General features: G+C 36.2%; 31 protein-coding genes. 23 read left to right on the top strand and 8 right to left on the bottom strand.

Annotated elements, in window-relative coordinates; all coding sequences use genetic code 11:
• Window positions 1-154 precede the first annotated feature (154 nt).
• The 5 genes from CLV62_RS18965 to CLV62_RS18990 form a co-directional block, all read right to left on the bottom strand.
• On the bottom strand, window positions 155-886 hold the full coding sequence (locus CLV62_RS18965; protein ID WP_110312354.1) for a hypothetical protein: 732 nt from the start codon (window positions 884-886) through the stop codon (window positions 155-157).
• Between the two features lie 8 nt (window positions 887-894).
• Window positions 895-4,161: a hypothetical protein gene (locus CLV62_RS18970; protein ID WP_110312355.1), complete on the bottom strand. Its 3,267-nt coding sequence runs from the start codon at window positions 4,159-4,161 to the stop codon at window positions 895-897.
• Window positions 4,158-5,300, bottom strand: coding sequence for a T9SS type A sorting domain-containing protein (locus CLV62_RS18975; protein WP_110312356.1), 1,143 nt, complete (start codon window positions 5,298-5,300; stop codon window positions 4,158-4,160). The genes CLV62_RS18970 and CLV62_RS18975 overlap by 4 nt, the downstream gene beginning before the upstream one ends.
• A 1,233-nt stretch (window positions 5,301-6,533) precedes the next feature.
• Window positions 6,534-7,223, bottom strand: coding sequence for a response regulator transcription factor (locus CLV62_RS18985; protein WP_110312358.1), 690 nt, complete (start codon window positions 7,221-7,223; stop codon window positions 6,534-6,536).
• Window positions 7,201-8,520 carry a sensor histidine kinase gene (locus tag CLV62_RS18990; protein ID WP_110312359.1) on the bottom strand — a complete coding sequence of 440 codons (1,320 nt, stop codon included), beginning with the start codon at window positions 8,518-8,520 and terminating at the stop codon, window positions 7,201-7,203. The genes CLV62_RS18985 and CLV62_RS18990 overlap by 23 nt, the downstream gene beginning before the upstream one ends.
• A gap of 471 nt (window positions 8,521-8,991) precedes the next feature.
• On the opposite strand from CLV62_RS18990, the gene CLV62_RS22190 reads away from it, so the two are divergent.
• From CLV62_RS22190 to CLV62_RS21815, 8 genes are all read left to right on the top strand, one after another.
• A complete protein-coding gene (locus CLV62_RS22190; protein ID WP_262509965.1) occupies window positions 8,992-9,117 on the top strand; it encodes a hypothetical protein in 126 nt (41 codons plus the stop codon).
• A gap of 131 nt (window positions 9,118-9,248) precedes the next feature.
• Window positions 9,249-9,374 (top strand): hypothetical protein, encoded by a 126-nt coding sequence (locus CLV62_RS22195; protein ID WP_262509966.1) that lies wholly within the window; start codon window positions 9,249-9,251, stop codon window positions 9,372-9,374.
• A 356-nt stretch (window positions 9,375-9,730) separates the two neighbouring features.
• Window positions 9,731-12,094 carry an outer membrane beta-barrel protein gene (locus CLV62_RS18995; protein WP_110312360.1) on the top strand — a complete coding sequence of 788 codons (2,364 nt, stop codon included), beginning with the start codon at window positions 9,731-9,733 and terminating at the stop codon, window positions 12,092-12,094.
• A complete protein-coding gene (locus CLV62_RS19000; RefSeq protein ID WP_110312361.1) occupies window positions 12,091-14,289 on the top strand; it encodes a peptidase domain-containing ABC transporter in 2,199 nt (732 codons plus the stop codon). The genes CLV62_RS18995 and CLV62_RS19000 overlap by 4 nt, the downstream gene beginning before the upstream one ends.
• 8 nt (window positions 14,290-14,297) lie before the next feature.
• Window positions 14,298-14,783, top strand: a complete 486-nt coding sequence (locus CLV62_RS19005) for a hypothetical protein (protein ID WP_110312362.1) — start codon at window positions 14,298-14,300, stop codon at window positions 14,781-14,783.
• A 10-nt stretch (window positions 14,784-14,793) separates the two neighbouring features.
• Window positions 14,794-16,137 (top strand): radical SAM/SPASM domain-containing protein, encoded by a 1,344-nt coding sequence (locus CLV62_RS19010; protein WP_110312363.1) that lies wholly within the window; start codon window positions 14,794-14,796, stop codon window positions 16,135-16,137.
• A gap of 154 nt (window positions 16,138-16,291) precedes the next feature.
• Window positions 16,292-16,438: a hypothetical protein gene (locus CLV62_RS21810; RefSeq protein WP_170120104.1), complete on the top strand. Its 147-nt coding sequence runs from the start codon at window positions 16,292-16,294 to the stop codon at window positions 16,436-16,438.
• Between the two features lie 651 nt (window positions 16,439-17,089).
• The gene (locus tag CLV62_RS21815; protein ID WP_170120105.1) at window positions 17,090-17,239 is read left to right on the top strand and encodes a hypothetical protein; all 150 of its coding nucleotides are present in this window, start codon (window positions 17,090-17,092) and stop codon (window positions 17,237-17,239) included.
• A 104-nt stretch (window positions 17,240-17,343) separates the two neighbouring features.
• Here the strand turns inward: CLV62_RS21815 and CLV62_RS19015 are convergent, their stop codons facing one another.
• Together CLV62_RS19015 and CLV62_RS19020 are read right to left on the bottom strand one after the other, a co-directional pair.
• A complete protein-coding gene (locus CLV62_RS19015) occupies window positions 17,344-18,615 on the bottom strand; it encodes a cation:proton antiporter (RefSeq protein ID WP_110312364.1) in 1,272 nt (423 codons plus the stop codon).
• A gap of 139 nt (window positions 18,616-18,754) precedes the next feature.
• Window positions 18,755-22,747, bottom strand: a complete 3,993-nt coding sequence (locus CLV62_RS19020) for a hybrid sensor histidine kinase/response regulator transcription factor (RefSeq protein WP_110312365.1) — start codon at window positions 22,745-22,747, stop codon at window positions 18,755-18,757.
• Between the two features lie 154 nt (window positions 22,748-22,901).
• On the opposite strand from CLV62_RS19020, the gene CLV62_RS19025 reads away from it, so the two are divergent.
• The 10 genes from CLV62_RS19025 to CLV62_RS19070 all read left to right on the top strand — a co-directional run bounded on the left by CLV62_RS19025 (window position 22,902) and on the right by CLV62_RS19070 (window position 36,575).
• Complete coding sequence (locus CLV62_RS19025) at window positions 22,902-24,530, top strand: alpha-glucosidase (RefSeq protein ID WP_110312366.1); 1,629 nt, start codon at window positions 22,902-22,904, stop codon at window positions 24,528-24,530.
• 149 nt (window positions 24,531-24,679) lie between these two features.
• On the top strand, window positions 24,680-25,726 hold the full coding sequence (locus CLV62_RS19030; protein WP_110312367.1) for a glycoside hydrolase family 130 protein: 1,047 nt from the start codon (window positions 24,680-24,682) through the stop codon (window positions 25,724-25,726).
• Window positions 25,727-25,805: 79 nt separating this feature from the next.
• Window positions 25,806-27,068: an MFS transporter gene (locus CLV62_RS19035; RefSeq protein ID WP_110312368.1), complete on the top strand. Its 1,263-nt coding sequence runs from the start codon at window positions 25,806-25,808 to the stop codon at window positions 27,066-27,068.
• Window positions 27,049-28,788, top strand: a complete 1,740-nt coding sequence (locus CLV62_RS19040) for a glycoside hydrolase family protein (RefSeq protein WP_394337215.1) — start codon at window positions 27,049-27,051, stop codon at window positions 28,786-28,788. The genes CLV62_RS19035 and CLV62_RS19040 overlap by 20 nt, the downstream gene beginning before the upstream one ends.
• A gap of 67 nt (window positions 28,789-28,855) precedes the next feature.
• Window positions 28,856-31,873, top strand: a complete 3,018-nt coding sequence (locus CLV62_RS19045; protein ID WP_110312369.1) for a SusC/RagA family TonB-linked outer membrane protein — start codon at window positions 28,856-28,858, stop codon at window positions 31,871-31,873.
• A 37-nt stretch (window positions 31,874-31,910) separates the two neighbouring features.
• Window positions 31,911-33,344, top strand: a complete 1,434-nt coding sequence (locus tag CLV62_RS19050) for a RagB/SusD family nutrient uptake outer membrane protein (protein WP_110312370.1) — start codon at window positions 31,911-31,913, stop codon at window positions 33,342-33,344.
• A gap of 17 nt (window positions 33,345-33,361) precedes the next feature.
• Window positions 33,362-34,459, top strand: a complete 1,098-nt coding sequence (locus CLV62_RS19055; RefSeq protein ID WP_110312371.1) for a LamG domain-containing protein — start codon at window positions 33,362-33,364, stop codon at window positions 34,457-34,459.
• Between the two features lie 174 nt (window positions 34,460-34,633).
• Window positions 34,634-35,506 carry a S41 family peptidase gene (locus CLV62_RS19060; RefSeq protein WP_170120106.1) on the top strand — a complete coding sequence of 291 codons (873 nt, stop codon included), beginning with the start codon at window positions 34,634-34,636 and terminating at the stop codon, window positions 35,504-35,506.
• 151 nt (window positions 35,507-35,657) lie between these two features.
• On the top strand, window positions 35,658-36,026 hold the full coding sequence (locus tag CLV62_RS19065) for a S41 family peptidase (RefSeq protein ID WP_146212797.1): 369 nt from the start codon (window positions 35,658-35,660) through the stop codon (window positions 36,024-36,026).
• An 81-nt stretch (window positions 36,027-36,107) separates the two neighbouring features.
• Window positions 36,108-36,575: a DinB family protein gene (locus CLV62_RS19070; RefSeq protein ID WP_110312374.1), complete on the top strand. Its 468-nt coding sequence runs from the start codon at window positions 36,108-36,110 to the stop codon at window positions 36,573-36,575.
• On the opposite strand, the gene CLV62_RS21965 is transcribed toward CLV62_RS19070, so the two are convergent.
• Window positions 36,576-37,493: a GNAT family N-acetyltransferase gene (locus CLV62_RS21965; RefSeq protein ID WP_221409261.1), complete on the bottom strand. Its 918-nt coding sequence runs from the start codon at window positions 37,491-37,493 to the stop codon at window positions 36,576-36,578. It lies immediately after the preceding gene.
• Between the two features lie 283 nt (window positions 37,494-37,776).
• Between CLV62_RS21965 and CLV62_RS19085 the strand changes: the two genes are divergently transcribed.
• The 5 genes from CLV62_RS19085 to thiD are packed head-to-tail and all read left to right on the top strand — an operon-like array spanning window position 37,777 to window position 41,447.
• Window positions 37,777-38,481 carry a class I SAM-dependent DNA methyltransferase gene (locus tag CLV62_RS19085; protein WP_110312375.1) on the top strand — a complete coding sequence of 235 codons (705 nt, stop codon included), beginning with the start codon at window positions 37,777-37,779 and terminating at the stop codon, window positions 38,479-38,481.
• A 7-nt stretch (window positions 38,482-38,488) separates the two neighbouring features.
• Window positions 38,489-39,283: a hydroxyethylthiazole kinase gene (thiM, locus tag CLV62_RS19090; RefSeq protein ID WP_110312376.1), complete on the top strand. Its 795-nt coding sequence runs from the start codon at window positions 38,489-38,491 to the stop codon at window positions 39,281-39,283.
• Entirely contained in the window at window positions 39,283-39,933 is a 651-nt protein-coding gene (gene thiE, locus CLV62_RS19095) for a thiamine phosphate synthase (RefSeq protein ID WP_110312377.1), read from the top strand. Before thiM ends, thiE begins: the two co-directional genes overlap by 1 nt.
• Window positions 39,930-40,583, top strand: a complete 654-nt coding sequence (locus tag CLV62_RS19100; protein WP_110312378.1) for a TenA family protein — start codon at window positions 39,930-39,932, stop codon at window positions 40,581-40,583. Before thiE ends, CLV62_RS19100 begins: the two co-directional genes overlap by 4 nt.
• Window positions 40,584-40,634: 51 nt before the next feature.
• Entirely contained in the window at window positions 40,635-41,447 is an 813-nt protein-coding gene (gene thiD / locus CLV62_RS19105) for a bifunctional hydroxymethylpyrimidine kinase/phosphomethylpyrimidine kinase (RefSeq protein WP_110312379.1), read from the top strand.
• Window positions 41,448-41,605 lie beyond the last annotated feature (158 nt).

Here is a 41,605-nt window from a genome sequence, read left to right on the forward strand (position 1 = left end):
TTTATCAGTTTAAGCTCTTTCTTCTTGGGAATCATAACTGAAAAATAATGGGGATTATTCTTTTAAGTTAATGATTTTCAAGAGATTGAGCAAATGATCAATCGCTTATTTTATTGATTATAAACATTTTAACTAAACAAATCAGCGGAAAAGTTCAACTACTGATTCGCATGAATACATAATCGGCAAGAGGCACATTCAAATCTATGATGACTTCCTCGGCATGAATCTTTCCTTTAACCGTGAGTTTTTGATCCGGGTTAGTGGTACCAATACCTATATTACCTTCTGCATTAATAGCTAATCTGGGTTGGCCTCCGGTGAATAACTTGATTCCTCCCAGACCGCTTTGCCACAGTGTAGGACCTCCCGGATTCCATGAATCATAAACCCATTTCATAGCATAATAACCCATCTTTTTCTGATCATAATTAAAATTATCATTGTAGACGTATGTAATCTCGCCATTCGATAATTTGATATCTCCTCTTGCATCAATATTCTGAGTCACATTTAAATCTCCTTCTATAGATTGTGATCCTTTGTTGTGTAATATTTTCGCCCATATCCCTTCTCCACTAACATTTGTGCTACGAATGTACATTACAGGAGGTTGATTGTTTCTGTTTATTTCAAAAAGCATTTGTCCTCCCCAATGGTATGGTTTATCTCCTGTATTTTTATTGCCTGTATGTGCGATATTTATTCCCCAGTAATAATCGACATTTTTATTAGGCAGGTTGGGTGTTTGGGCTGTTATACTTTCATAGAATCCGGATAGCCTCATATTATCCCAGCTATTTGCAGGAACTGTATTCAGGCTTTGTGCTTCCACTAATAAAGAGGCTAGCAGGGGTATTATTGTTATTATATATTTCTTCATCATATTTAATCTTATTGGTTTTGATAGTGGTAATCATATGATTGAAGTAGTTTTTTTACATTACTTCCTTTTTCTTGTATATAGGTAGCTTTTAGGCGTCCGAAGGTATCGTACTCGTGATAAGTGGTAACTTCACGAGGATTAGTAGCTGTCAACATACCTACTAAAGGTTTGTAGGTGTAAGTCGTGATTAGGGCTGTTGGTATGGAAGTAGTCAGAGCCTTTATTTGTTGTAAATCAGCATCAGCAGGAACTGCTGCCTGAGCAACCCTGTCTATTAAGACCTGCGTTAGTTTTTGCACAACTTCGGCGTATGTTGCATTTTGAATTTCAGCTATAGGATATTGGCCACCGTATCCCCAAAGGTAGGTATAGGGAGATTTCGTTGTAGTCTCATATTGCAAAATATTATTGAAGTTATCATATATGGGAATTTTTAATTTTGTTATAGGCAAAGAGGTACTATATTGAATAACTATACTATCCATACAAGCCAAATCTCTATTATAGAACCATGGGTTGTTATTTTTATCTAATAATTTAATGCTATATTTATTAGTTTGTCTGTTTATGAGAATATTATCGGTCAATTCTTCTTTAATTATAAATTGATTTATTATATTTTTCTCGGTCATTTTCTGACTAACGGCATCTGTTAATTGCGATGGGTATTTATTATTCGTAATTCTTTTCTTTTTATCAATTGATGTTGATTCGGTCGTCTTTGTCGGGAGACAGCTTATAATATCATCATAAGTATATTCTGTCTTATTTTTTATGTAATTCTTAGTGTCGATATAAGTATATTTGACTATACTGTCGGGACGAGACCAAGTCGAATAATAGGAATAATTTACAGGTATGTACATGTCATCAAGGTAATATTCAGGGTCTACACCAGAACAACCTCCTTCCATATCAAGATACTTCAACAATTTAAACCCTGTACTTACTTTCTTAATCCTACTGTCATCTTTGTAAAAATAGTTTGTGTTCTGAACGAGTTTATTTTGAGTATCGTATACACTCTCTTCCAAAAGTTTGCCTCGTTCATCAGAGGCGGAAACCTTCGGGACATCAGTCCCATATTCAGGGTCATAAGCCTTTTTAAATCTATATTGTATAATTCCGTTATTTGTTTTGTCCAGCTTCTCGTTTCTTACTTGCACATATTCATAATTTACTCCATTGGGATAAATACCTGTTATCGGTCTGTTATAATAATACTTATACTCTGTCAGTGTGGATTCACACATAGACCCAAAAATAGAAAGCATACGCTTTTGTGTCGACAATCTTATGGGTTCAGTACTAGTTAAATAACCGCTTGATTTTTTAGGATCTGCCGGATCTAGATATGAAAATACGCTTTTCTCGATTAATCGGCTATCGGAATCATAATTTTCTATTTCTTCTATTCTTAAACCAAAGTACAAATAATTCCGAGCCGGTATTTCTTCGGGAGGTGGTTGATATAAGTATTTGAACTCAATAAATGAAATAACATTTTTACAGTTGGTAGTTGCATAAATTAAATAAGTACGGCCTGCTATAAATGTTATATCCACCGTTTGATGATTAACACTCGCTGTACTCCTGTTACTATAATCCAGCAGTACATTGTTAGTAGTTTTATCTATTATCCCTACCCCTCCTCTATCATATTTTTGATGCATCGACTGATCTTCGATAAATTGCGAAGATACAGAGTATGTAACCTCAACAGTTTGAGAACGATCACATACGTATTCCGTAGATCCGTAAGGATGAGGGCCCGGGAGGTTTCTTAAATGGTCATCAGGGTCAAGTTCAAGTAATAATTCTTTGTCGAAATAACCTTGAACAGAAACAGTTCTTTTAGGCTCGTAGTTGCTACCGTCAATTGGCTGTCCTTCTCCATAGTGATGATTACCCCATTTATAAATTGTTTTTCCCCCTGTGGGATGTTTAATTCCTGTTAACACTCCTGCCTGTGTAAGACTGGGTGAAGCACTTTTGTCTGCTCCACCAATTACCAAACTTTTATTACCTGCCTCAATTTTCTGAGTGGCAATTGGGGTTAAGACGTTGTTTCCATTATAATAGCCGCAATAATCATAAGAAAAGCTTTCTTTCTTAGGCAGTAAATTTTCATTGTATTCAAATTCTGCCACTATTTTAATAGTATTATCTGCGATTTCACTAACTTTATTCAGAAATAAGCGATTGCTTTTATAAGAGTAGTCAAATTGAATTTTTTTCAAAGGTGTGTAAGTATTATTAGATGATAATACTTCAATAGTTATACTGCTTAATTTTTTCAAAGAGGATGGATAGACTATATCCTCTCGAGAGGTTAGTTCAAAAGATATTCTTCCTCCATTAAAATAGATATATTGGGGCTTTGAGCTTTTTACTATTTGTCCCATACCTGCCCTTGTTAGAGGAATTCTTGTAAGACTGTAACTGTTTCCAAGACCTTCTTGCCGCCTGATCAATTTAGCACCTTCATAATAACCTGTTTCGTTGCCGTTATATTCTCCATCATACTGATAGACATATCTAATTGTATGGTTATTTGCAGACCGTATTTCATTCAGATACCAAGCAGAAATATATGAAGGGTAATTATGTGCTGCTGTCAGTGGTTTTGTCGTTTCCTGTGTTCCACCAAATGTGAATACTGTACCATTTGCATCTGCTATAGCTGTAAAATCTTCCGATGAGCTTATTTTTATTGGTTTATAAGGGATTAAGGCTTCAACATCTTTCCCTATATATTTGCCATTCTCTAATCCTATGTTATAGTAATATTCGTCCGGCATAAAGGAATATTCTTGCCTGCCGGAAGATAATTCTTTTAAGTAATCATCATAGGGATTATCCAAATTTTTATTTATGTAATTTCTTATATCCAACGCGTTGGGTCTATCTGTCGATTCTAATTCATCGGGAAAGCCATTTACAACCCTTGTTAATTGTCCTCCATAGAACAAATCCCATCCTAATCCAACCCAGGTTGCTTCCTGAGACACTTTAATTCCTCCACTCTGATAATTCAATATTATTGGAATTCTTAGGTCTCCACTTCTTATTTCATAAAGAGGAATACTAATGTCTGGCTGACCATTAGAATTATCCATCTTATATTCTCCATATCTCCCTAATGAGGCTGTTGTTGGTTCAATTGGTTGTAAAGAACTTAGTTTTGGAAACCCGATAGTCGTAGATTGAGCAATAATCTGTAAATTAGAAATAATTAATACTGTAATTAATATATATATTCTCGTTTTTTTCATTTTTTAATAAACTTATCGCTAGTTATTTTCTCGTTAGTTTGAATTCTTAAGATATATGTGCCTTTGGAAAGGTTGGTACAATCTATATATTCACTATGCAATCCCCTGTCCTGTTTCCCGATAAGCTGGTTCTTGACCAATTTACCCTCCATAGAATATATCGTCATGGTTACTGCTGCCGGATTTTCCTGATAATACTCCACTGTAAGCTGCGATTCTACCGGATTGGGATAAAAATTATATGAAAGTTTGGGGTTAGTTTCAGGATTTGTTATCGGATTATCAATCTCCTTATTATGCTCTATATTCCATAGACTGTCTAAGACTGCCAGGTTTTCTTTGTCGTCATCCAGATACAGGTGTTCCTGAGGAGGAAAGAAGAAAGCTGTCTGATATTTCTGGATATTAGTTGTATCAGTGGTATTGGTTGCCAGAATAGTCTCAAATATGGGATAGCGGTATCCTTTGGAATACCATTTGTAGGTTTCCACGACCATCTCCAATGAGTCATTCATGGCAGGGTTGATACTTCTTATGATTTCAGAGATGGTTTGGATTGTCTTGATGCGTAATACATTACTCAGGGTATCTCCTGTAGGTAATATAATGGCTCCGTAAGCATCTGCTTGTGTTGTTATAATTCCTTTTGTATCGAAAGGAATTCTTCCGGAGTAGATTCCTTCGGATTGGTAATTACCTGTATTGATTTGCTTATAATTTGTAGGATAGGTTGTTGCCACTACGGGTTCGGTATAATGTAGCAGATTGGTCGAGTTTTCGTGACCGAGCAACAGGAGTTGATTACCTTTTAACTGATAGTAATACATGGTATTATGTTCCGTACCTATGATCAGTGAGTTTTCGGATATGTTTTTTGATTGTATGGTATCATAGCCCATTACATAAAATGACTTTTCTTGTAATATAGGGGAAGTGTATACAAGGGAATATTGGTCATTGACAGACTTTAGTCTGCCGAAGTCCCAGATGACATTTTCTCCTGAGCGTCCGGGATCCTTATATTCTACCTGTTGTTTGATGATTTCATCGCCCGAACGGAGCCCGTTGTGCTGTAAGTTGATCTGTCCGAATGAAAATAGGGGACAGATAATTAAAAGGAAAAAGTGTAGGAATTTCATATGGTTGTTGTTTGTTTTTATTGCGGGTGTTATTGTAAAAAGATAAACATATCAGATTCAAAAGTATCCGATAATAAATATTCATACTGTTATCCGTTATGTTTTGTAAATGCTATAAATAATCAGGAGGATATTACTATTGTTTTCGTATGAGTTTCTATACAAGTATTAAATTTAAACAAAAATATACATAATCTTCATTTTGACAACTTAAGGGAAATGGATTTTATAAAATATTGTATCATTATGGGATCAATAGGAAAAAGTAGATTTTTATTTAATTGAAATACAAGACTAAGGTAAAAGCTGTTTGATGTTCCTTCTTGAAATTTATTAAAATCGAGCTACCAGCTACCAGCCTTCAAATTCTTATAGAATTTATATATTTGTGAATATAAAACAGCTTGTAAACCCAAGCAAAATGCAGTATATAATTTATATTAAACGCAGCATTTCTGTAGACACCAATGGGATCAGCTCAGAGGCCGCGCAAAAGGTTAAAGCCGAATTTCCACCGCAACTAACCTTTATATTGAAGCTATCCGTTCTAAGATTTTTCAAACATTTTGATTATCTATAGAGGAGATCCTGATAGTCTGCTATGCGAAGATCTTGTCGCCTGCCAGTCAACGAGCCCCTGTTCCTGCCTGTGTAACATTATCTTTGTGGATCAAATGCCCTGCTTAAAAGATACTCTTCTATGCAAGCTTTTTAGAGGAAGAAAATTGTATAGCTGGCCGTATGATTGTTTCGATCTTATTACAGGATCTTTTCCATACAAATCCGAAATCAAATAATTAAAATTAGGTTTCCTTTTTCGATGATTCAGCAAAAAGGTGATTACCTATATTTCTGTTACTTTTTAGTTGAGTAAAACACTCTGGAAGTCAAACGCATGTGCAAAAGATAACAAAATCATAACGTGAAATAATGCATTTGTCTAAACAATCTAAATAATTTTGTGTTTATTAGACAAACAAGCTTATATGACTACAAAAACTAAAGAAAAAGAATTCTACAAGATAATTTATTTACTCGCTTTTGGTCGAGATTCTGGGTATTTTTACCAGAATGACAGTATTACGATATTCAATTCTTTAAAAGATGAGTTTTGGGGAGAAAGTTTGCGATATAGGATACAGCTTCTTTCCAAACTTCTTTATTATGATTCGTTGGCAGACCCCAAAATAAGTTTTGAATTAAGAACAAAATCACAAGAGCTTCTCGAGCATATTACTCACATTCAAGAATAAGCCCGACACCTTTGATGTTTTTTATAGATATTGCAGTGTCTTTAGCTAAATAGCGTCTCATTTTACTGATAAATACATCCAAGCTTCTAGACGTAAAGTAATCGCTTACACCCCAAAACTTAATTAATATATCCTCCCGAAGAACAACTTCGCCTTTGCTGTCACATAATAATATCAGTATTCGTGCTTCACGTGAGGTAAGGTTTTGTTTTATTGAATTATATTCAAGAAAATAAAGTTTCGGATCAAAAATATACTCTCCAATCTGATAGTTTTTTTTGGGGAGGGGAATCGTTTGACTGTGTTTTAATTGCATTATAGCCTTGATATGGGCATCCAATTCTTCCGGTAAGAAGGGCTTCTTAATATAAAGATTTACTCCGGCGTCATATCCGCCTGTAACATCTTTAGACGAGTTTTTCCCGGAAGCAAAAATAATAGGAATATCAGTATTAAACTTTCTGATCTCTTTTACCATCTCTAACCCGTTTAATACGGGCATGTCAATATCAGAGACAATTACGTCCGGGGTATAGTTTGCGAGTGCCTCTAAACCTTCTTCTCCATTTGAGGCAGTAATTACCTCATAATTACCAATAATTTCTTCGAGACTACTCTTTATAATATAGCCTAAATTTGTGTCATCTTCAATTAACAGAAGTCTTATCATTTTTTTTATTGGGTATTATTACTGCAAATTCACTATAAGAATTTAGCACACTATTTAGTTTAATATCTCCTTCATGAGCAGTCACAACTTGATAGACGAAATTTAGGCCTAATCCAAATCCACTGATATGCTTGCGCTTAGATAGATGAATTCGTTCAAATTTCTCAAAGATCCTTTTTTGGTCTTTTAGCGAGATGCCGATTCCATTATCTTTTATTTTTATCGTAGTATTCGATATATCTTTTGAGCAAATAATCGAAATCACAACATTACCTTTTGAATATTTTACAGCATTATCGATCAAATTATTGAAAGCCTCATACATATATCCTTCATCGGCATAAATTTCACTGACATCATTGTATTCTGTAATGATCTGTATACTCTCTTCTGAATCCAGCTTATATTTTTCCATTAAATTATCAAACATAAGTCTTATATCAATATTATCTTTCGATAGAGTTACTCTTTTTTCTTCAAATTGGGCTATAGTTAATATTTTATTAGTAAGACCTAGAAGATGTTCACTTTCATTCGATATTATATTATAATACTGTTCCTTCAGTAACTCTTTATCATTGAGTTTTCCTCCTTTCAAAGCATTTATACCCATCAGTATTGTCGTTATAGGGTTTTTCATATCATGAATCATTGCATGAGTAAAATCTTGTCTGATCTCGGCAATACGATCTTGTTTGGTAATAATCTTAATCTGAGAAAAAATACAATATATAATAATCAATCCTATTACCAGTGATGCAATAAGTAATAAAAGCATTTTTTGAAAAATAATTTTATACGGCGATTCAATGCTGACACGAACTAATTCTGACTTATCAAGACGGATAGGCATTGTCTTGATAAAAAACGGATTTAACAAATCCTCATGTATTCTATTGTAGACTTTTTTAATGGTTTGATCTTTATTATCTAATAATTCCAATGAATAATTAAGTACCCCCACATCTTTTACCAATTCGTTGTTAAAAATACTATCAAGTCTTTTAAAATCAAAAGGTATATTATGGGAGTATAAGAATTCATTAAAATATAGTGCATTTAAATATGAATCTAAATCGGGGCTTGCTCCTTCAACACTTTCTCCTGTTATATCTCGATCCTTATTATTTAATCGGTAATAAATTTCTTTCTCTATTGATTGTGAAAATGTCTTATCTAGTTTGTTTTGTAAATCGTCTCCCAAGACAGAATAGGTATTATACAACCATATAGCCTGTAATACAAATACGGCAATAAGTGCAACTCCTGTAAATAGTTTTATATGGTGGTTATTCATCTCTTAGTAGTTTTGTCAAATACAAATATAATAACATTCTGATAAGATTATATAATGTTTTGATAACATACTATCATTTTTATTACTCTTTTCTTTGTCATAGAAATTAAAAACCAACAATAAAGAATAATATGAGAACTAATATTTCAGAAAAATTCAAACGATTTAAGTTAGATAAAAACGCATTATCACATCTTAAAGGAGGAGGGCGTTGGGTACCTACAGAGAATGGAAAGTTAATTTGGGTTGACAAATAAGTTTCATCATTAACTATTTTATAACCTAAAGATAGCATTCCAATAACCATCTTTAAATAAAAACCAAACGACATTTGCATTATCAAAATAATCCAATCAAAGGAATGAGATGTCTAGATAATAAATAATAGAAATTATATTGATCAATTATAAATAAGTGGAAACCGAAAAACTTAGACAGAGTAGGTTATTAAAAAATCAAACAATTAAAATTATGAAAGTAAATCAATTATTCAACAGCAATGAAGCAGTAGTTCTTGAAGATGTTTTAGGAGGAGGAAAATTAACAGTTAAGGCTGGTAAAGGAGATTATTATATTGAGGTATCGTACGAGTTTTAATGATGGTGAGAATGAATCAGGTATTAAACAGTAATGAATTATTAGCCTTGACTGAAATAACAGGCGGAAAGAAATTAATCATTATTGCTGACTGCCATCCGGATTACCCAATAGAACTTTAATCAACGATTATGAAAACAAATCAATTATTTGACAGCAGCGAAGCGTTAGCTCTTGACAATGTTTTAGGAGGAGGAAAATTAACAGTTAAAGCTGGTAAAGGAGATGCTTATATAGAAGTGTCATATCAGTGGTAATTAATAAAAATAAAAAAAAAAAATGAAAACAAATCAATTATTCAACAGCAGTGAAGTAGTAGCTCTTGATAAAATCGTGGGCGGAAAAGGTATTGATATGCATCTACCTAAAAACTATATAGAAATTAGTTATACTTTTTACTTCTAAATCGATTTTATTATGGATCAGTTATTAAAAGAAGATTTAGAAAAAGTATTGGGAGGTAAAAAATTCGCACCCTGGCTTGTAGATGGAGGATTACTCCCACCTGTAGAGGCAGCTATGTAATAGCATCTATTCTACTCAACAAAACACGGTGCTAAACTTAAGACCGTGTTTTGTTAAAATTTCAAATTATTATTTATCAGAATTTATTATGAGAACAATTATACTACTAATATCCTTCATCTTAGGATTCATTTCTGTAAATGCCGAACAAGCAGCAGCAAATTATAATTTGTCCGGAGTGGTCTGTGATAAGTCAAAAACACCCATCGAATATGCATCAGTATCATTATGGAAAGATTTGGACGCATCAGCACCTCAGCTAATAACCGGGATTGTTTCGGATGAAAGTGGAAACTTCACCATTACTGGAGTAGAAGAAGGAGTATATCAGCTCAAAGTCAATTATGTAGGCTTTGGAGCATATATACAACAAGTAGAAATTGCTTCCTCAATAAATTTGGACCCTATATATTTGGAAGAGTCAAACACCCTTTCACAGGTAACAGTAAGTGCCTACAAACCCATTGTGAAGTCGGAGAAGGGAATTCTTACCCTCGATGTAGCAAATTCGGATTTAAAAAACCTGCCAACGATAATGGATGTTCTGGCTTTTGCGCCAAGCGTAGAGGTGATTGGAAATTCAGTATCCGTATTGGGGAGAGCGGGCAATCCTCAAATATTCATAAACAATAAAGAAGTAAGACAAATGTCTGAGGTTGAGCTTTTGCAGCCGGCCGATATTGAGTCGATCAGTGTAAACAGGAATCCTTCTGCAAGATACGAGGCCGACCTTCGTAGCGTGATATACATTAAAACAAGAAAAAGAAGTAATAATAGCTGGTCTTCACAAGTATATCATTCGTCTGTTTTAAACAGCAGATACAATCATGCACAGGGAGTAAATATCAATGCCAATACAGGAAAGTTCGATAATTATCTGATGTATAAATATTCGGATAAGCGGAATAAAGAAGAGAACGAATCATTCCAAGATGTTAATTTCGGAGATATCCAACAACTGAGTACATCAGTCGGGACTATGAAGGATGTAAACAGAGATCATTCACTCACTATTGGAACTACATATAATATCAATGAATCCAACAAATTAAGCATACAATACCACACCGACATCCAAAGGCAGGATGCTGATATCTGGGGTGATGAAGTAATTAAAAGTAAGGAAATAAGTAATCTATCCGTATTTCGTTTTGGCGAATCGGCAACCGACAACCATGATGTAAATTTAGATTATACTTTGAGTATAGACTCAATCAGCCAATTTACTGCATTTGCAAACTATATAAGTGACCGTAACTACACAGAACAAGATATACATACAACAGATATAGATGCCAATTCTACATCATATGACCATTTATACAGCAAGACCGATTTTGATATTTTTATTGCCAGAGCAGAATACAATCGACTACTGGGCGATGAATACGACTTTACTGCAGGTCTTCGCTATTCGGGAATAAGAAATAAAGGACAATCCTTACTACAGGATATTACAACTCAGGATCGAAAAATAGATGATAAGAGCCGCCTGTCTGATAATGTTTATGCTACCTATATGACATTGGCAAAACAATTTGGAGAATTACATGCCGAAGCCGGATTAAGATTCGAATACGACAGGTCTGACTATAAGATGAACGGCGAAAAAATGTTTGATAAAAATGACTATCATCTGTTTCCCTCCTTGTCTCTTAACTATCAGGTGAACTCCAATGTAAATCTGTCTTTGGATATGACAAGCAGAATCACACGGGTTCCATTTACAGATCTTGATCCGACCCTCAACTATATAAGTTCTATCGTATATCAGAGAGGAAACCCTAATACAGATCCTCATAAAGAGTATAATATAGAAGTAGGAGCACAAATAAAAAACAACTGGGCATTAGCTGCATCATATACTATTCACAAAGACCTGATCGGGCAAGCATTGATTATAGACGATCAATTTCCCGGAATGTTAATTCACACTCCAATTAATATCAAAGAAGCATCTACCCTAAAGTTAGATCTTGGTTATAATAATTCATGGGGATGGTACATGGTTAAAGCTAACGGATTATTTTCTTACACTGACAATAAAGTTCCCTCGCTTACAGGAGACATAAGAATGAACAACCCAATGCTACAAGGAGCTGTATCTAATATATTCAATGTAAAAAAGAAAGTCCGGTTAATCTTGAATTTCACTTATAGAAACAGATATGAGTATATTAACACCGAATATAGCCCGATCTATGCCTTGAGTACAGCCATTAATTTCAAAATGTTACAAAATCGCCTTGATGCTACAATTTTCGGTAACGATTTACTGAGAAAATCAGATCCTAGAACCAATTCTCAATATGGTTATGTCAGAAGTGGTCAAAATGTCAGGTTAGACAGCCGCATGGTGGGAATAACACTCCGATATAGCTTCAATGCTTTCAAGGATAAGTCGAAGTCGAACAAAGAAAGCTCAGAAGAACTTAACAGAATAGGACAATGAAAAAGTTTCCTGTAAGTATACAGCATGATGCTATGGATTGTGGAATTGCATGCATAAAGATGATAACCGATTATTATGGATGCTCCTACACTATACCACAACTAAAAGAGGTTTGTATTCCGAGCAGAGAAGGAGTAGCCTTGTCGAGTATTTCGGAAACCTTAGAGGAACTCGGCTTCAAATCTTTAGGTGGACGGTTGACATTGGATCGGCTCGTAGATAAAGTAGTCCTGCCATGTATTATCCACTGGAATCAGGAACATTTTGTGGTCCTCTATAAAATTAAAAAGACAAAAAAAGGCTTGCTTTTTTATATAGCTGATCCGGCTATGGGATTAGTCAAATATAACACGGAAGACTTTAAGAATGGCTGGGTAAGCACATCTACCAACAACGAAGAAAAAGGAATAATACTTGTTGTGGAAAAAAGCGTTGAACAGGTTTCCATGAAAAAAGAAGCGATATATAGGAAAGCCAGTATCGCTACCATATTCCCTTACTTTACCAAATTTAAAAAATATTTCGTTCAACTGTTTTTAGGGCTTGTTTTTGTTAGTTTCATTCAACTGTTATTCCCCTATTTAACACAGTCAATTGTAGATGTCGGAATAAAAGACCAGAATATTGAATTCATCTATCTTGTATTATTGGCACAGGTAGTACTCTTAATTAGCCGGACTTCAGTAGAGTTTATTCAGAATTGGATATTATTACATATAAGCACTCGGGTGAATATATCCATGCTATCCGATTTTATGATAAAATTGATGAGGTTGCCCATGTCATTCTTCGATACAAAACTTGTGGGCGACATTCTGCAAAGGATACAAGATCATAGCCGTGTTGAAAAATTCATAACAGTACAATCTCTGAATGTGGTTTATTCTGTTGGCAGTATGCTGATCTTTGGAATTGTATTGTACTTATTCAGCATCAAGATATTTATTGTGTTTTTTCTTGGGAGCCTTTTATATGCCGGTTGGTTATTGCTTTTTATAAACAAAAGAAAAATTCTGGATTATAAAAATTTCGAACAGTTAGCTATATACGACAATAAAACATACCAGCTTATAACAGGAATGCAGGAAATAAAACTGCAAAATAATACACAAAGAAAAAGATGGGAATGGGAAGACACTCAGGCAAATTTATTTGAAACTAAGGTTTCACTTCTCAAACAAAAGCAAATACAGGACGTTGGCAAATTCTTTATAAATGAAACGAAAAACGTGTTGATCACATTTCTTGCCGCGACAGCAGTCATTGAAGGAAGTATGACTTTGGGGGTGATGCTGGCAGTACAGTACATCATCGGTCAGTTGGTGACACCCGTCGAATCAATTGCGACATTCATTTATAATATCCAGGATGCAAAAATAAGTCTGGAAAGAATTGACGAGCTCAAGAGAAAAGACGATGAAAATGTGGGACGTGATATCTGCGCCAAGAATATAAAGAATAGTGATATTGTTGTTGAGAATGTAAACTTCTGCTACAATGGAACTTCTCAAGTGGTACTTAAAGATATTAACCTTATAATCCCATCCGGAAAAACAACTGCAATTGTAGGTGCCAGTGGAAGTGGAAAAACGACATTAATAAAATTGTTATTACAATATTATCCGGTAAAAGAAGGAAGTATAAAAGTAGATGGCAACGATATCAACAAAATGGATACAAATGTGTGGAGAGCCAACTGTGGAGCTGTTATGCAAGAAGGATATATTTTCTCGGACTCAATAGCTAAAAATATTGCAGTTTCCCAAGACGAAATAGATTGCAACAGGTTATTATATGCAGCAAAGGTGGCGAATATCCATGAATTTGTAGAAGAACTTCCTTCAAAGTACGATACAGTGGTAGGGCAAGATGGTCGAAGTTTGAGCCAAGGTCAAAAGCAACGTATACTGATAGCCCGGGCAGTTTATAAAAATCCAAACTATATATTTCTGGATGAAGCAACAAATGCCTTGGATGCAACCAACGAACGGTGTATAGTTGATAATCTGAGCGAATTTTATAAAGAGAAAACGGTATTAGTGGTGGCTCATCGTCTAAGCACGGTACAGAATGCAGACCAGATAGTGGTTCTGGATAAAGGGCAGATTGTAGAAATTGGTTCTCATAAGGAATTGATTACAATAAAAGGATACTACTACAACTTAATAAAGAATCAACTGGAACTCGGAAATTAATTCAGCATATGGAAAAAATAGAACTAAGAAGTGAAAAAGTAAGGAATATTATAGGGAAAATTCCTCCATACATAATACGATCAGGTATAACACTTATCATTATTCTCTCATTGTTAATACTAGTCAATTGTTCGTTTATCACGATACCGGTATTTGCCGATTGTGAAGTGATCATCGAAAAGCAAAATGAAAAACTGATCATCGAAAAGATCCGGATTAAAAACAATATCAATCTGAATGATAATATTAAGAAAGGCAGTCCATTGATTCTTTCTCTGAATGATAGGGATATCTGTCTACTGGCATTTGATTCGGATATTGCCGGGTATTTAATCTCTTCGGAAGGGATATATATATCAAACTTAAATATGCCTGTTCCTAATGCTTTAAAAGCCGGAGATACACACTTTTCTATAGAAAACAGTATTATACTCAAAGGCAAGATCGAGCTAAAAAGAATAAGTCTTTTATCAAGTTTTTTTAATCGAATTTAAAGAGGAAAATATGAAAACAATAAGATCCAGAGCACTAAACTCTTTTTTGTTAAGACCGCAAGATTATTGGGTGATAAATTCAGAACAAAACCAATATCTTTTTCTTTCCGAGTCTTTAAAATTTTTCAAAATTTCAGATTCTTCGATTTTAGAATATTTGAAAATCTGTGAGACTAAAAATGTAAAAGACACATTTCTGACAGAGGATGAGATTAGAAATATAGGCAGCATTTTGCAACAAAAGGATAATGCAGAAGAGATAGAAAGTAAGGATGAATTATCGCATAGCTTTTTAATACTCAATGTAACCAATGGGTGCAATCTCGCTTGTAAATATTGCTTTGCCAATATTGTAGGGAAAAATTATGACACCATGTCTTTTGAAACGGCAAAGGCTGCTATAGACAATATGCTCGGTCAGGGAACTCTATTTGAAGAATATACAATCTATTTCTTTGGAGGCGAACCAATGCTTAAACTAGGCTTAGTAAAACAAGTGGTAGAGTATGCCGAGACTAAAATTGTTGTCGAGTCAGGAAAGAAGGTCAAGTTCTTATTGAATACGAATGGTACTTTATTCACTCCAAATTCGATCGCTTTTTTAAAGAAATACAATTTCAGAGTTACTGTCAGCATCGATGGCCCGCTTGAACAGCACGATATAAACAGGGTATATAGAAATGGAAAAGGAAGCTTTAATAAAGTAATGGAAGGAGTACAGATGCTCAAAGACAATAAAATACCGTCGAACTTAAGAGCCACTTTCAATCCTCAAACATTAGACCTTTTTGAAACCTTTCAGTTTTTCGAAGATTTACACTTACCATATGCTTATTCTTTTACCATCAATAATGATTATAAATCGAATTCGGACGATACTTTTTTCAAAGAAGAAGATTATGAAATGATAGAATGGAGAATGAAGCAAGTAATGGATTCTTTTTCTGAGAAAATCAAAAATAATAAGCCCGTATATGCTACAGGAATAGCAAATAAACTAAATGCTATAAAATACAAAATGAAACGGAAACATGCTTGTGAAGCAGGAAGGAGAAGTATAACCGTGGATGAGAGCGGAAAATATTATGCCTGTCAGAATATGATTCCATACAAGCATACAGCATTGGGACATGTCGGTTACGAAATAGTTGAAGAACAAAGGCAGAAGTATATGTCGAAAAGTTTGAACGCAATCGAACAATGTCGGGATTGCCAGATAAGAAATCTATGTGGAGGAGGTTGTGAAGTGGAACGATTAAATTCAGATACTGCACTAAAACAACAAATGTGCCGGTTTTTCAAAATGGAGTGGAAAAATATATTATATACATATTCAAGATTACAAGAACAATAATTTAAAATTAAAACAATTTATGATTATGGAAGAAATCAATTTGAGCAAGATTCTGGGTGGTGCCAGAATCACAATCGCCAGAACAGAAATGGATGGACTATCTCATTCTTTACCGGAATTTTACTATTGATTAATAAATAAAAAACAAAAAATTATGAAAACAAGAAATGCAAGCCTGGCAGGGCTGGAACAAGTTAATTCGGCAGAAGTAAACGGTGGCAGAAAATATGACATGATTGTATGCTGTATAGACATTCCTCCGATGACAATGCAAGATCAAGCTTACAGTGTATTAATGTAAAATACAAAGTAAAAAATGGAAAAGATAAATACAGCTATACTCTACGGAGGGAAGAAAGCAAGTGAAAAGCAAGACTTTCTGGATGGTTTCCTGACTGTACAAGACGGGAGAGACAAAGTAATGTAATTACAATAATTTCACAGTAACAGATTAGTTTAAATATAAAAAAAATAGAATTATGGAAAAGATAAATACAAAAATCGTAACAGGAGGAAAAGGTCTACAATCAAAATTACCGGATAATGCTTGTCAGGTAGCAGATTGGTTTTGAACTAGATTACTCAGTAACTGAAAGTATTGATATACTTTATTTGTAGGGACAGACCTACGGGTCTGTCCTATTTAAGTGAACGCATAGGTTCACACCTACGTCAATCTAATAAAAGGTACTACCCTCAATTATTAAAATTAAAAATTACAAGAATGAAAAAATTAAAATTAGAAGAAATTAATCCAAAGGAGCTGATAGGAGGATTTAAAATCGATCTTATATATTGCCGTATGAATATTCCCCCTATGGACCAAATGATGTTGTTTTAAGCCCTCAGAGCCTTTTGTTGCTTTGGTCAGTATAACAAATGGAGGCTGTTATAATCATAAAATATAGCAATAAATATTTCATATTACTTAAAATACATAAATGATATAATTATGAAAACAAAAGATCAAACAAAAAGAGTTTTGGGCTTAGAGGAAATCAGCCAATCGGAAAATAGTGAAATTTACGGAGGTAAATCGCTGAGCGATAAACTTCGGGATCTGACAGTGTTTTGTTGTATAGATATACCTCCGATGGGCTGATAAATAGCAGTACCATGTGAGATATCTGAATATCATAACAACGAACTATAGTTTTTACATCTATAGTTCGTTGTTATGATATAAACTTATGTTGTAATGCTATTCTAAGACTGAAGATTTCCTTCATTTTGAGTTCTGTCGGAATTGTCTTTTTTGTCAAACTTTTCAACTAGAAATATTAGTAAACTGAAAATAATAATACTAAACATAACACTTGCATAGCCTATATTCTGTATTACTTCCCCGGTACGTATTTCCTGTTCAGTAACAGCGAGCTGTAAGGGCATCGAAGCCAATACCGCAGAAACCAAGCCTTTTGGGTTGAGGATACTCATTATCCTTCTGTCTCTCGGTGAATATCCTTTCCTGCAAAAAAGAGCGATAGAGGGTATCCGTACAATAAACATAAGTGATATAAAAAGGATTCCCATGACTATGTGCTCGGACTCGGATAGCCTTATACTCATGCCTATATATACAAAAAAGAATGTTTTAAAAATAAATGCTATTTCCGAATAAAAGTTTCTTTCATCTTCCATTAACAGCATCGGATTTTTACGTTTGATAAAATCTTTACCAAGAGATGATCGTTTTTCGAGGATATCCGACAGGTCGTTTATATTTCCCAAAATAAATCCGAATGACAATACTGCCATACCCCCATTGACACCTAATAGCTCGCAGAATCCATAAAGCATAAATGCCAGAGCAAAAGAGGTAAACATGCTGTTTTTAAGTTTGGTTACTACATAACGCCGTATATTCGTCCAAAAATAGCCGACAGCAAGACCTATAGAGGTGGCGAAGAGAAGTGAAATTGCCATATGTTTTATAGTATCGGAGATACTAAATGAACCGCTATCCATTGCATCAAGCAGCGCCAATGCTCCTATTAAACAGACAATGTCACTCAGTGCACATTCTAGGAAGACTACGTTTTCGGCTTTCTTTCCCAGTTTCAGTTGCCTCAGCATAGGTAATATAATAGGGGTAGAAATACTACCGACACAAGCTCCCAGAAATGCACTGGGTAACAACTCGAGTCCAAGGCCAAAATAACCTACTGCCATGCCCACTGCAACGGGAACCAGAAAGTTAAAGATTGTGAGTAAGCTTGCCGGTCCGATAGCTGTGCCTATGCCTTCGAATTTTAGGCGTGTTCCACTCTCATAGAGGATGACAATAAGGGTTATTGTGGTGAAAATCTTACCCAATCGCCCTAAATCTTCAGGGCTGACAAGGTTGAAAACAGGACCTATCAAAAGACCTACAAAAAGGAGGAAGAGCACATTAGGTACTCTTGTCTTTTCAAACAAAGCATTAAATATCAGCGAGAAAAATATCAGCGCACCCGTAAATATCAGTGCTATTTCCATAAGGTTTTCTATTTATTCTAAGATTAAACACCGATTTGTTATACAATGTTCATCAAGATATTACCTTATAAGAAGACTACTTAATGGTTTCGACTGATTATTGAACTGTCTCATCATTCTCAAAAGCACATAGAAAGGTTCAGGTCGATGCATTATTAGCATCCCGATATTCTTTGGGAGACATTTCATATTGCTTTGCAAACTCACGATAGAAGTATGATTTGTTAGTGAACCCCGATTTAAACATAATCTCGGATACAGTCAACCGTGTCGATTTAAGTAGCTTTGAAGCATGTGAAAGTCGTATTGTTCTAACAAACTCACTGGGAGTCTTATCTGTAAGCTCTTTTAGTTTCCGGTAAAGAGTAGCTTTGCTTATACCTAAGAAGTCGGCAATAGAGTTGGGATTAAGAGATTCATCATCCATACTGTTTTCTATAAATGAGATTATGTCCTCCAGAAACTTCTCACCTTCCTGATGCATGGTTATACCGTCTCGTACCACCTCCGACGAGATAGTTGAATTGAAGTATTCTTTTAAAGTTGCTTGTTTATTGATCAGATTCTCGATAGTCGACAATACATGACGTGGATGGAATGGTTTGCTGATATACAAATCGGCTCCGTGTTTGTACGCATTGATATGGTCTTCTATCGTGTTCTTTGCCGAAATACTGATAATGGGGATATGTGCCGTTTTAGGATTCGATTTCAAACGATCTATAAGCGTTATCCCATCCAGATTGGGCATCATAATGTCGCTGATAATAATATCAGGTCGGTTAAGTTCTATTTGATTCAGAGCATCTTCGCCGTCTACAGCCTCTTGGGTAGTATAATATGGTGTCAGAATATCTTTGAGCAACTCGGTTATGTTTCTTTCATCTTCAACAATAAGAATTGAGACCTTCTTGTTAGATTGTATATTCAACGAATAATTATTTTGAAGGACTGTCGAAGGCTCTTCGTTTACCACATTTGGTTTTTCCTTCAATAGAGGTGGAATAACCAAAGTAAATTGTACCGATTCACCCTGTTTACTGGATACTGTAATTTTACCTCCGAGCAATTCGGTTAATCCCTTTGTCAGATTTAAGCCAATGCCCGTACTTACTGCACTTTGCACTTTAGGAGTGTCGTCAAATATTTTGTACTTATTGAATATTTCAGACATCTGACTATCGGTAAGCCCTTTTCCTGAATTTCGGATGGTCATATTCAAGGTGTTTTCGTGTTCGGCATCCTGCCATACGTTTACATGAATATATCCGTTTCGGGGAGTATATTTAAAGGCATTGGAGAACAGATTGAAAAATACCTTCTCCAAGGAATCCCTGTCGGTATCGATTGTAGATGTATTATTTACCGTTACCTGATAGTCTATTTTGTTTTCCTGAGCCATCTCAATATAATTGTCGGAAACATAATCTGTCAGTAACTTTATATCGATAGTTTCGGGATGCAAGGGGGTATGTCCTGTTTTTGTTTTGCGAAACTCCATCAATTCATTAATGAGTTTTTGCATCCGTTCAGCGTTGTTTTTTATGATTTGAATATACCTCTTGGTATAGCTATCCAGTTTTACGCTTTCGAGCAAATGTTGTGCAGGACCATAGATAAGCGTTAGCGGAGTAAAGAATTCATGAGCTACATTCGTAAATAAATTCAGTTTTGATTCGTATACCTTTTGTTGATGTTCTTTCTCTATTTTTTTAAGAAATAATTCTCTGTTGAGCCTGATACGGTTCTTAATTACCGATTGAGTCACATACAAGGCTATAAGTGCCACTAAAATATAAAGTAATATAGCTATGGTACTAAGCCACCAAGGATGCGCTACATTTATTTGAAGTTCGTACATGTTTTTGCTCCATACCTTATCTCCATTAGTAGCCTTTACTTCCAATTTGTATTTCCCTGAAGGAAGTTTAGCAAAAACAATATTCGGATTATTTCCGTTATTAATCCAACCTTCGGTATAATTGGATAGGCGATAAGCGTATTCGCAATTTTCGTTGTTGATAAAGTCAGTTGCAATAAACGAGAATGTAACATAACGTTCTTCATAAGATAGTTGTAAAACCCCATCTTTGATTCTCTCATTGATATTCAGAGAGGTATTGTAGATTTTTAAACTGCTAAGACTTAATATAGGATCGAAATTACGTAATTGTATATTTTCGGGATTAAAATAGCTAAATCCGCTTACCCCGCCAAAATAGAGATTATTGTCTTTGTCTTTAAAATAAGCACCATCGGAAAATTCGTCATTCTGTAATCCGTCAATGAGAGTATAATTAGCAATCTTACCCGAAGACGAATCTATTCGCGAAATTCCCAGATTGGTACTCACCCAGATATTCCGGGAATTATCTTCCAGTATTCCATGAATCGTATTATTGCTTAATCCTTCGTTTTCAGTGTACTGAAATATCTGTTTCGGATTGTTTTCAGTTTCCAATCGATTCAATCCGTAGCTTGTGCCTATCCATAGATTATTATCGCTACTGTTTAGCAAACATAATATATCGTTATTGGTAAGAGAAATATCACTATGTGCGTCTTCGAAATTCTCAAAAGTACCATTTCTGGTATTTACCTTATTTAAGCCTGCACCTCTGGTTCCAAACCAAAGCTCGTTTTTATTACCCGAAGGGATAATAGTATAAATGACATCATTGTTTAATGATTTTCGTTGATCGGACGAAATATATTGTTCTAAGTCTTCCACAACATACTCATCATTTACTTTGTTAAGTTTGATTTTTATTAAACCATACCCCGAAGTTCCCAACCAAAGCAGTGAATCGTTATTAGAAAAGTAAATACTATAAATTGCTCTAAAGACTGGGAATCGTGTTGGTATATTTAATTTCTGTAAACGATTATTTTTTGCATGGAGGATATTAATACCTTCACCTTCTGTGCCGATAAATATATCATTTGCTTTGTTTCTTTTTATAGAATATACCGAATTGGAGATTAATCCATTACTGATATTCTTATAATCAGATATTTTGCCTGTTTGTCTGTTCAGGATTTTTATACCATCACCTTTAGTTCCGATCAATATATCATCATCCGAATTTTGACAGAAACTCCTCACAGGGTGGTTAGTCTTTACGGTATGAAAAGGAGAAGCATATTCATAAACCTGCAATATTCCCTGTCCATCGCTTCCTATCCACAGAATATCCTGATTGCCGAAATACATGGTAAATATCGGAACCCGATCAGACACACCCTCGACATCGGAAAGTTTGTCTTCTTTTTGGTCGTATTTGAGACATCCGCCTTCATAGAAACTTATATACAATATATTTTTATGATATATGGCTTGCGAAATAGCTTTGGAAAGATTGAAATCGAGGTGCTTTATAGTTGATAACGACTCATCCAATATCGATAGACCATTTGAGGAGGTCAGAATCAACTTGTTTTCCGAAAAAAAGATTCTGTCGGTAAACACATCGTTTTTTATCTCTTTACGATTGGTAAATGAAATACTATTATTACTCTTTTGATCGATCTGATATTGTTCGATCTTGCCGTTATTAAGCAGGAAATACCCGTTATCGTTATTATCAATCAGAAAATCCTTTACTTCCCCATCTATCTGAGTATCTATAGGTTTGAATTGTTGAGCCTGATCGTCAAAATAAAATAGACCTTGCTCCTTTACAAAACAAATTACTCCTTTTGACGAAGTTAAACCAAGCATAAACGATTTTTCTTGCTTAGGAACTTTATGATCCGAACCGAAGAAATAATTAGTGAAATTCTGAGTTTTTCTATCCCACCGATTAACCCCGTAATCGGTGGCAACCCATAGGTAATTGGTATTCTGCTCTGTTATCTGACGTATAATATTATTACTTATCGAATACTTATTGTTTTTATTGTATCGGAATGTTTTAATATCCCGTCCATTATAAGCATTCAGCCCATCCCATGTGCCAATCCATACAGTATGTTCCGAATCTTCGAAAATGCAGTTAACCGAATTATTTGATAATCCATTAATATTCGAGATGTATTTCACAACGTTTGACGAATATATATGCAGGGAGAAGGTTAGTAATAACACTCCGATAAAGAATTTTATAGAGAATATTTTTGATGAATATTTCATAGATATTATTCTGGTTTCTTTCCAAAAGTAGTCTTTACAAAACTACGAAAAATAACTGAAAACATGTTGTATAGCACCAGTATACTCTTTTGATAATATAGTACACCCTATCTGTAGGCGTTAGTTTTAGTTTTGCCCGAAACAAATTTTATTTATGAAATCTATCTTATTGAATTGTACAATCCTGCTTCTATTGATGATAAACACCAATACAGGTATTGCTCAAGAAACAACAGTTGACGAAAAATGGTGGAAAGAATCCGTTTTTTATCAAATATATATGCCCAGCTATGCGGATAGTAATGGTGATGGGTATGGTGATTTTAAGGGAATGACCGATAAGTTAGATTATTTACAATCGTTAGGAGTAAAAGGCATCTGGCTTACCCCGTTTCTTACTTCTCCCAAAGTAGATAACGGCTATGATATTGCCGATTATTACGAAGTAGACCCTACTTATGGCACTAAAGCCGATTTTGATACTTTTTTGTACGAAGCCCATCAAAGAGGGATTAAAGTAATCATAGATATGGTTCTCAATCATACCTCTACCGATTGCAAATGGTTTCAGGAGTCCAGAAAATCGAAAGACAATCCATACCGTGATTATTATATATGGAAAGACGAACCCAACAATTGGGAATCATTTTTCGGAGGTACAGCATGGCAAAAAGACAGTTTGACCGATCAATATTATTACCACAAGTTCGATGCAAGAATGGCTGATCTTAATTGGTCAAATCCGAAAGTGGTTGCGGAGGTTCAAAATATTCTTCGTTTTTGGCTTGATGCAGGTGTGGACGGATTTCGGTTAGATGTTATCAATTTTTTAACTACCGATGGAATTACAGTTGATAATCCTTTGAAAGACGGACAACAGGATCACATAAACGACATTAATCAGAAAGGTGTAAAAGGTGCTATGCGGATTATAAAGTCGACAGGAAGCGAATACGATAACCGCTTTATTGTAGGTGAGATAGGAAGCGATAAAATCGAGGTATTAAAGCAATACCAATCTCAGGATTTATTGGATGTGGTTTTCAATTTCAATTTTGGAAGTATTGCGGAATTTTCTGCCCAACGCATTTTTGATGAATTACAAAGCATGGAAGAAAACATGAGCAATTATCCGACTTTGTTTTTCGGTAGTCACGATATGCCCCGAATGTTGGATCGTCTGGCAGGTGGCGATCTGGATCGTGCTACAGCATTGGCTGCATTAATGCTTACCGCAAAGGGAGTACCATTTATTTATTACGGTGAAGAAATCGGGATGCGTAATATTATTGCTCAGAACTTCGATGAAATGGTCGATATTCAAGGCAGAACTCATTATCAATTGGCACTTAATGAAGGCAAAACTCCGGATGAGGCACTCGTTATAGGAAACGAGCATAATCGAGATAAATCACGCAGTCCTATGCATTGGAATGGAGATGTTTTTGCCGGATTCTCCAATGAAAAATCGTGGATTAAAATTAATCCGGATTATAAGACGATAAACGTAGAGGCATTTATATCTCAAGAAAATTCTATTCTCAATACCTATAAAAAGCTCATAGCACTTCGAAACAGTGAAAAGGTGTTGCAATATGGAGATTATGATAATCTCGAATATCAAGACGATCAAATTTCATTTACACGATCTTTCAAAGGTGATAGAATCACAGTCGTAATAAACTTTGGTTCGGAAAAAGACATAACCCTACCAATAGGTGCTACTGTATTAATGGGAAGCAAAGACCTCAAATCAAACAGCTTTATTATTTACCGGCATTAAGGTCTGAGATTTGATGAAAAACAGAGAAAATATGTTGTAAAGCACCTGTATACCCTTTTGATAATATAGTACACCTTATGCGAAAGCGTTCACTATAGCTTTGTTTCAAAGAATAACAAAATAAACTAACCACATAAAGAATAAAAGAAATGGATATTGCAAAAAGATTTACTCAGAACCCATTATTAAAACCGGCAGACCTTAAAGCCGGAATTAATGGAATGGAAATAACCTGTCTATTAAATCCGGGAGTTTTTAAATTCAACGGAAAGACATGGTTGTTGCTTCGTGTAGCGGAACGCCCTACACAAAAAGACGATGTTATCAGTTTTCCGGTATATAATAAAGAAGGTAAAATAGAAGTTGTTTCGTTTGGAAAAGATGATCCTAAATTGGATGCTTCCGATCCTCGTGTCATTAAATACGATGGAAAGAACTATTTGACTACCATGTCTTATTTACGTTTAGTATCGAGCGAAGACGGTATTCACTTTAAGGAAGAAGCAGAGTATCCTCCTATTTTCGGAGAAGGAGAATTAGAGGCTTTCGGCATTGAAGATTGCCGTGTAGCAACTACCGAAGACGGATTTTTCTTGACATTCACCGAAGTTTCTTCCGTTGCCGTAGGTGTAGGATTGATACATACTAAAGACTGGAAAAACTATACCCGTCATGGCATGATTTTCCCTCCGCATAACAAAGATTGTGCATTATTTGAAGAAAAGATAGGCGGTAAATATTTTGCATTACACCGTCCAAGTAGCCCCGAATTGGGAGGTAATTACATTTGGCTGTCCTCATCGCCCGACCGTTTACATTGGGGAGGTCACAAATGTATTGCAACCACTCGCGAAGGTATGTGGGATTGTGCCCGTGTAGGTGCAGGAGCTGCCCCGATCAAAACCTCAGAGGGTTGGTTGGAAATTTATCACGGAGCTGACTACAATCACCGTTATTGCTTGGGTGCTCTTTTATTGGATTTGAACGATCCGTCAAAAGTACTTGCCCGTAGCAAAGAACCTATTATGGAACCTATTGCAGAGTACGAACAAACCGGATTCTTTGGAAATGTAGTATTCACAAATGGTCATATAGTAGAAGGTGATACAATCAAGATGTATTACGGAGCTAGTGACGAAGTTATCTGTGGTGCTGAATTTTCAATTTCCGAGATATTAAAATCATTAAAGCAATAAATAGTTAACGGGTTAACAAGTAGACGAGTAAACAAGACTTGTCTACTCGTTAACTAGTCTACTTGTCAACTAAAAGAAAATGAATAAATTAAAATCAGAATATTTGTTTTTCAAGCAGCAGGAACCCAATATGCGTACCCTGCTGATGACAAATATGTTATATGCTCTTGTACTGCCTGTGGTAGAGATATTTATAGGTGCTTATATTATGCGTAATACAAGCGATCCTATATCTGTGGCTTTCTACCAATTGTTTATGTATGTGGGTATTGTGTTTACCTCTTGCCTCAATGGCTATTTGTTACGGATAGTTAATGTTAAGACTTTGTATGCAGCAGGTATACTTGTTAGTGGTCTATCTATGTATGCAATGATGACAATTAAATCCCTCGGATTTATGGAATTGGGTATTGCAGGCTTTTCGATGGGTGCGGCTGCCGGTTTCTTCTGGACAAACAGATACCTGTTGACATTGAATAATACGACTGACGATAACCGAAATTATTTCTTTGGATTAGAATCTTTCTTCTTTTCGATAGCCTCTATATCCGTACCGCTTATTATCGGTGCATTCCTAAGTCAGATTGATGGAGTAAGTGTTTTAGGTATAGCTTTTGATGTTAATTTGGCGTATCAGGTAGTAACAATGGCTGTAATCGGGTTAACTATTCTTGCAACAATCGTGTTGTGGAGAGGTAAATTCGTGAACCCTATCGAAAAAGACTTTATCTATTTCCGTTTCACCCTTCTATGGAGAAAGATGCTAGTGTTGTCTTCTCTTAAAGGAATGGTGCAGGGTTTCCTGGTAACAGCTCCTGCAATTCTGATTATGAAACTGGTGGGCAACGAAGGTTCACTTGGGCTTATACAGGGCTTAAGTGGTGCTTTAACAGCGGTTCTTGTATATATCCTCGGACGTGTGGCTCAACCCAAAGACAGGCTGAAAATATTTACAGCCGGATTGCTCCTCTTCTTTATAGGTACACTGTTTAATGGTGTTCTGTTCTCGGCAGTAGGAGTTATTGTTTTTGTGTTGTGTAAGGTTCTTTTCCAACCGTTGTTCGACTTGGCGTATTTCCCTATTATGATGAAAACAATTGATACTGTGTCTAAAATAGAAGGCAGAAATAAGTATGCCTATATCCTTAGCCACGAGTTTGGATTGTTTTTGGGGAGAGCATCGGGTTTAATCCTGTTTATTTTTCTGGCATATGGCGTATCTCAAGATTTCGCTCTTAAATATGCCCTTATAATAGTAGCCGCATTGCAGCTTATCTCTTATCCTCTGGCAAAGAATATTATTAAGCAAACTAATATGATTGATGAAAATGAAAAAAACTAAGTATCTATTAGGTCTATTTGTTTTGGCTTCGTTTATATCGTGTTCGAATACCAAAAGCGAATCATTCGGGACGAAGGTCGCACAGGTATCTATTGCACGTGTAGACTCTATGCCGAATATGCCTAGTCCATACAAAATTATCGATTGGGAAGCGAAAGCGAAGTCTTTCGACCGTTTCACTTTCGATTGGAATAATAAAAGTGAAGTAGGTAACCTCATCTGGTTAGACGACAGCCGACGCAATGTAGATCAAACTACATTCGGTTTATATACTGCATTGAAAGATGTACGTCAAGGAAAAGATGCCAATAACGGCGAATTTCATGAAAGTCTAAACTCTCTGGCTGCTCTTTTGGGAGCAGGACTTGTGGGTATTGACAAAACCAATCAGGATGGTTATAACTATGTGAAAATGATTCAGAACTATTTCAATACCGAAAACGGTTGGAATATTGTGATGAACAACACCAACCCCAAAGTAGCTATGTTGGGTGGCGGATATGGCAGAGATTGGTGGTATGATGTATTTCCGAATGCTTTATTCTATGCCGTTTCGGATGTATTCCCGAATGTGGAAGGAGCTGAACAAATTCAACGTACGGTTGCGGAACAGTTCGTAAAAGCAGACTCTATTTTGAATGGTAATTACGATTATTCATACTTTGATTATGCGCAGATGAAAGGTATGGTAAATCATATTCCATTGCAACAAGATGCAGCAGGAGGTCATGCCTATGTATTGCTTTGTGCATATCATAAGTTTGGCGATCCTCGTTATTTGAAGCATGCTAAAAGTGCTGTTGAAGCATTGGTAAATCAGAAAGAAAGTCGTTTTTACGAAATATTATTACCTCTCGGTGCCTATACTGCAGCTTATCTGAACGCAACGGAAGGAACAAACTACGATGTTAAGAAATTACTTGACTGGACATTCGATGGTTGTACAAACCCTGATGGACGTTATGGATGGGGTATCATTGTTGGCAAATGGGGCGATTATGAAGTAAATGGTCTGCAAGGTAGTATTACCGATGGCGGAGGTTATGCTTTCGGGATGAATAGTATCAAACCTGCGTGGCCTTTTGTGCCAATGGTCAAATACCAACCTCAATATGCAAAAGCAATCGGTAAATGGATGCTGAATAATGTAAATGCAAGCCGTTTGTTTTTTCCTCAGAATATTGACGATAAACACCAATGGGCTCCTGAATTGAAGAATCTGACCGACAACAATATTTCGTACGAAGGATTACGCAAGGCAGATGATTATGGCAAACCCGAACTCAAAGGTGTAGAGCCTGTGGCTATTGGTGATGGTCCGAAATGGGCAAAAGGCAATCCGACAGAAAGTATGTTCAGCGTATACAGTTCGTCTCCTATGGGTATTTTCGGTGCAATGGTGAGAGAAACCAATGTGGAAGGTATTTTACAATTGAATTGCAATGTAACGGATTTTTATGCCGAACGTCAATTCCCAACATACCTGTATTACAATCCTCATAACGAAGAAAAAACGGTGCGTTTCGAAACAAAGCAACCTGTTGACCTATTCGATATTGTTGCTAAAGAATATGTCTCGAAGAATATTTCATCGGCATCCGATTTTAAAATTGGTGGAAACGATGCCCGTGTTTTGGTCGTTCTTCCTGCCGGAACAAAATTGGCAGTAGCGAATGGTAAAATAATAGCAGATGGAAAATATACAATTTCATACCAATAAGGTTTGAATACCTTTTATTTATCTAGTATTAAAATGAATATATCACGATACTTAAACTAAATAAACCATGTTAAAAAAAGCATTATTCATCATGTTTTTATCGTTGACCAGTATTACCTTATTGGCTCAGCAGATAAAAACAATATCGGGAGTTGTTACAGATGCAGCTACCGGAGAAGCCCTCATTGGGGTTGCAATACAGGAACCCGGAACCTCCAACGGCACGGCAAGTGACTTGGATGGTAACTATACCCTGAATGTAAAAGGAGATCGTATATCGTTCTCTTATGTTGGTTACAAATCGCAAGTGCTGACAGTTCAAAACGCAAGTACCTTGAATGTGAAACTTCTTTCGGACTCCGAACTGGATGAAGTAATTGTAGTGGGTTACACATCTCAAAAGAAACGTGAGGTTTTGGGTTCTTTGACGAATGTAAAATCAAAGGAACTTACTCAATTGCCTGTTTCAAATACAACCGAAGCCTTACAAGGTCGGGTGGCAGGTGTACAGGTAACCAATACAAGTGGAGCACCCGGTTCGGGAGCTACTATACGGATCAGAGGAGCAGGATCTATCAACTCATCTAATGATCCCTTGTATATCATCGATGGAATTCCTGCCAGCAATGGTTTGAACTCGGTAATACCTACCGATATTGAGAGTATCTCGGTACTTAAAGATGCTTCGGCATCAGCTATATATGGTTCTCGTGCCAATAACGGGATTGTACTAATCACTACCAAGAAGGGTAAAAAAGGAAAAGCTAAAGTGTCGTATAACGGACAATTCGGTGCACAGGTTCATGGCAGTTTAACTGAAATGGCAAATACATCTCAATACATAAATATATACAATGCTGCTGCTAAAAACGACGGGAGGGAACTTCTTGAGGGAAAATGGCTGAGAGATGATTTTGCAAATGTAAATCATTTAGAAGAAGTTTTTCAAACCGCTTTAATGACTATACATGATGTGTCGGTAAGCGGTGCAAATGATAAGTTTAATTACTTAGCATCGGGTAGTTATTATAATCAGGAAGGGATTATTAAGAACAGTAAGTTTGAGAAATTTACAGGAAGTACTAATCTAGGTTATCAGGCAACCAAATGGCTGAAAATAGGTTTATCTGCAAATGCAGGAAAATCTACAACAGATATTGTTCCTAGTTCGGGTGACGGATATGGAAATAGTGAAGGTGGTAGTGTGGTAAGATATGCGTTTATGCGTAATCCGGCAATACCTGTGTATGACAAGAGCGGTAAGTTTGTAGATAAACCAAGCGAATATTTTGGACATCCGATGTATGATACTTTCTTCGGTGAAGGCTATAATCCTTTAGGAGTTGCTGAAATGGCAGATCGTAAACGAGATGAAACGATGGTATTAAGTAAACTAAATGTAGAAGTTAAGTTACCCTATAATACTATTTGGAATAACAATTTTGGTATAGATTATAAGAAGAGCGAACTGAGTGCCTATAATCGCACATGGGGTACAGGTGACCGTATAAATAATCCGAGCAGTAGATCTTTTAACAACAATGAAGAGCTGGGTTGGACTCTGAATTCGGTATTGAGCAATACTCATACATTCAATGAAGCACACCGTTTGACTTCAATGATCGGTACTGAAGCTATCCGTTATAACGGAACAAGTAAAGATGGAGGAACAAATAAAGATGGAGAGCTACAATATAGTGCGGATTATGCATCGTCATTGTTATCTTTCTTTGGCAAAGTAGATTATAATTATAATTATAAATATTATTTGTCAGCCTTAATACGCCATGATGGATCTTCTCGTTTTGCCGAAGGAAACAGATGGGGTACATTCTACGCCCTGTCGGCCGGATGGGATGTAAATGAAGAAGAGTTTTTCAAACCTCTTACTCCTGTTGTTAATTTGATGAAACTGAGAGCCGGATGGGGTGCGGTAGGTAATCAGGAGATAGGCTTATATGCCTTTGTTGACAAATTTATGCCTTATGCCAATTATCCTTTCGGAGGCAATCCCTCTTTAGGATATACTCAGACTCAATTAGGTAACACCGACTTGCAATGGGAAACCAGTAAGCAGTTAAATCTGGGCTTGGATATGGCATTTTTGGATGGTGAATATGGCTTTAGTGCCGATTATTACCACAAAGTAACCAAGGATTTGCTTATTAAGGCTCCACTTCCTCCGTCAATAGGAAATGCAGCTCCTTTTTGGATGAATAGCGGAGAGATATTGAACGAAGGTGTCGATCTCGAAGTATATATGAGAAAACAATATAAGAACGCAGGATTCTCTATCGCCCTGAATTGGGGATATTTGAAAAATGAGGTACTAAAAGTGAATGCTCCTATTTCAGGAGGACGTGTGGATACCGGTATCGATGCAAAGCTTATCGAAGAGGGTTATTCTCTAGGTTCATACTATTTATATGAAATGGATGGAATCTTTCAAAATGAATCGGAGATTGTAAGATCTGCTTATCAAGGAGCGAATATTCAACCCGGGGATGTAAAGTACAAAGATTTAAATGGAGATGGTGTAATTGATGAAAAAGACAGAAGACATATCGGCAGTTCTATTCCAAATCAAACGCTGGGATTAAACCTGCAAGGAAACCTGAGCAATTGGGATGTATCCATCTTCTTTCAAGGAGCATTCGGAAATGAAATATACAATCAGATCGGCCATGAGACCGAAGGATTCTACCGTGGTTTTAATGTAACAAAAGATTATTACGATAATTACTGGAGAGGCGAAGGTACATCTAATACACATCCGAGAGCTTCGTGGAATGCAAAATCGAATAATGTAATGGTTTCTTCTCGCTTTTTAGAGGATGCATCTTATCTAAGATTAAAGAATTTACAGGTCGGATATACTTTTGCTCTTAAATCCAAATTGATCAGTAATTTCAGAGTTTTTGGAAGTGCTACCAATTTATTGACATTCACAAAATACAGCGGACTCGATCCTGAAATGACAGTGAGTGCTAATGCTTCGGGTGAAGGCGATAGGTCAAACGGTATCGACTGGGGTACTTATCCGGTAGCTAAGACTTTTACATTGGGTGTAAATCTGACTTTTTAAGGTCTCAGATCTATTTATTATTAAAAAATAATCAGACATGAAAAAATATCTATTTATATTGTCATTAGCCGGAAGCCTTCTTTTCACATCATGTGAAAGCTTCTTAGATGAACAACTGGAAGGCGAATATACTTCCGAGAATATATTCAATACCGCCGATGAAGCCGATCTTGTATTGACAAGTGTTTATAATAACTTAAGTTTTACCACCTCATCGAATATGATATGGGTATTTGGTGATATTGCTTCGGATGATGCCGTAAAAGGCGGAAATCCGGGTGATCAGGCAGATATGACTTCTATCGATAACTTTGAAGTTAAATCATCTAATGGTATTTTATTTACTTATTGGAAATTTACCTATGAAGGTATAAGCCGTGCCAACAATCTTATTACAGGAGTCTACGGTTCGGGTATCGATGATGCTACAAAGCAACAAATGATAGCAGAGGCAAAGTTCCTCAGGGCATATTATTACTTCAATCTGGTAAATATTTGGGGGAAAGTTCCCTTGCGATTGACACCAACTACTACCTCCAATGTGAATTTAGGATTGAGTGAAGTGGCTGATGTATATGCCCAAATTGAGAAAGACCTGAAAGAAGCTGCCGCTGTTTTACCGGCGAGCTATGATGCAACCAAAGCCGGCAGGGTAACCAAAGGAGCGGTATTTGGATTATTGGCTAAAGCACAACTCTATCAAAAAAAATGGGACGAAAGTATTGCAACTATTGTGAATAACATTGAGCCTTTAGGTTATGATTTAGAGCCTAACTATGCTACCTTGTTTAAACTTGGAGCAGAGAATAGCAAAGAAGTGGTATTTGCAGTTCGTCATATGAGTAACAAATATCCGGGAGTAGGAAATTCATTGAACCAATGGTTTGCTCCTCTGGCGGAAAACGGATATTATACCAATGCACCTACTGCCAGCTATGTAGCTTCTTTTGATGAAACTACAATTGATGGAAAAACAGATCCCCGTTTAGATATTTCTATCGGTCGAGACGGTCACGATTGGGTAAACGGTGAGCCTTTCGATCCTACCTGGAGTACAACAGGTTATCTGATCAGAAAACACAATCAACCTGCATCGGAGGTTCCATGGGGAACTAAAGGCGATGGCGGACTGTCTTATATTTATATGCGTTATGCTGATATCTTGTTGATGAAAGCCGAAGCATATACCGAAAAAGGTGATATTTCGGAAGGTGTTAAATCTCTCGACAAAGTAAGAGCAAGAGCAGGGCTGGATAAAGTAAAAGCAGTCAGCCAAGCTCAAATGAGATCAGCTATTTATACGGAACGCCGCAGAGAATTCGGATTCGAATTTCATCGGTTCTTCGACTTGATGAGATGGGGGCAAGAAGTTGCAACAGCAGCTTTAGGACCTAATTTCAAGTGGGTATCTCCCCGTTATTATTTCCCTCTTCCGCAAAAGGAATTAGATTCTAATCATGGTATTAAATAACTTTAAAGAAACAGGTTATGAAACAGAATAAATTGTACAAAATTGGTGTATGGGCAATATCGTTACTGCTTATATTTCCACTATTAATAGGATGTAGCAGCGATGATAAAGAAGTTTTCGTGCTCGGAGACCCTACGGAGTTGAAAGCAGAACTGGCAGCGGCTCTCACTCTTTGGGAAACAGCTGCTCCTACAGACTTTGAACAAGTAAGCTTAGATGAGTTTAAGGAAACACTAACTACTATTCAAGGTGTATTATCACAAGGAGGTTTATCAAGTCAGGAAATAATAAATATGACTATTCATCTTAGGGAAGCCCAAAACAGATTTCTGCGTTCTAAACTTCTGGGGATTCCTGCTGAAGCACTTATTGCAGGTTGGGCTTTTGACGAAGGTGAAGGATCATCTCTTGTAAGTGATGGTATGAAAAAACTTACTGCCAACTTAACAGCCGGGCCATCGAAGATATTCCCGACATTAACGATGCCTGAATTTGTGGATGGAGTGAAGGGCAAAGCTATCCATTTTAAAAACGGTTCGCATTTGGAAATACCTAATTATGCTCCTGCTGATTTCTTAGGACAACAATTAAGTATTGCTGTTTGGTTGAAACCCGATGTTACAAAAGGCGGAAATTATGTTGCTTCGTTAAATTATTGGAACAACTGGAAATTCCAGATACAGGAACAAGGTAAAGCATTCTTTACTGTTCAGACTACTCAGGGATTTACTGATGCCGATAACGAATACGATCAATCGGTAGCACCCGGTAGATGGGCTCATGTAGTGGTTTCACTAGATCTTAGCAGTCAGAAATTATCGTTCTATGTAAACGGACGATTGACTAAAGAATGGACAAGTACCACCAAGCCGAATCTCGGAGGTGCACATATGCCTCCTTTTGCTTCACCGCTTAATAAACAATTACCTTTGATGATAGGTACTGCAACTACTTACGATGAAGCAGTAGCATCATGGACATGGTCAGGATGGGATACTCCAACATCATGGGATCATTTTGAAGGAGCAATGGATGAAATTAAATTTTACAATATTGCTTTAATTGAAGGACAAGTTAAAGCTCTTTATAACGAAGAGATAGCACCTGTGCAATGAGAAAGTGAAATATAATTAGAAAGCTGCCTTGTTTAAACAGGGCAGCTTTCTTTGTTTTTCGATATCTTGAAGTTAAAGAGTAATATAATTTTTAGTTTATCGATTTTAGGATAGAATTACTTTTAATTCTTTTGTATGTTTGTAAATCTTAACTATCTAAACCTTAACGATACTATGAGGAGAATTCAAAGTCTGTTTTTTTTACTATTGTTGGCATTCTTTTCTCAGGCACAGAATACATGTGATTGTCAAGAAAATTTGAAGTTATTAGATGAAATATTAAGTAATAATTATGCAGGTTATCAATATAAAAAAAAGACAAATGGAATTGTATTAGATAAATTGTATAATGAGTTATTAAAGGAAGCAAAAAAAGAAAGGTATCAAAATTACAATTGCGCTCGTTTACTTGATGCATATATAACAGCTTACGAAGACAAGCATACTAATATTGATTATTTAGGGTTAAGACATTCGATAGGGAAAATGTCCGAAAAAGAAAAAGCAGCGTTGTTTGGCATTGTTGCGGAAAATAAATATTTAGACAGTAAACAATTAAGCCGATATCTAGAAGAACTACAGAGGGGTATAGAAGGCGTCTATGTTAATAAAGAAGATACATGCATAGTTCTGGAAGATAGAAATATTTTACATGACTATATCGGAGTCCTTTGGAATACTCATCAGAAATACTGGAACAGAGGTGATGTGAAATTTGAATTGAAACAAAATTCAAAGAAACAATACGATTATTTTTACTACGATAAACATCATTCTTTAGAATCATTACGAGACATTGATATTAGTATAAATAATATAGCAGGCTGGCGAAAAATACATGTTAAGTCAGATAGTTTAATCCAAGAAGAAAACAGGTTTCCTGTATCTGCACAAAAACAGACAGATAGTACTTTGTACCTACCATTACAAACATTTGACAGATCTTATAAAGCAGTAATAGATAATTTTCTGGATAGTAATAAAGAAAAATTAGAAAAAACTCCTAATTTAATACTCGATTTAAGAGGAAATAAAGGGGGGGGCTGATGATACATTCAGTAACTTAATTCCGTATTTGTACACAAATCCCATTCTTATAAAGGGAGTAGAAATTTATTGTTCGCAAAATACGATCGAAAATTTTGAAGAATATCTAAAAAACACGAATAGCTCTTTCCTTGAAAAGTTAGTGGAACGGATGAAAAATAATAATAACAAATTTATTCTTTTACATGATTCTGAAGGATATACTATACAACTGGATACCGTACTTCAGTATCCCCGAAACATATATATTATTGTAGATAAGGAATGTGCAAGTAGTGCTGAGGAGTTTATACTCATTTCAAAACAAAGTTCAAAAGTAACAATACTGGGCGAAAATACCAGTGGATGCTTAGACTTCTCCAATGTGGTACGATTCGACCCCAAAGATGATAGTATTGGAAAATGGTGGGGAGTAAACTATGCGTCCACAATATCGAGGCGTTTGCCGAATGATCCGGTTGATGAAAAAGGAATTGCTCCTGACATATATCTATCTCCTGATAAGAATTGGCTAGATTAAGTATATAACTTTATAGACCAAAAATATCATTAGAGAACATTCCTCTTGAAAGACAGACTTGAATTAAAAAAAACATATTATATGAATGCTGATTTTACAGATATTACAAATGGAATTTACAGGACTATAGAGACCTGGGAACCAGTATTGACCGATTTACCTATTGACACAATTGGTGAACGTAAAAACAAGCAAAGCCGTACAGTTAAACAAATATTAGGTCATTTGGTTGATTCTGCATCAAATAATCATCAACGAATGGTAAGGCTCCAATACAATAGATATTTAGAGTTCCCCGATTATCGCCAGGATAATGACCTATGGATTGTAGTTCAGGATTATCAGCATGCAGACTGGATAAATCTGGTGCAATTGTGGAAATTTTATAACCTCCATATTATTCACGTAATAAAGTCTGTGGATAACACAAAATTGAATAATTATTGGAACGATTTCGAAGGAAGTAGAGTAAGTCTGAATGATATGATAAACGGTTATCTCTTTCATCTGAACTTTCATCTAAACGAAATAGAGGAATTAATAGAATAATCAGTTATTTATCTTTTCCATAATAACCATCGAAATACCTTCTGAATTTTCGTTGGAAACTTCTTTATAGCCAAGTTTGGTATATAAATATACAGTATTAGGGGTTTCTAATCCTGTAAACAGAATATACTTCTTACAGGTATTGACGTATTGCTCTATCTCATTCATTAAGGCTTTTCCAATTCCTTTGTTCTGATGTTGAGGATGGACAATTAACTTTCCGATACGGCAATTATTATTCTCGTCAAGCCGTCCTCTGACAGAGCCGACTATCGTATTGTTAATAGTGTATTTTAAAATTATGTTTTGTTCGGATTCACTGTGCATATCTTCATAACTCTGAAGCATTGGCGGTATATTCGGATTGTTTAACTGAATAGAGACAGGTTTAAAAGCTGCCTTTTGTAAAGTTAGGATTTCTTGTAAGTCGCCTTTGGTAGCTTTTTGTATATGGTTCTCACGATTTATATTTTCAATTTCTACAACATCGCTGCTTAATTTAATAATCTCTTGGGGCTTTATTTTGAGAGTATGAAACTTATTGCCCGTTCCCCCATAAATATAATCGAATGCTAGAAGCACTTTATCGAAAAGGCAAGGTAAGTCATGCCCGATTAGCGGAATCGAACCGACTTCATATCCTGTTACTTTTAGGACATCTGATTTTTCAGCTAATTTGATTTTAGAGAAGCCTAGATCTAGTGCAAGCTTTTTAAAGTCAATACGATTATATTGATTGCTAAGAATCATTGCATAGAAACCCTTTTCTGTTTTGACAATAAAAACAGGTGCAGCTTTACTACTATCGAAATACTCATCGGCATCTTCTGTTTTCAGAATAGGTTTGTCATGTTGAATTATTTCATAATCACATTCCGATTTTGTTAGTAATTCTGATAATTCTATTAGTGTAAGCATATATTTTTACATTCATTTTATTCAATTACAAAAAAAGTGCAATTTATTAAATGAATTTATATTTCGGAAATAAATCAACTAGGTTCAGATATTTTTTATAAGTTTGCAGTCATCACTGTTGGGGGTGTTCTTTCGTAGAAAGAGCTGAGATTAAACCCCGGAACCTGATATGTTGTAATTGACATCGTAGGGAAACGGTTGACTTTTTGAATAATCATCACCGATATATTATTTACAAAGCCGTTTCGTATTACACGAAGCGGCTTTTTTTATTGCAAAAAAAATGGATCAAAAGAGTTTTGATAAGTATGCAGAGAAATACGATGCATGGTTTATGGAAAATGAGCATGTATTATATTCGGAAGTCAGATTAGTAGCTCATTTTCTTAAAAATGCAGGGCGTATCTTGTCGGTAGGTTGCGGAAGCGGTCTCTTTGAAATGATTCTTGAAAAGGAGTTCGGCATTACGATAAAAGAAGGTATAGAGCCTTCTGTCGATATGTCCGAGATAGCAACGAAGAGAGGACTTTCAGTAAAAATAAGTACAGCCGAAGATGCCGAATGTGGAGTTGAGGTATATGATACCATTCTTTATAATGGTTGTCCCGGTTATATTTCAGATCTCGAGAAAGCTTTGACAAACAGTTATAAGGCTCTGCGTAAAGGCGGTAAAGTGATTCTGATAGATATACCTAAAGAAAGCTCTTACGGTTTACTGTATAATCTGGCGAAATCAGTCGGGAGATGGGATCATCCGTTATTGAAAGATGTTTTTCCTCGTAACCCTTATCCGATAGAACTGGTAGAAAAGGCGAATTGGAGAACAACGGCTGAAAAAATAACAAGCATGCAGAATGTCGGTTTTACTGATTTTGAGTATGCTCAAACATTAACCAAACATCCTATTTACTCGAATAATATGGTCGAAGAGCCTGTTTCGGGCTACGATTGTGGTGATTATGTAGCAATATGCGGATACAAAAAATAAATAAACTATGATTGATATTTCTAATTTAGTAAGGGATTTAAGTCTGGTCAGAGAAAAATCTCCCCTCATCCATAATATCACAAATTATGTGGTGATGAATAATACGGCAAATGCTCTTTTGTCTATCGGTGCATCACCTGTGATGGCACATTCTGTAGACGAAGTTGCCGAAATGACAAGCATCGCTTCCGCTCTTGTCCTTAATATCGGGACCTTGGATGCCGATTGGGTTAAAGCCATGCTTATTGCAGGTAAAACGGCACAAACAAAGAAGATACCTGTCATTTTTGATCCCGTCGGAGCAGGAGCAACTTCGTATCGGACAAAAGTATGTCAGCAAATATTAGAAGAATGCAAACCGTCGATAATCAGAGGGAATGCTTCCGAAATAATGGCTTTGGTAAACAGCAATGTAAAGACCAAAGGGGTAGACAGCACAAGTTCATCCGATTCAGCATTAGATTCGGCAAAAATATTGGCTCGTGAAACGGGTGCAGTAGTTGTTATCAGCGGACAGACTGATTATATCACCAACGGAGAAACAACCGAAACGGTATCAAATGGAAATACGCTGATGGCAAGAGTCACAGGAATGGGATGTACAGCTACGGCAATTGTTGCAGCGTTTGCCTCCATTAATACTGATATGCTGGAGGCAGCAACTCATGGAATGGCAATAATGGGTATTTCGGGAGAACTGGCTGCTGCTAAATCGCAGGGGAATGGCAGTATGCAGGTTCATTTTCTGGATGAATTATTCAATCTGAATGAAAGCACACTCCGAAATACATTGAAATTGTAATGAAATCATTTGACTTAAGTCTCTATCTGGTTACCGACCGATCGCTTTCTTTGGGGCGGACATTAGAATATATAGTCACCGAAGCCGCTAAAGGAGGAGTGACTATGGTGCAACTTCGGGAGAAAGATTGCTCTACTCTGGAGTTTTATCAGCAAGCCATGCTCTTAAAAGAATGCTTGCGCCCTTACAATATCCCTTTAATTATCAATGATCGTCTGGATATTGCTCTGGCTTGCGATGCCGAAGGATTGCATATCGGACAAAGTGATATGCCTTATGCAATTGCCCGAAAACTATTGGGTAAGGATAAAATTATCGGTTTGTCGGTAGAATGCCTGCAAGATGCAATTGATGCAAACGAACTGGATGTTGACTATATCGGCATATCTCCTGTATTCGGTACACCTACGAAAACCGATACCGCCCCTGCCCTAGGCTTGAATGGTATACGGGAGATCGTAAAAATCAGCAGGCATCCTGCTGTGGGTATCGGAGGAATCAACCGAACGAACGCAGCCAATATAATTTTGGCAGGTGCTGACGGTATTTCGGTAGTGTCGGCAATCACATCGGCAACCGATCCGAAAGAAGCGGCATTACAACTTAGAAGCATTATTAACCAAACAATCAAAAAAACAATAAACCAATGAAATGGAGTGAAGAGGCATGGAAGGCAATTGAGCCTGTCTATAAAAAGATACAGGAATTGCCATTTATAAAAGAACTGATGAATGGCACATTAGATAATAAAAAGTTTATATTCTATATTCAGCAGGATGCCATCTATTTAGCGGATTACGGCAAAGTGTTAACTGCTATTGCATCGAAGTTGAGTAATCCCAAACATATCGAAGCGTTTATTCATTTTGCAGGAGAAAGTGTTGCTGTTGAGAAAATATTACACGAATCGTTTGTGCATGAATTGGATAAAAAGGAGAAGATCGAAGCCTCGCCAAGTTGCCTGCTATATACTTCGTTTTTGATGAAGCAGTTGGCAAATGCACCTGTTGAAGTTGCTTTAGCAGCCGTTCTGCCTTGCTTCCGGATTTACAAAGAGGTGGGCGATTATATATTGGTTAATCAGACTAAAGGCGAAAATCCATATCAAAGCTGGATAAACACCTACGGAGGCGATGACTTTGCAGAGTCGGTAAAGACAGCAATTTCGATCTGTAATGAAGTTGCTGATGCTTGTACGTCGGCACAACGCAAGGCAATGACCGAAGCATTCGTGATGTGTTCCAAACTGGAATGGATGTTCTGGGATAGCGCCTATAAGCAGGAACAGTGGGAAATATAAGGTCTCAGACCAATTTATTGATTTTTTTGTAAAAAATAGTAAAAACGGATAATGAAAAAACAATATAAACGGGCACTGACTATTGCAGGCAGTGACCCGAGTGGCGGAGCAGGTATTCAAGCCGACTTAAAAACGTTCTCGGCATGCGGATGTTATGGCATGACGGTTATCACGGCGGTAGTAGATGAAAATACGATTGGAGTGACCGATGTACATCCTATTCCCGTTCCTTTTGTTTCGGGACAAATAAAATCGGTACTGGATGATATCGGAGCCGATGCTATCAAAATAGGAATGCTTCATTCTTCGGAATTGATTCGGGCGGTAAAAGAAACCCTTCTGAAATATAATATCACTAATATAGTTTTAGACCCTGTAATGGTGGCAACCTCAGGAGATAAACTCTTGCAGGATGAGGCTATAGAAACACTCAGGAATGAGTTGATACCTTATGTTCGTGTTATTACGCCAAATATTCCCGAAGCTGAAATTCTGATCGGGAAGAAAATAACAAGCCAGCAAGATTTACCCTTGATCGTTAAGGATTTGTCTTTCGACCGGTCGGTCTCTGTTTTGCTGAAAGCGGGTCATCTAACAGAAGATGAATTGGTTGATGTATTCTATAATGCAGAAACGGATGAAGTAATAGAACTCAGATCGAAACGCATACAAACACGTAATACGCATGGTACAGGCTGTACATTTTCATCTGCCGTAGCTGCATTTCTGGCTCATGGACTATCGCTGAACGATGCCATCAGAAAAGCAAAAGAGTATATGACTAAAGCAATTACAATCGGTGCAGAATATGAGATAGGTAAAGGACATGGTCCTGTACATCATTTCTTCGGTTTCTGGGAATAATGTCGGCATTTTCGCGATGTGATCTGGCAAATAAACACCTCCAATTAACCAAATTTTATATTTAGAGCCTGTTTAAATTTATGAGAGAAAAGATAATAAAGGGTTTCCGTAATTAATCGGAAGGATGTTTCTTTGAAGTGACTAAACTCATAAGAAAT

Origin of the sequence: Indolivaga alginatilytica (assembly GCF_003201355.1) — a bacterium.
Lineage (GTDB): Bacteria > Bacteroidota > Bacteroidia > Bacteroidales > Dysgonomonadaceae > Dysgonomonas_A > Dysgonomonas_A alginatilytica.

What these genes read in the sequence shown, in the direction of transcription:
- thiE (WP_110312377.1), top strand. Translation starts at nt 39,283, where the DNA reads ATGAAATCATTTGACTTAAGTCTCTATCTGGTTACCGACCGATCGCTT.
- CLV62_RS18995 (WP_110312360.1), top strand. Translation starts at nt 9,731, where the DNA reads ATGAGAACAATTATACTACTAATATCCTTCATCTTAGGATTCATTTCT.
- CLV62_RS19035 (WP_110312368.1), top strand. Translation starts at nt 25,806, where the DNA reads ATGAATAAATTAAAATCAGAATATTTGTTTTTCAAGCAGCAGGAACCC.
- thiM (WP_110312376.1), top strand. Translation starts at nt 38,489, where the DNA reads ATGATTGATATTTCTAATTTAGTAAGGGATTTAAGTCTGGTCAGAGAA.
- CLV62_RS19005 (WP_110312362.1), top strand. Translation starts at nt 14,298, where the DNA reads ATGGAAAAAATAGAACTAAGAAGTGAAAAAGTAAGGAATATTATAGGG.
- CLV62_RS21810 (WP_170120104.1), top strand. Translation starts at nt 16,292, where the DNA reads ATGAAAACAAGAAATGCAAGCCTGGCAGGGCTGGAACAAGTTAATTCG.
- CLV62_RS19045 (WP_110312369.1), top strand. Translation starts at nt 28,856, where the DNA reads ATGTTAAAAAAAGCATTATTCATCATGTTTTTATCGTTGACCAGTATT.
- CLV62_RS19050 (WP_110312370.1), top strand. Translation starts at nt 31,911, where the DNA reads ATGAAAAAATATCTATTTATATTGTCATTAGCCGGAAGCCTTCTTTTC.
- CLV62_RS19040 (WP_394337215.1), top strand. Translation starts at nt 27,049, where the DNA reads ATGAAAATGAAAAAAACTAAGTATCTATTAGGTCTATTTGTTTTGGCT.
- thiD (WP_110312379.1), top strand. Translation starts at nt 40,635, where the DNA reads ATGAAAAAACAATATAAACGGGCACTGACTATTGCAGGCAGTGACCCG.
- CLV62_RS18965 (WP_110312354.1), bottom strand. Translation starts at nt 886, where the DNA reads ATGATGAAGAAATATATAATAACAATAATACCCCTGCTAGCCTCTTTA.
- CLV62_RS19055 (WP_110312371.1), top strand. Translation starts at nt 33,362, where the DNA reads ATGAAACAGAATAAATTGTACAAAATTGGTGTATGGGCAATATCGTTA.
- CLV62_RS19030 (WP_110312367.1), top strand. Translation starts at nt 24,680, where the DNA reads ATGGATATTGCAAAAAGATTTACTCAGAACCCATTATTAAAACCGGCA.
- CLV62_RS19085 (WP_110312375.1), top strand. Translation starts at nt 37,777, where the DNA reads ATGGATCAAAAGAGTTTTGATAAGTATGCAGAGAAATACGATGCATGG.
- CLV62_RS19070 (WP_110312374.1), top strand. Translation starts at nt 36,108, where the DNA reads ATGAATGCTGATTTTACAGATATTACAAATGGAATTTACAGGACTATA.
- CLV62_RS19065 (WP_146212797.1), top strand. Translation starts at nt 35,658, where the DNA reads ATGAAAAATAATAATAACAAATTTATTCTTTTACATGATTCTGAAGGA.
- CLV62_RS19010 (WP_110312363.1), top strand. Translation starts at nt 14,794, where the DNA reads ATGAAAACAATAAGATCCAGAGCACTAAACTCTTTTTTGTTAAGACCG.
- CLV62_RS18985 (WP_110312358.1), bottom strand. Translation starts at nt 7,223, where the DNA reads ATGATAAGACTTCTGTTAATTGAAGATGACACAAATTTAGGCTATATT.
- CLV62_RS21815 (WP_170120105.1), top strand. Translation starts at nt 17,090, where the DNA reads ATGAAAACAAAAGATCAAACAAAAAGAGTTTTGGGCTTAGAGGAAATC.
- CLV62_RS18975 (WP_110312356.1), bottom strand. Translation starts at nt 5,300, where the DNA reads ATGAAATTCCTACACTTTTTCCTTTTAATTATCTGTCCCCTATTTTCA.
- CLV62_RS21965 (WP_221409261.1), bottom strand. Translation starts at nt 37,493, where the DNA reads ATGCTTACACTAATAGAATTATCAGAATTACTAACAAAATCGGAATGT.
- CLV62_RS18990 (WP_110312359.1), bottom strand. Translation starts at nt 8,520, where the DNA reads ATGAATAACCACCATATAAAACTATTTACAGGAGTTGCACTTATTGCC.
- CLV62_RS18970 (WP_110312355.1), bottom strand. Translation starts at nt 4,161, where the DNA reads ATGAAAAAAACGAGAATATATATATTAATTACAGTATTAATTATTTCT.
- CLV62_RS19025 (WP_110312366.1), top strand. Translation starts at nt 22,902, where the DNA reads ATGAAATCTATCTTATTGAATTGTACAATCCTGCTTCTATTGATGATA.
- CLV62_RS22190 (WP_262509965.1), top strand. Translation starts at nt 8,992, where the DNA reads ATGAAAGTAAATCAATTATTCAACAGCAATGAAGCAGTAGTTCTTGAA.
- CLV62_RS19015 (WP_110312364.1), bottom strand. Translation starts at nt 18,615, where the DNA reads ATGGAAATAGCACTGATATTTACGGGTGCGCTGATATTTTTCTCGCTG.
- CLV62_RS19060 (WP_170120106.1), top strand. Translation starts at nt 34,634, where the DNA reads ATGAGGAGAATTCAAAGTCTGTTTTTTTTACTATTGTTGGCATTCTTT.
- CLV62_RS19000 (WP_110312361.1), top strand. Translation starts at nt 12,091, where the DNA reads ATGAAAAAGTTTCCTGTAAGTATACAGCATGATGCTATGGATTGTGGA.
- CLV62_RS19100 (WP_110312378.1), top strand. Translation starts at nt 39,930, where the DNA reads ATGAAATGGAGTGAAGAGGCATGGAAGGCAATTGAGCCTGTCTATAAA.
- CLV62_RS22195 (WP_262509966.1), top strand. Translation starts at nt 9,249, where the DNA reads ATGAAAACAAATCAATTATTTGACAGCAGCGAAGCGTTAGCTCTTGAC.
- CLV62_RS19020 (WP_110312365.1), bottom strand. Translation starts at nt 22,747, where the DNA reads ATGAAATATTCATCAAAAATATTCTCTATAAAATTCTTTATCGGAGTG.